We start from the raw sequence: 57671 nt of genomic DNA on the forward strand, positions 1-57671 counted from the left end.
TTATTAATAAAATCTGGAACGCATCAAGGTTCAGCCTGATGAATATCGGTGAAGATTTTAAAATGGGGGATATTAATTTAGAAGGAGATAAATCTCTTGCTGATGAATGGATTCTGACCCGTTTAAATGACACAATTGAAAATGTGACGCGTTTGTCAGAGCAGTATGAATTTGGCGAAGTCGGCCGTATATTGTATAATTTTATCTGGGACGAGTTCTGTGACTGGTATATCGAAATGGCGAAGGTACCGATGCTTGAAGGTACAGACGAAGAAAAGCATATGACACGTTCTGTTCTGTTGTATACACTGGATAAGACAATGAAAATGCTTCATCCGTTTATGCCGTTTGTAACAGAGGAAATTTATCAGTCCATTGAAAGCAACCGGACGATTGTAACCAGTGAGTGGCCGTCTGTCGATGAGACTTTGATTTATCCGCAGGCAACCAATGACATGGCACTGCTGGTTGAAATTATTAAATCAATCCGTCAGACACGAAATGAAGTGAATACACCGCTGTCTAAAGAAATCAATATTAATATTGAAGTGAAGGATGATAAGAAGCGTGAATCTGTCAGCAAAAACAGACATTATTTAGAGCGCTTCTGTAATCCGAAAACACTTGATATAAAAAGCAATATTGAAGCAGGCGACGACGATAAGACGGATGTTGTGAGCGGTGCAACGATTGTTCTGCCATTGTCAGGTCTGATTAATAAAGAAGCAGAGATTGAAAGACTGAATACTTCTCTTGAAAAGCTTGAAGGTGAGTTGAAACGTGTCGAAGGTAAATTATCAAACGAGCGTTTTGTAAGTAATGCACCTGAAGCTGTGGTTCAAAAAGAGAAAGAAAAGAAAGAGAAATATCAGCTGCAGTATGAAGAAGTTAAATCAAGATTGGAACATTTAAAGGGGATGGATTAAGTCATGAACTATGACGAAAGTTTGGCTTGGATTCATGGACGGATTAAGTTCGGAATTAAACCGGGAGTAAAGCGCATGGAATGGATGCTTCAGAGACTGAACCATCCGGAAAGAAACATTAAGGGGATTCATGTCGTGGGTACGAACGGAAAAGGCTCAACAGTAAGTTATTTAAGAAATGGATTAAATGCAAACAATTATACTGTAGGGACATTTACGTCTCCATACATTGAAACATTCAATGAACGTATTTCTCTTGACGGCCGGCCGATTTCTGATGAGGCAATTGCAGAAATCGCTGATATTGTGCGTCCGGTCAGTGAAGACATGGAAACAGAAACAGATCTCGGTACAGCAACGGAATTCGAAATTATTACGATGATGATGTTTGTATATTTCGGCCGGGTGCAGCCGGTGGATTTTGTTGTTGTTGAAGCGGGTCTTGGTGCCACGCATGATTCAACGAACGTATTTAATCCTGTGATGACAGTATTGACAAGTATTGGACTGGATCATACTGACATTCTCGGAGATACACTGCTTGATATTACAAAAGATAAATCAGGCGTGATTAAAAGCGGTGTGCCGCTCGTATTTAACGTGCATGATGAGCGTTCTAAAGATTATGTGTATAAAAGACTTGAAGAAAAAGGGTCGCTGGGCATGGCTTTGAATGCAGAAATCACCATCCGTTCTAAAAACGGTGAGTTTGACTATCAGTATAAGCACTATGATTTTGAAAATATTGTACTTTCAATGATCGGGGATCATCAAAAAGAAAATGCAGCACTCGCAATTACTGCACTGTTGGATATGTGTGAGCGGGAATTGATTGATATTGATGTCAATAAAACGATTGAAGCTGTGGAAGATACTACATGGTCCGGCCGTATTGAAAAAATCAGCGAAAATCCGTTAATTATTCTGGACGGTGCCCATAATCAGGAAGCGGTGGAGGCCCTCGTTAAGACGATGGAAACATATTACGGTGACAGAAAGATTACTGTGTTATTTTCTGCAGTCAAAGGCAAACCGCTCGGCAGTATGACAGACCGTCTTTCTGAAATCGCGGATGAATTTGTTGTGACGGAGTTTAATTTCTTTAAAGCGATGTCTGCGGACGATATTTACAAAGAGGTCAGACATACTGAGAAGCGTAAAGTGGACGATTTCATAGAGTACATTGACACGTTCAGCGGAGATGTTCTGCTTGTAACCGGAAGTCTTTATTTTATCAGTGACGTCAAACAGCACTTTAATCAATTAAATATTACGTGAATAAAATACCTCTGTAACTGAGCAATCAGGTGCAGAGGTATTTTTGTATTGAATATACATTACTAAATTTTAATTTTTTCTGACAAAAACGATTGTTTATGTATATAATGGTATACATATTAAATTTGGAGTGGTTATTATGGCAGATTATAAAAAAGATCCAAGGGATATAAGCAGCAGGTTTCCGCATACTTATGCAATTCTGCTTGCAGTGGTTATTATTGGTGCGGCACTCAGTTACATAATACCTGCCGGGGAATATGACAGGGTGGAACAGGGAGAACGTACAGTGGTTGTCAACGGTTCGTATGAACAGGTGGCACAAGATCCGGTATCAATATTCGAACTTTTCATGTCTATTCCTACAGGATTGATTGAAGTGGCAGACATTATTTTTTACGTATTCTTAATCGGCGGTGCATTTGGCGTGATACGAGCGACAGGTGCAATTGAGGCGATGGTGCAGAAAATAATGACAAGTATGCAGGGAAATGAGAAGTTAATGATTCCGGTAATCATGACTGTATTTTCAATTTTAGGATTTACAACCGGAATGTCTGAAGAAGCTATTATATTTGTGCCGATTGGTATTGTTCTTGCAGTAGCACTCGGATATGATGCAATGGTTGGTACGGCAATGGTAACACTGGGTGCTGCATCCGGTTTTATCGGTGGTATGTTTAATCCATTTACAGTTGGTGTGGCACATACTTTAGCCGAACTCCCGATTTTCTCAGGTGCGTTATTTAGAAGCGTCGTATACGTATTTGTACTTGGTGCAGCCATACTGTATGTGATGCACTATGCGAAAAAGGTAAAGAATAATGAAAAGGCAAGTTTGATATACGAAGAGAATCAGCGCGGACAGATTAACTTTACAGCAGATGTCATGGAATTTGATGCTTTGAAGAAAAGACACGTTGCAATTTTGACAGTATTTGCACTCGGTGTCGGTGTTAATATTTACGGTATATTTGTCCACGAGTGGTTTATTACAGAAATGGCTGCGAACTTCTTTGTTGTTGGTATGGTGGCAGGATTAGTTGCCCGCATGAGAATTAACGACATATTTGACGCGTTTATCGAAGGTATGAAGCTGGTGGTATTTGGTGCGATTATTATCGGTTTTGCCCGTGCAATACTGGTTGTTTTGGAATCCGGTATTATTATTGATACAATCATATATTCAATGAGTGGTGCACTGGATATGATACCAAATGCTTTAACTGCACTTGGCATGTTAGTGATTCAAGTTATTATTAATTTCTTTATCCCGTCAGGATCCGGGCAGGCAGTAACAACAATGCCTGTAATGATACCAATTGCGGATCTTCAGGAAATGCCGAGACAGGTTGCGGTGCTTGCCTTCCAGTACGGAGATGCGATTACGAATACGATTATTCCGACGTCTGCGTCTTTAATGGGCGTTCTTGCAGTTGCCGGAATTCCATATTTAAAATGGGTGAAGTTTGTGTGGAAAATCACTGTTATCTGGCTTTTAATTGCAGCAGTCGGATTAGTGGCTGCAACGCTTATCAATCTTCAGTAAGTTATATAATGACAAACAAATGAGCAGATACCCAAACTTCTGGGGTCTGCTCTTTTGTTTTATCTTATAATGGTTTTTGATTATCTTTCTCCACCAGAGCATCTCTGATTTCCCGGAGAAGTACAAGCTGTTCATCTTCGACATCTTCTTCAATGAACCGGTTTCTCGTTAGTTTATTTGCAAGTTTAACAAATAAAAAGACTGCAGCACCGACAATGATGAAATCAATAATTGACTGAATGAAAACACCGTATGTAATGCCCATATACTCCCAGCTGGAGGTGAAGTCTGTATCTCCGAACAATAAAGCGACCGCAGGCATAATGATATTTTCTACAAGTGCTGTAACGATTTTGCCGAAAGCAGCACCGATCACGACTGCGACTGCCAGATTTAAAACATTCCCCTGCATTAGAAATTCTTTAAACTCTTTCCACAAGATAATCACCTCCTGTCCTGAAATGTAGAGTTATCATATCACATTAAGAAAATATATATTAATGTGAAAGTTCATTTATGTGCAATATCTTCTTTAAATAAATGATAGTTATGATTTTATTTATATTTGATAAGTTTAACTTATTTTATCGCTAATTTATTTGTATCAATTATTGAAAGATTTCTCGTTTACTTGATGGTTTTTTTAGGTATACTTATTATATAAGAATTATTATTATTTAGGGGGCTTTATTATTATGGGTCAAAACATTAGTGAAAAAGCGAAGCAGTCGTTTGATTTAAATAATAAATCATACAATTACTTCAGCTTGAAAACCCTTGTGGATAAAGGCTATTCAAAGACTGAAAATCTGCCTTATTCCATTCGTGTTCTGCTTGAATCCGTTTTAAGACAATATGATGGTTCTGTCATTAATGATGAACACATCAAATCTCTGGCAACATGGGACGAAGGAAATAATGAAGGAAATGAAGTGCCGTTTAAACCGTCACGTGTTATCCTTCAGGACTTTACCGGCGTACCTGCAGTCGTAGACCTCGCATCACTGCGTAAAGCAATGGATGGTGTCGGCGGCGATGTTCAGAAAATCAACCCTGAAGTACCTGTGGACCTTGTTATTGACCACTCAGTACAGGTTGATGAGTATGGTACTGAAAATGCGCTTCAGAGAAACATGGAGCTTGAATTTGAACGTAATGAAGAACGCTATGAGTTCTTAAACTGGGCAACAAAAGCATTTGATAATTACCGTGCTGTTCCGCCTGCAACAGGTATTGTGCACCAGGTAAACCTTGAATACTTAGCCAATGTTGTTCATGTGAGAGAAGAAAACGATGAGCTCGTTACATTCCCGGATTCATTAGTGGGGACTGACTCCCATACCACAATGATTAACGGACTCGGTGTCCTTGGATGGGGTGTCGGCGGTATTGAAGCTGAAGCAGGTATGCTTGGTCAGCCGTCATACTTCCCTGTACCAGAAGTAGTCGGTGTACGTATGGTGAATTCACTGCCGGAAGGCGCAACTGCAACAGATCTTGCGCTTCGTGTCACTGAACTTTTACGTCAAAAAGGCGTTGTTGGAAAGTTCGTTGAATTCTTCGGTAAAGGTGTCACTGAACTGCCGCTTGCAGACCGTGCAACGATTGCCAACATGGCGCCGGAATATGGTGCAACATGTGGTTTCTTCCCGGTCGATGATGAAACAATCGATTATATGAGATTGACAGGACGGCCTGAAGACCATCTTCAAGTGGTTGAGAAATACTTGAAAGAAAATGACATGTTCTTCAATGCAGAAGTAGAACCGACATATACAGATGTAGTTGAACTCGATCTTTCTGAAGTAGAACCATCATTATCAGGTCCGAAACGTCCACAGGATTTAATTAAATTATCCGATATGAAGTCAGAGTACAAAAAATCCGTTACTGCTGAAAGCGGCAACCATGGTCATGGTCTGGATGAAAGTGAATTTGATAAGAAAGCAACAATTAACTTCAACGACGGACATACTTCCGAGCTTAAAACAGGGGATCTTGTGATTGCAGCAATTACATCATGTACAAACACATCCAACCCGTATGTAATGCTTGGTGCCGGTCTTGTGGCTAAAAAAGCAGTTGAAAAAGGTCTTGAAGTTCCGGATTATGTGAAAACATCACTGGCTCCGGGTTCAAAAGTAGTTACAGGGTATCTTGCGAATTCAGGACTTCAGGAATATCTGGATACACTTGGATTTAACATTGTCGGATACGGCTGTACAACTTGTATCGGTAACTCAGGACCGCTCCTTCCTGAAATCACTGAAACGATTTCAGATAATGATTTACTTGTGTCATCTGTATTGTCCGGTAACCGTAACTTTGAAGGCCGTATTCATCCGCTTGTTAAAGCAAACTACCTGGCATCACCACCACTTGTAGTTGCTTATGCACTTGCAGGAACAGTAGATATCGATCTTCGAAATGAAGCACTCGGCAAAGACCAAGACGGCAATGATGTATTTATGAGCGACATCTGGCCAAGCATCCAGGAAGTTAAAGATGCTGTAATGGAGACTGTTACTCCGGAATTATTCCGTAAAGAATACGAAAGTGTATTCGATGCAAACGAGGTCTGGAACCAGATTGAAACAACTGATGCACCATTATATGATTTCGATCCTGAGTCCACTTACATTCAGAACCCGACATTCTTTGAAGGATTATCTAAAGAACCGGGCACTGTTGAACCGCTTTCCGGTCTCCGTGTTCTCGGTAAATTCGGAGACAGTGTAACAACAGACCATATTTCACCGGCAGGTGCGATTGGTAAAGATACTCCGGCAGGTAAATGGTTGATTGAACAGGGTGTATCTCCGCGTGACTTTAACTCATACGGTTCCCGCCGAGGAAACCATGAAGTGATGCTCCGCGGTACTTTCGCGAACATCCGTATCCGTAACCAGATTGCTCCGGGTACAGAAGGCGGCTATACGACTTACTGGCCGACCGGTGAAGTGACAAGCATCTACGAAGCATCTGTTAAGTATCAGGAAGAAGGCACCGGACTGGTTGTTATTGCCGGTGACGATTACGGTATGGGATCCAGCCGTGACTGGGCAGCAAAAGGTACAAACCTTCTTGGTGTGAAAGCAGTCATTGCTGCAAGCTATGAGCGTATCCACCGTTCAAACCTTGTTATGATGGGTGTGCTTCCGTTACAGTTTGTTGACGGTGAAAATGCTGAAGACCATGGTCTTGACGGCAGTGAAACGTTTGACATTGCGATTGATGAAAAAGTACGTCCTGGAGATATTCTGGATGTTACTGCAACAAACACAGACGGCGAAGAAAAATCATTCAAAGTCAAAGCAAGATTTGATTCTGAAGTGGAAGTTGATTATTATCGTCACGGCGGTATTTTACAGCTTGTACTTAGAAATAAATTGAAATAAAAGATGAACCCAGGTGCCCGGGCACCTGGGTTTCTCATATAAAAAGGACGTGCAAATTAATTTGCACGTCCTTTTTGATACAGTTATTAATACTTTAATCGTTTTTAGGGATGAATTTAATCTCTTCACCATCGACATCTATTGTCAGTTTATTATCTTTAAAATACCATAAATCTGATTCATTGATGAAGACAATCAGATTATTGAATTCAAATGTTTCTGCATCATCCGGGATAGTATCCACTGTAATTGCAGGAGAGAATCCCTGTTTCAGCTGAGTTTCCCCACCGTATCTCACGTAGAGATTAACGCCTTGATGACTTTCCGGTTCAAGCTCTTTTTCCAACCATTTCAGTGCTTTGTCTGTAACTTCTATCATAAATAATCATCCTTTCAAAATTACATGAAGGTTATTTTTGATTCGGTACCGTCTATTATACGCTTGATATTAGAAATATGTCTAACAATGATAACTATTGAAATGATGACTGCAACAATAATGAGCAATGGATCCCATAAAATCAGGGAAATGATTAAAAACGAGATTGCAGCAACAATGCTCGACAGTGATACATATTTACTGATTTTCAGTGTCAGCAGGAATAATGAGACTAATATAATAAAGACAATAGGATTATATGCCAAAACTGCACCAGATGATGTAGCAACTGCCTTGCCACCCTTAAATTTTAAGAATACAGGGAAAACATGACCGAGTGTAGAAACAAGTCCGAACAACAGCACAGGAACATTCACTTCAAGTGGTATGTAAGTTGCTGCCAGTACAGGAATTACCCCTTTTAGGATATCAAGAACAAGTACGACACTGCCAGCCTTCATTCCGAGTACCCGGAATGTATTGGTAGAGCCGACATTACCGCTGCCGTGTTCACGAATATCAATTTTATAAAACAGTTTTCCAACGATTAAGCTGAAAGGGACAGCACCAAGTAAATAACTGCCAATGACGAGGAGAATAACCGTAGTCATTTATGCCAGCTCCTTTATTATCAGGTATTAACAGTTTACCATAATTATTTTCATTTTAGAATTAAAATAATAGTTTACTGTAATTTTATTATGTAAACTTAGTGAGGAGTATCTAGAAATAAAATAGACAAAAGTAAGTGGGAATTCTCTAAAACGCCACAGAAATTTATATTTTCTGAATCTGTAGCATTTAAAGCCTCTTTTCGCTACAGATTGTAATTGAGTCGGTATTCTGTGTCATTTTTAAGCTGATTTCGCTACAGAATACAGATTTTCTCCAAACTGTGTCACTTAGTATAAAATTTAGAAGGTGCCGACATTTTTATGCTGCATCAAAAAAATAAACCAATATTTCACTACGATTAATGGTAATAATAATGGAAAGCTTAAAATCTGTTATAATAAATAATTGTTGCTGCTTTATCATTATGGTAAAGTAGATTTATTAAACGAACGTATGTTTGTAGGAGGTCGCAACAGTGCCAGGTAAAGGAAATTATTCTGATGATTCAATACAAATACTTGAAGGTCTTGATGCGGTAAGGAAGCGTCCGGGGATGTATATCGGTTCCACGGATGCAAGAGGACTGCACCATTTGGTATATGAAATTACTGATAATGCAGTGGATGAAGTACTGAACGGCTACGGCAACAGTATCCGCATTACAATTAATAAAGACGAAAGTATTACAATTATAGACAACGGACGCGGTATGCCGACAGGGATGCATGCTTCAAAAAAACCGACGCCGGAAGTCATTTTCACTGTGCTTCATGCTGGTGGTAAATTTGGTTCCGGGGGCTATAAAACTTCCGGCGGGCTGCACGGGGTGGGTGCATCCGTTGTGAATGCACTCAGTGAATGGCTGACACTTAAAATTCACCGTGACGGCGAGATTCATGAGATGTCATTTAAGAATGGCGGTAAGGTGGATATGCCGCTTAAAGTGACAGGCAAAACAAGAAAAACCGGTACGGAAGTTACTTTTAAACCGGATAAAACAATATTCAAATCCGGCACGTCTTTTAATTTTGAAACGATTACTGAAAGAATGAGAGAGTCGGCCTTTTTATTGAGCGGCTTGGATATTAAACTGACAGACTTAAGAAGTGATGAACCGAAAAAAGAGTCATTTCAATATGATGACGGTCTGAAGTCATTTATTGAATTTTTGAATGAAGGTAAAGACTCTATCGGTCAGATTGTGACTTTTAATGGTGAATATCAGGAAATTGAAGCGGAAGTCAGCTTCCAGTACACAGACCAGTACACGGAGACTATTATATCTTTTGTGAACAATGTCAGAACAAAGGACGGCGGGACACATGAGGTTGGGTTTAAAACAGGATTTACCCGTGTCTTTAATGAGTATGCAAGAAAAATTAAAGAGCTGAAAGATAAGGATAAAAATTTAGAAGGCAATGACATCCGTGAAGGACTGACGGCAGTCGTATCGGTGAAAATTCCTGAACATCTGCTGCAGTTTGAAGGTCAGACAAAAAGTAAGCTCGGTACACCGGAAACCCGTAATGCGCTTGAGTCATTGATGAATGATAAACTGCCGTATTATCTCGAGGAAAACGGTACGCTCAGTACGCAGCTTGTGAAAAAAGCAATCAAGGCAAGAAGTGTTCGTGAAGCGGCACGTAAAGCACGTGAAGATGCGAGAAACGGAAAGAAAAATAAGAAACGCGATATGCTCTTATCCGGAAAACTGACACCCGCACAGAGTAAAAATGCAAAGAAGAATGAGCTCTTTTTAGTAGAGGGTGATTCTGCAGGAGGCTCCGCAAAGCTCGGCCGTGATAGAAAATTTCAGGCGATTCTGCCTTTAAGAGGTAAGGTGATTAATACTGAAAAAGCACGGTTTGAAGATATTTTCAAAAATGAAGAAATCAATACAATCATTCATACAATCGGTGCCGGTGTCGGTACGGATTTTAATATTGATGATGTTAACTACGATAAAGTAATAATTATGACCGATGCGGATACGGACGGTGCGCATATTCAGGTACTGCTTTTGACATTTTTCTTTAATTATATGAGACCGTTGTTTGAAGCAGGGAAAATCTATATTGCACTGCCGCCTTTATTTAAACTTGAAAAAAAAGCAGGCAAGAAGAAGGATATCCGTTATGTATGGACCGAAGATGAATTGATAACAGCACAAAATGAAATGGGTAAAAATGTTGAATTACAGCGATATAAAGGTCTTGGTGAAATGATGGCCGGCCAGCTGTGGGATACAACGATGAATCCGGATACCAGGACATTGATTCAAGTGAGAATTGATGATGAGGCACAGTCCTTAAAACGTGTGACAACTTTGATGGGTGATAATGTAGAGCTCAGAAGAAAATGGATCGAGTCCAATGTGAGTTTCACACTGGAGGAAGAGGAAAGTATTTTAGATAATGATGAAATGGAGCATTTAGAAGGGGAGGATGATCAGCTTGACCGATAGTATCCAGCAGTTGAAGCTAGAAGACGTCATCGGCGACCGCTTCGGCCGTTACAGCAAATACGTCATTCAAGATCGTGCAATTCCTGATGTCAGAGACGGTCTGAAACCAGTGCAGCGCCGTATTTTATATGCAATGTACAAAGAGAATAATACATTTGAAAAAAATTACCGTAAAAGTGCAAAAACAGTCGGTAATGTAATCGGTAACTACCACCCGCACGGTGAATCAAGCATATATGACGCCATGGTCAGACTCGGCCAGGAGTGGAAGATGCGTGAGGAACTAATTCTTATTCACGGGAATAAAGGGAGTGTAGACGGTGATCCGCCGGCTGCGATGCGTTATACAGAAGCGAAACTCTCTAAAATTTCAAATGAAATGCTTCGTGACATTAATAAAAATACTGTGAAATTCATGAATAACTTTGATGATACGGAAGTTGAACCGACAGTACTTCCCGCAAAATTCCCAAACCTTCTGGTCAATGGGTCTACAGGAATTTCAGCCGGATATGCAACGGACATTCCGCCGCATAATTTAGAAGAGGTCATTGATGCGACACTAAAGGTGATTGATAAACCGTCTGTAAAAGTGGACGAATTAATGGAGATTATTAAAGGACCGGATTTCCCGACAGGTGCGATTATTCAGGGGCGTGAAGAGATTAAACGGGCATATGCGACAGGCAAAGGACGTATTATTGTCAGAAGTAAAGTCACAACAGAAGAGATGCGCGGCGGGAAGACATTGATTGTAATTGATGAACTGCCGTTTGAAGTGAATAAAGCGAACCTGGTGAAAAAAATTGATGAAATCCGGGCGGACAAAAAAGTAGACGGTATTCTTGAAGTCCGCGACGAGACGGACAGAGAGGGCTTAAGAATTGCGGTTGAACTCCGTAAAGATGCAAATACAGAAGGTATTATTAACTACTTGTATAAACGGACTGATCTGCAGGTCACATATAACTTTAATATGGTCGCAATCAGTGACCGGGCACCGAAGCGGCTCGGCTTAAAAGAAATTCTGGCGAGCTATGTCAAACATCAAAAAGAAGTCATCACAAACCGCTCACAGTATGAACTTGAACATGCAGAGAAACGGATGCATATTATTCAGGGATTAATGAAAGCTTTATCTATACTTGATGAGGTTATCAGAATCATTCGTGAATCGGATAATAAAAAGAATGCGAAATCCAATTTAATAGAAGCATATGGTTTTACTGAGATGCAGGCAGAAGCAATTGTCATGCTCCAGTTGTACCGGTTAACGAATACAGATATTGTTGAGCTTGAAACAGAGCACAGCGACCTTGAATATACTATTAATCAGCTGAGGGAAATACTCGGCAGTGAAAGTAAGCTGCTTTCTGTGATTAAGCGTGAACTGAAAAGTATTAAAAAAGAGTATTCAACAGAGCGCAGAACTTTAATTGAAGATGAAATTGAAACGATTGAACTTGAAAAAGAAGTGCTGATTACTAAAGAGGATACATTTGTTTCATTGACAAAAGACGGTTACGTCAAACGTACAAGTCCGAGAAGTTTTAATGCGAGTACAGTGGAAGAAATCGGTATGAAGGAAGAAGATCGTCTGATTTTCCTGAAAGAAACGCATACACTGGAGCAGCTGCTGGTGTTTACCAATCACGGTAACTATTTAGTGATTCCGGTAAATGAACTGCAGGATATCAGGTGGAAGGATAACGGGCAGCATTTATCCAGCCGTTTCAATCTGAAGCAGGATGAATACCCTGTGAAGGCAGTGACTGTTGAAAATTATGATGCGCCTTTATTTGTTGTGACAACAACGAAAAAAGGACAGATTAAAGTCACGGCGTTAAAGCAGTTTGAAGCGGTGCGGATTAAGCGGCCGATTGTCTGCATGAATTTAAAAGCAGGTGACGAAGTGACTGCTGTGAATTTTTCCGCTCACGGAAAAGACGATATGTTATTTGTGACCGCAAAAGGAATGACTCTAAGATATACGCTCGATAATGTAAATGAGACAGGATTGAAGTCTCAAGGGGTCAAAGCGATGAACGTTAAAAAGGATGACGAAATCGTTATTCATCAGTTTATCCATGACGAAACACACCTTGTGACTGTCTCAAACCGCGGTGCTGTCAAACGTACAGATTTATCTGTGTTTGAAGAAGGCGGCCGCAGTCAGGTCGGATCAATGTTATTAAAAGATATTAAGTCGAAGCCGCACCGTATTGTAGGAGGCGGATTGATTCAGGGTGATGCGCGGATTGTTATGCAGTCGGCACAGTCGCAGTTTGAAACGACCGCACGTTCAGTCAGAGTCACAGGAAAATATGTCAACGGCTCATTTGTTGTGGAGGAAGAACAGTTCGGTATTGTAGAAGAAGCATATATTGAGCAGCAGATTTAAAATTGAATTACTACAGCACCCCACTTGATGATATAATAATGATTATCTAAGGGGGTGCATTTTTATGGAAAGATTTATGGATATATTTGAACAAGTGATTGCTGTGGCAAACGGCCTCTTGTGGGGAGACTTTTTAATAGGAATATTAATTGTTGCGGGCTTATATTTTTCATTGTCCTCACGCTTTGTACAGCTTCGCTGGTTTAAAGAAATGTTTAAGGTAATCAAGGAACCTTCTGAAACACTGCCGGATGGTTCTAAAGGTATTTCGGCTTTTAAAGCATTTACCATCAGTGCCGCTTCACGTGTCGGTACAGGTAATGTTGCCGGTGTTGCGACAGCAATTGTTCTCGGTGGTCCGGGTGCTGTATTCTGGATGTGGGTGATTGCATTTCTTGGTGCGGGGTCTTCATTCTTCGAGTCAACACTTGGTCAGCTTTACAAGGTAAAGGATAAAGAAGGCGGCTTCCGAGGCGGACCTGCATACTACATGGAAAAAGGTCTCGGTCAGCGCTGGCTGGGTATATTCTTTGCGATACTTATTACAGTGACATTTGCCTTTGCATTTAACGGCTTACAGGCGAATACGATTGCTGCTGCTTATAACGGCGCATTTAATATTGACCGCAGTGTGATTGGTATTATACTCGCTATCTTAACTGCACTGGTTATTTTCGGCGGTGCGAAAAGAATTGCGAATGTGACCAGTTTGATTGTACCGGTCATGGCAGTGATTTACTTAGTTGTGGTTATTATTATTTTAGTATTAAATTATGATATGATTATTCCAATGATTACGGAAATCTTTGCGCATGCGTTCGGCGTAAGAGAAGTCTTCAGTGGTGCAATCGGAGCTGCGATCCTAAGCGGTTTCCAGCGCGGATTGTTCTCGAATGAAGCGGGTATGGGTTCTGTACCGAATGCCGCTGCTGCGGCTGCTGTGAGCCATCCTGTGAAACAGGGATTGATTCAAACGCTGGGTGTTTATTTTGATACGATGGTTGTATGTACTGCGACTGCCATTATCATTCTGATGTATACTGACTTAAGTCACGGTCCGGATGCAATGCAGGGAATCGAAGTAACACAGGCGGCGATGACATCACAACTTGGACAGTTTGGTGCTATATTTGTTGCGGTAGTCATTCTGTTATTTGCTTACAGTTCAATTCTCGGGAACTATTTCTACGGCCAGAGTAACCTGAACTATATTAAAGAAAATCCAGTTGTATTATTTGTCTTCAAAATATTGGTTATCGGCATGGTTTATGTCGGTGCGGTAATGGATATTTCATTGGCATGGGATACAGCGGATGTATTTATGGCATTAATGGCAGTGACGAACTTAGTAGCAACTATCGGACTCAGCAGTATCGTTATCAAGTTAATGAAAGACTACAGTGATCAGTTAAAAGCGGGTAAAACACCTGTTTTCTATATTGATAACGTAGACATTGACCGACACGGTATTGAGGAGTGGGACAGAGACCGCTACGATAAACAGAAACAGGAAAAAGAACCTGTTGAAAAATAAGTGATTAGTCTCCGCCGCCCGGCGGGGACTTTTAATTTAATACGTAACAAACTAAAGACCACCGATTCTAAATGAGCCGGTGGTCTTTATCTTTCACAGCGGTTAATCTGTAATATCAATGGTAATGTGAGAATCCAGTTCAGGGATCTTCTCCCACATTTCACGGGATGTCTTTTAACTACAAATCTACTTCCACGAAATATACTGGAGCGCCGTTTGAAAGTGTTGTTAACGCTTCGAAATGCCTGACGGCTCCGTTGTCATAATCGTAGTCGGTATGAAGTAGTTCAGATTGATACGTGTTATCCCGGATATCTGTTTCACTGAACGCGCTGAACACCATTGTCAGCTCTTCATGGTCGTTAGTAAATGTTATCTTGAGTGCGTCTTCATCCAGTGTGTAGCTTCCGCTGATTTCACTGTCGTTCGTCTGTGTGACTGTTCCGCGGTTGAACTTAAAAGTCGTCATAAAATCTGTACTGACGTCACTCCCGTCCATAGGGTTAATGATAACATTGGACACACCAAATGACTTTCCGGATAATGAGTCACTGCTGCAGCCGGTAACTGTAAGGAATAAAGATAAAATCATCATGGTTTTAAGTATCTCTTTCATACTTACCGCCTCCTTATATATAGATTACCGGGATATTACTGCTTTCTATCACTCATCATTCATTTTTTACAATAAAAATCCCCGGCGCTTTTGCCGGGGCATTAATTAAAATAATCCTCTGAAGAAATTCATTAAACTGTTAAAGAAGTTTCTGAGTGCATCCATAAAGGACTGCCATGCACCGGATTCCTGGATTTCCTGTCCAATTTGTTCTGCCTGTGCACGGGCGTCTTCAAATGCATCACTGGAAGTAATCTGATCAACGAGGTCTCTGGAACTGTCCACGAGTCTCTGTGCTTCTTCACCGGTAAAAATACCGGAATCTCTGATATTTAAGATGATGACGATAATACGGTTAACCTGGTCTTCTGTCAAAATGCCCTCAAGACCGTTTTCCTGAATTTTTTCATCAACAATCTGGCGGACATCTTCCTCAGTCACATCACCGTTAAACTGATTAATAATTTCTACTTTGACTTCGGTAATCATTTTATTCAGCTGAACATCAGTAAAGCCGTCCACGTTCTCGTTTTCCTGTGTGATATCGGAAATCACTTCAAGTTCGTCCTGCGCATTTTGTGTCCGCTCTTCAGGGATATCTTCACCCTGAATGTTGTAAGCTTTATAAATACCGGATAATGCACTTTCTCCTGTGACATCTGTTGCTGCTGCGATGGTTACTTCAGCATCTGTAATACCTGAAGTTAACAATGCATTTTGATAAGTCTCATCAGTAATCTGGGTGATTTCACCCATTGTTTCATCAACGGTGATTTTTAAACCGTGACCGGGGTCGTGCTGGATAATACGGATACTGGATTTCAGTACAGAATTATCGTAAGTCTGACCGAGGTAGCGGCTCACATCTTCACTATATACATAATCCACAACATCACTGTCTTCTGTTTGAAGGAGGTCCGCTGTATCATTTCTTAAATTTTCATCGGATTCCAGTGCTGCGCCGTATATAGTTACTGCTTCATTCCATTCAGAAGCAGCTTCTGCTTTGGCACCGAACGGGAGAAGGAGCAGTACAGTCATCATTAAAATGGTTCTTTTTAACATTATATTCCACCTATTCATTTTAGTTTCATATATAATACTATATTCAGGTGAGGGTTACAATTTATTATACTATTTTGCATGTCAGGTTCAGCCATGATTCAATAGATGCTTAATGATATAATATTATGGGAATAGTAATCTATGTATGAAATCGACACAATCACAGGGATATTTGATGAAACGGAACTTAAAATCTGATACGATACTATAGGTGAAAAAAAGTGGACAGGAGTGCCGAGATGCAATTTACTGAATTAACGACAGAGGAGTTCGAAAGATTTACGGTCGAACACTTCAGTCATTTTACGCAAACAATCGAAAATTACCGTTTAAAAACAGAGAGCGGTGTAGAAACTTACTTAGTGGGTGTGAAGAGTGACGGAGATGTGCGGGCTGCGTGTTTAGTAACACTGAGTCCGGTGATGAAGATTTATAAATATGCGTACACGAACCGCGGGCCTGTCATGGATTACAGTGACAAGCGGGTCTTTGATGTGTTCTTTGAAGGACTGAATGCATTTTTGAAACCCAAAAAAGTGATGTATTTAAGAGTGGATCCGTATGAAGCAATGAATGAACGGGATCATGATGGAAATATTACCGAGGATCTCGGTGTGCGTTATATATTTGATTATTTTGATTCACAGGGCTTTAAGCATGACGGCTTTACTAAAGGATTTGACCCTGTTATTCAAATCAGATGGCATTCTGTACTGGATTTAAAAGACAGAAGTCCGAAAGAATTACTGGATAATATGGATTCTCTCAGAAAACGTAATATTAAGAAGGCGGAGAAACTCGGTCTTCATATTAAATTTTTGGATCTCGATGAGATTGATGTCTTCAGAAAGTTTATGAAGGATACGTCAGAGATGAAATCATTTATTGACCGTGATGATGAATTTTATATCAGCAGAAAGAAACACTTCAAAGATAAAGTGCTGATTCCAATGGTCTATGTTGACCTTGAAGACTACACACAGTCAACCAAAAAAGATAAAGAGAAGCTTGAGAAGAATATAGAAAAGGCACAGAAGGCAGTTGAAAAAGATCCATCCAATGAAAAGCAGAAGAAGAAAATTGTGAATCTCACGGATCAGCTTAAGAACATCAATGATAAATTCATTGAGGGTGAGGCACTGCTGAAAGCACACGGTAAGGAACTGCCGGTGGCAAGTGCGTATTACTTTATTACACCGCACGAAGTGGTCTATCTTGCCGGAGGGACAGATAACAGATACAGACATTTTGCGGGCAGCTATCTAATTCAGTGGCAGATGATTAACTATGCCCTTGAACATAATATTGATTTATACAACTTCTACGGTATCAGCGGTGATTTCACTGAAGATGCGGAAGATTACGGTGTGATTCAATTTAAAAAAGGATTCAATGCAAAAGTAAATGAGTATGTCGGTGACTTTATCAAACCGGTGAACAAGCAGGCATATGCGCTGTATAAGGGATTAAATAAAGTACGGACAAAATTAGGAAAGTAGGGTAAGGCATGAAGTTTACAGAACTGACAGATGAAGAGTATCAGTCATATATCAACCTTGGAGAGGAATCTGCATTTTTCCAGATGCTTGAGAATAAAAAGAACCGTCAGCTGGATGATCAGGAAGTCCGTCTGCTTGGTGTGAAGGATGACAGCGGCAGTGTTATCGCAGCATGTTTATTTACATTAAAATCAACAGGGCTTGGAAAGTACTTTTATTATTCAAACCGCGGTCCTGTACTGGATTATCATAATCATGATTTAGTGCGTTTCTATCTGAAAGGCTTAAATCAGTATTTAAAGAAAAACAACTGTTCATATGTGAAACTTGATCCAAACTGGATTTATAAGAAATATGATAAGGATGTTAATGAGAAGACAGACTACCCAGAGCAGGATGTACTGATTCAAATTTTAGAAGATGAAGGATACATTCATCAGGGATTCACAAGAGGTTACTCCAAAACATCACAGGCACGTTGGATGAGTGTACTTGATGTCAGCCCGTTTAAAAATGATAAAGAGCTTGTGAAATCATTTGATTCACAGAGAAAAAGAAATATTAAAAAGGCACAGAAATACGGTGTGAAAGTGCGTTTTCTTGATGTTGATGAACTGGATATTTTCATGAAACTTTATCTGGATACTTCTGAACGCCAGGGTTTCTTTACACATCCGGACCCGCTTAAATACTTTACCCATTTTAAAATGACATATGGTGATAAAGTATTAATTCCACTGGCTTATCTGGAGCTTGATAAGTATATAGACGGGCTCAATACGGAATTAAATGATCTTTCTGGCCGCTATCAGCAGATGGATGCGAAAGAAAATAAAAATGATAAAACCATTAATAAGATGAAAGAACTTGAAAAGCAGATTTCAAAACATGAAGCGGATGTGCTGGAAGCGGAGGATATCCGTAAGAAAGAAGGCAACACACTGAACCTTGCTTCAGGTATTTATTTTGATACGCCGTATGAGCTTGTATATAATTCAGGGGCCTCAACAACTGAATATCCGCAGTTTGTCGGACCATATATGATGCATCTTGAAATGATGAAGTATTGTATGGAACATGATATCGCACGTTATAACTTCTACGGTGTCAGCGGTGACTTCAGTGAAGACGGTGAAGATTACGGTGTCTACAGATTTAAACGTGGATTTAATGCAGAGATAGAAGAACTTGCCGGTGACTTTGTGAAAGTTGTTTCACCGATTCAATATAATGTGTACAAGGCAAAATCCAAACTGAACCAAATGATTAAGAAGTAATTGATGAAAGGTTTGAACTTTCGATGCATACACAAATAATCTCAGAACAGGTATTTAAAATATTTATCGACGGCTATCATGGATACATGCATTACTTTCATGACCCGTTGTATTATGATTATATTTCCAATATAAATGAAACACATCTTCTCGGGCTCTTTGACAATGATATGTTAATCGGTGTATCAATGCTCAGTTCAACCTCTGTACTGAAGAAATACCGTCTCTTTACCTCGCATACAGGTCCGTTAATCGAAGACATTACCAATGACAGACTGAAATTCTTTTTGGAAGAAATCGATGCGTATGCGAAATCAAAAAATGCACTGCAGATGATTCACTCTCCTTATATGGTCTATCAGCTAAGAAACAGTGAGGGTGAAGTGGCAGATGAAGCGGGGAATAATCCTGAACTCGTTAAAATATATGAGGATATGGGATACAGACACCACGGCTTTACTAAGCAGCTCGTAACTGAGGAGCTCCTGCGTCATCAGGCAGTGATTGATATTGATCAGTCACTGGACGCGCTCAAAAAGAATATGGATTCAACCACCCGTTACAATACGCGGCAGGTTGAACTGATGCCGCTTAAAATAAAGTTCCTCGGGGAAGATGAATACGACCGGTTTATCAAAATTTATAAAGATACCGAGGAAAGAATCGGCTTTGACCCGGTTCCGGAGAAAAAGCTGAGAACAATATTAAATACGCTGAAGGATAAGATGTATTTAACATTAACGTATATTGATCTGGATGAATATATGCAGCAGCTGCAGTCAGAGCTTGAAACATTTGAAACGAAAGCCCAGACGCTGCGGGATGATATTGACAGCGGCAAAGGGACAAAAGGCACGAAAAAGCGTCTGAATCAGGAGCAGCAGCAGATTGATTCCAGAAACAGCAGGATTAAAAAGATTAAGAAGTTTCATGACAGTCACGGCAGTGTGCTGGAACTCTCTGCAGCAATGTATTACTACAATAACCATGAGATGGTGTATTTATTCAGCGGCAGTGATCCTGAGTTGTCTTATTTCATGGGAACGAACTTTGCGACATGGGAAATGATAAAGAAAGCGCAGGACCTTGGAGTGAAGCGGTTTAACCTTTCCGGATTGACGGGGGACTTCACTGAAAATGCAAAAGATTTTGGTGTGTACCGGTTTAAAAAAGGTTACAATCCCGTAATTGAAGAGCTGCCGGGCACTTTTGATAAAATTTATAAGCCTGTGATTTATAAAGTTGCACACAAACTTGGAAAAATATAATAGAAATATTAATGGCCCGGTACACCATCTTCGTGATGGGTGCCGGGTCTTTGTTAAATTGTAATTACTAACCCGTGGTTTAAAAAATCAATGTTCACATCATGATATGGCCGGATGTCAAATTTTTACCTTGGACAGAATAAGATAATCAATGTAGTATGAAAAAGAGAACAGCAGGATGAGTATATCTTCATGAAAGATGTATAATATAAATAATCTTGCGTGAAGGGATACAGAACATGAATGATATACATAAGCCAACCATTGTAGCCCTGCTGCTTGCAGGGTCTTTTATTGCGATTTTAAACCAGACATTGATGATTACTGCCATACCGCCGATCATTAATGAAATGAATGTGACACCGAACAGTGCGCAGTGGCTGACAACAGTATTCATGCTGGTTAATGGAATTATGATTCCAATCAGTGCGTTTTTAATTGAACGCTTCACAACGAGACAGTTATTTATAACTGCGATGAGTATTTTTGCAGCAGGAACACTGCTCGGTGGAACAGCACCGAATTTTGAATTTTTGATTGCGTCAAGAGTCATCCAGTCCATTGGTGCAGGAGTGATGCTGCCATTAATGACAACAGTGTTTTTATTGATCTTTCCAATTAATAGAAGAGGCTCTGTCATGGGATTAATTGGTCTTGTCATTTCTTTTGCACCTGCGATCGGTCCTGTAATTTCAGGCTGGGTCACGGAACATTATCACTGGCGGGTATTGTTTTATATTATTCTGCCCATCGCAGTGATTGATATTATCATTGCTTTATTTGCACTGCGGAATGTTACAGAAGTAAAGAAAACAAAATTTGATGTACAATCTGTCATCATGTCTTCGTTCGGCTTCGGTGGTATTCTTTACGGTGTAACTAATGCAGGAAATTTCGGCTGGAGTGCGCCGATTACAATTGTTACACTCGGAATCGGTATTCTGTCCCTGATTTTGTTTATTACACGACAGCTGAAATTAAAACATCCAATGCTTGAATTTAGAGTCTTTAAATATGCGATTTTTCCATTCAGTGTATTTATCGGTTCCATTACTTTTATGGGATTAATCGGAACGGAAACATTAATTCCTTTATATATGCAGAATATGAGAGATTTCAGTGCCTTTGAAGCTGGACTTTCTATGCTCCCCGGGGCATTAATCACAGGTTTAATGGGACCGTTTATCGGCAGACTGTTTGATAAAGTCGGTGGAAAGTGGATTATACTTCCCGGTTTAATCATTATTACCTCGGCTACGATTCCATTTATTTTTATTGATATCAATACCACCTTTACATTTATTATGGTCATATATGCACTCCGGATGCTCGGGCTTTCCATGATTATGATGCCGATACAGACAGCGGCATTAAATCAGCTGCCAAAATCACTGATTCCGCACGGTGCAGCATTGGACGGCACAATGCGTATGGTGGCGGCTTCTGTCGGAACAGCAGTGCTGGTCACAATTATGACTTCTGTCACCGCTGCATCCGAAGGAAATGCATCCATTCCTTACCCGGATATTTTTGGAGTGAATGTTGCATTTGGAGTCATCGGTATCCTCGCCTTATGTACATTAGCAGCGTACTTCTTTATAAAGTTTGATCCGCCGCCTTCTAAACAGGCAGAGCTTGAAAAATAAAATAACGATCATCATTAAAAGCCTTTGTGTTTACCGGACACAGAGGCTTTTTACGTCACGAATTATTATAATTCACATGAAGACTGTATTTTAATTCCATTATTTTTTGTTTATGATGTATAATTTCAAGTATAAAACGTACCCACCATAAAATGATTGAATCACTCAATGATATATTTAGAAGATTTTATTCCTGTAATACGGTATGTGGACTAAAGTACATGTTGTAAGTTAAATATAAATAAAAGGAATGATTCATATGACTGTTTCAGCTGCACTGCAATTGATTGTAAACATCATCATTATTTTAACGATACTCAGCATATTTTTAACGGGTGTTCTGTTATTGTTTAAAGATAAACGGCAAAAGCAGCACAGTGTATTACGCAATTATCCATTACTTGCCCGTATCCGTTACTTCCTGGAAAAGGTTGGACCTGAAATGCGTCAGTATCTATTTTTACAGGATACGAAAGGAAAACCTTTTTCAAGAAATGATTACACTAATATTGTTCTCGCGGGTAAATACAATTCGAGAATGTCCAGTTACGGTACGCAGAAAGATTATGAGGATGGATTTTATATTCAAAATACGATGTTTCCGCTGCAGACAAATGAACTGCATATTAATCAGTCTCCAATGATTTCTACGTTTATATATAAAATTGATAATGAACGTTTGTTTAACCGGGATGAGCATCTGATAAAAACTGAAATTGATCCATATTTTTTATCTGAATCAGATGCGGTTATACTGGGGCGGAATTTAAAACATCCTTTTAAAATCAAACGTCTTGTCGGACAGTCGGGAATGAGTTACGGTGCTCTAGGAAAACGTGCTGTGACAGCTCTGTCTATGGGGCTTGGGCAGGCAGGAACCTGGATGAACACAGGTGAGGGCGGGTTATCTGAACATCATCTTAAAGGAGATGTGGATATTATATTCCAAATCGGTCCCGGCCTTTTTGGTGTCCGTGATAAAGAAGGTCAATTTGATTTGAAAAAGTTCTGCAGTCTCGCAGAAAATGAGAGGATAAAAGCTTTTGAAATCAAACTCGCGCAGGGGGCGAAGACACGGGGCGGACATATGGAAGGCGATAAAGTCACAGAGGAAATCGCTGAAATCAGAGATGTAGAGCCATGGAAGACAATTAACTCCCCCAATCGTTTCGATACCATCGGCAGTCCGGAAGATTTATTGAACTGGGTCAGTCTGTTACAGAGAAACGGCCAGAAACCGGTGGGTTTTAAAATCGTAGTCAGTAAAGTATCTGAAGTTGAAACACTGATTAATACAATGATTGAAACAAAACAGTATCCGGATTTTATTACAATTGATGGCGGAGAAGGCGGCACAGGAGCGACTTTTCAGGAGCTTCAGGACGGTGTCGGGCTGCCTTTATTTACAGCGCTGCCGATTGTTACTGCATTGCTGGAAAAGTACGGCATCCGGCAGGACATTAAAATTTTTGCCTCAGGTAAGCTGATTACACCCGATAAAATTGCGATTGCGCTTGGTTTAGGTGCGGATTTAGTGAACATTGCACGTGGTATGATGATCAGTGTAGGCTGTATAATGAGCCAGCAGTGTCATATGAATACTTGTCCGGTCGGAGTCGCAACAACCGACCCTAAACGGGAAAAAGCCCTTTCTATTGATGAGAAGAAATATCGGGTGACAAATTATGTTACAAGCTTACACCAAGGTTTATTTAATATTGCCGCTGCTGTTGGTGTTGAAAGTCCTGTCCAAATTTCAAAAGATCATATCATTATTAAAAAGAAAGACGGCGCTCTACAATCAGTTAATGACTACAAATTAAAACTGATTAACTATAAATGATTGTAGAATACAACTTAATTTTTTTATTGTACAAAAAACTGAAAACACCGCTTTTTATCCCGATCCGGATAAAAAGCGGTGTTTAAATTTTAATCATTAAATGCAATACTCAAACCGATGGCTGTAAATAAGCAGCCTTGAATGATATTCATGCGTTTTGAAACGGCTGGATTCTGCCTTAGTAATGTGCCTATTTTTCCGGAAAATAAACTAATCAAACTAAAAATGATGAAAGTCTGTACTAAGAATATTATTCCAAGCAGCAGCATTTGAACAGATATATTAATACCCGAATTATTCACAAATTGAGGAAAGAATGCTAAAAAGAACAGGGATACTTTAGGGTTTAATACATTCATAATGACACCCCTGCGGTAAAGTGCTGTAGAGTTCAGCCGTTCACCGCTGTCTAAATTCAGGGTGGATTCTTTATTCCTAAAAGACATATATGCAAGGTACAGCAGATAAACTGCGCCTGCATATTTGATAATGGTAAATGCAGCTGCGGATTGATAGAGCAGGGCAGTTATTCCGATTGCTGCAGCTGATACATGAAGCAAAAGTCCGGTGCATAAACCGAGTGTGGTGAATATCCCTGCATTTTTTCCTTTAGCGATACTTTGTGTTAAAACAAATAAGTTATCCGGCCCCGGCATAATTGTTACAAGCATTGCAGCCCCCGCGAAAGATAAAATAGTTAATAATTCCATTCACAACACCTCAATTATCCGGAAATTAAAATATCTCTCAGCTGTTTAATGTTATTTACAATATGCGTCGGCTTTTCATTGTACAGCTCATCATATGATCCATAGCCGTATGTAACGCCGATAGAATCAATCTGCATTGAATTCGCACCGATTAAATCATGTTTACGGTCGCCGATCATTATGAATTCATCAAGGTCTTGGTTATACATATTCAGTGCGTGTTCAATCACTTCTCCTTTGATACTTCTTGTCCCGTCTAAATGACTGCCGACAATATGATTAAAAAAATGATCTATTTCAAAATATTGTACTATTTCTTCTGCAAAGACGGTCGGTTTTGTTGTGGCGACATCAAGGATGCATCCTTTTTCCTTTAAGCTTTCGAGCAGTCCCGGGATTTCGGGATAAAGGACATTTTCATACGTTCCTTTATCTTTAAAGCGTTCCCTGTAGTATTCAATCGCAAGTGATATGTCTTTGTCATTCATACCGTAATATTCTTTGAAGGACACCTGCAGCGGCGGTCCGATAAAGCATTCCAGGTTGTCCAGGTTTTCTTCATTAATGTTAAATTGTTTAAGCGCGTACTGTACAGATTTTGTGATTCCGATTTTAGGATCTGACAGTGTGCCGTCCAAGTCGAATAATATATGTTGATACTGCTTCATCTGTTAATCCTCTCCTTCTGTTCATACAGTTTATATTACAGCATTTGATGAAAAGTATCATTTTAATTTTGATTGCACCGTGGGGTGTTAAGTTAAAAACACATATGCGAAGAATGTTAAAGAAAACCCCGGCAAAAGGCCGGGGGAACTGAATTTTTCATGCATAAATGGATATTAAATTTATCTGATACCTGACTCTCTGAAATTCCAAATATTATAGCTGTCAACATCCATGCCGGTAAAACTGTCATGCTGTGCATTTAAAAGTTCTGAATGTCTGACAAATATTGCAGGGGCTTCCTCAACTAATATTTCCTGTGCCTGCTTGTAAATTTCTGCACGTGCATTCTCATCTGTTTCACGTCTGCCCTGATCGAGTAATGCATCCAGGTCATCATTTTCAAAAAATGCTCTGTTGCCGTCCGCGCCGACATAGTCGGAATGGAATAGGGGGGCGATACCGTTATCGGGGTCTCCAGTGGCGTTGGACCATCCAAGCATATACATATCATGTTCACCATTGCCGGTTGCTTCCATATACGCACCCCATTCAACCTGTTCGATATTTACATTGATATTCAATTCAGCTAAAGATTCCTGAAGTATTACAGCAATATCCATACGTTCAGCATTATCATCATTCACCATCATTGTAAGATCGAAGCCGTCTGCGTACCCAGCTTCTTCAAGCAGTTCTTGTGCTTTATCCATATCATATTCGAGACCTTCGAGGTTTTCATCATAACCAAGGACTCCCGGTGCCAAAGCAGCCACTGCGTCAGCACCTGATCCATTATAAACGCCTTCAGCTACTGTCTCTTTATCAAAAGCATGTGTAATTGCCTGACGGACACGTTTATCATTGAATGGCTCTTTAGAAGTATTAAAGCCGATAAAATCAATTGCTACGGATTCTGTTCTTGCCAAAGAAACATCCGGTGTATTCTCAATACGTTCCAGATTTGCGGATTGAATGTCGCTGATAAAATGTGCTGCACCGGTTTCAAGTTCTGCGATACGTGATCCTGTTTCATTAATGACTTTAAATTGGGCACTGTCAAGATTAGCAGGCTCTCCCCAGTAGTCATCATATTTGACAACTGTAGTGTCTGCACCTGGGTTTCTCGAGTCAAACTGCATATATCCTGTACCGGAGGGCTGTGTTTCGATTAAAGTACCAACATCGCCGCTGATTGCATTCGCCACTTCTTCAAATGCTTCACCGCCTGCGTCTCTAAGTTCGTAATATTCCTCAACACTCATATTTTCACCGGCAGTATCAAGTGCATTCTGATAATCTTCATCAATCAGTTCTTTACTGATCATTTTACCTGCACCATGTGCCAGGTGGGCTAAAAGAGGAGAAAAAGGGTATTCTGTAACAATCTCTACCGTATAATCATCAACGATATTAATTTCTTCAATCATCTCCAAAAGGAACAATCTTGGAGATGCTTTTGCAGGATCCTGCAGTCGTTCTAAGTTTGCTTTGACCGCTTCAGCATTAAAAGTAGAGCCGTCATGAAATGTTACACCTTCACGAAGGTTAAATCTCCATGTATTGTCATCAATCTGTTCCCAGTCTTCAGCGAGTTTGCCGTAAATATCCAGGTTTTCGTCCTGTGCAACCAACGGTTCATAAATTACAGCACGTACCTGTTCCGACGGAATATCATTACTTCCATGCGGATCCATTGAGATGGCGTCACTTGGCAGTCCCAGTGCTAAATCACCGCCGGCAGGTGCTTCTGCATCTCGAGCTTCAGAACTTCCTTCCGGCTCAACATCACTGTCGCTGGTACATGCCGCCAATAATAATACAACAATTAATAATAAGTATTTCCAGGTTCTTTTCATTTTCAAACTCCTATGTAAATTTTAATCAAATGATTCTATTTGACTCTAGTAAGAATAAACCAATAGGGAACAGCTTTCAACACTATTTTCAGATAAAATGAAAAATTCTAAATAAACAGGATGTTTTTCGGAGATTTTGATAGAAAAATACCTCATTCATCATTTGACGAATGAGGCTGTAATCTTGTAACACTTACTTTTGATGAATAATATCCGCCAATGTCCGGATGTCTTTAGGAAGTATACCGCAGCAGCCGCCGATAATGTTTACACCTTTCTCCTGCCACTCTGCAGCATGGGTAAACAGTATATCTGTTTGATCTTTCCCGGACCAAGTTTTTGTTACTGCATCATATGTTTTACCGCCGTTTGGATAAAGGGCGGTATATTGGGGGACATCAAGCATTCCCTTCGACAGGGAGGCTTCAATTCCTTGAATGGTAGAACAGTTGATTCCGAATACAGACCATTCATCCGGGTGGTCTGCAATATATTCACAGACTTTTTGGAAGTCGGTTCCGTCGGATAGGTCACCCGTGTTTCCGACAGTACATGACAGCCAGAATGTTAAGTCGTACTGCTTAAAATACGGGATGACAGTTTCAGTTAATGCTTTTATTTCGTCAAAATTAGGTACAGCTTCAAACACAAAATCAGTGATGCCGTAGTTAATCAATGTTTGGATTCTTTCTTTATGATATGAAAGATATACATCGTCAGACACATTATAGTCTCCTGTATACTCAGAGCCGTCTGTAAGATAGGCGGCATACGGGCCGAGGCTCGCGACAAGGACGCTGTCTGTTTGACTGCTCCGGGCAGTATTCACTGCTGTTTTAAGAAACTGATCGATTTCATCCGAATGAAAACCGGCATTCCTGAATGAAGGATAGGCTGCCTGATACGTATTCGTAAGAATAATATCCGCACCTGCCTGTGAAAATAACTGATGTACCTGTGCAATCATATCAGGGTTTGTTTTTAAAATTTCTGCTGACCAGAGAGATGAGTTTATACTGCAGCCTAATGATTCGAGTGTAGTTGCGAAGCCGCCGTCAAGGAGCAGGGTGTTGTTTTCAATTAATTTTTGTTTTAAATTCATCAAAATACCTCATTTTTCAAAATTTTAAATTTTCTACGAAGATTTTTATCAGTACACAAGAAGGATAATAATAGTGGTGATGAGGACAACTTGAATGATTACCGTGGCAGTAATCAGAGCTTTGTTATTTTTAATATGATTTTTTATATCCGGCTTTTCAGATGAGTGATTGTTTTTTTCGTTATCGTTCTGCGGCCGGTAATTTTTCATAAAAAGAATTACAGTAACGATAATAAGTATAATCAGAAATATTAATGCCAAAGTTAACCGCTCCATTTATATTAGTATGTTAGTATTTTAACATGATTTGAAGCAAAAGGAATTGCTGAACACTCATGCTTGTTACGAATTGGTATAATGGTAAATATAATACTGAAATGTGATGAAAGGAGATAATGGTTATGAATGAATTAATGGATTATAGGCTGAATCATTCTCTGATTACCGACAAAAAAGAAAGTGTACATTCTGTGTTATCACATGTTATTGGTATTCAGGCACAGTATCCCAATTATGCAAAAATCAATATCATCAACCGTCTTCATGAGAATGCCTATAGTCATTTTCATCATTCTCTTGATCATCCGGAGACTGTGATGGCATGGGGACAGAGACGGACAGTTCATTATTACTCTAAAGAAGACTGGCTGTGTTTAGCAGTGTTTTTTGAGCGGGAAGTAAAATGGCCGGATAAACATCTTCATAATATGGGATACTCAATAGATGATGAAATTAAGAGGATGGAGTCATTATTCAGTAATCGAAATCCGGTGGAGAAAAAAGACCTTCAGGAATATTATCAGGAAGAATGGAAAGATCTTTTTCACTGGTCCGCTTTGTTTCTGAAAGCATCTTCAGAAGGAAATTTATATTTTAAGCTGAAAGAAAATAAGAAATATTATTATTGGAATCATTTTGATGAAATACAGGTTGACAGAAAAGAATTGGAATTAAAAATGCTGCGTCAGTATTTTTCAGCTTACGGGCCGGCAACAAAGGCAGACGCGGCTCATTTTTTCGGGGTCAGACAGTCTTTTTTTACTATTCCTTTCGAAGAATATTTTAATGTATATCAAATTGAAGGAATCAATTATTATTATTCAGATTTACAGTGTTCGAATCAGAACCCGGAAGTAATACTGCTCGGAAAATTTGACCCACTTCTTCTTGCTTATAAAGATAAGCGCTGGATTGTTTCTAAAGATGAAGAGCCGCAAATATGGAGAAAGGCAGCACAGGTTGAGGCTGTTGTGATTATAAATAATAAGTTTGCAGGTACATGGCGGTATAAAGTCCGCGGCGGCAGAGTGGTATTCAATGTTTTCCTAAGTAAACCGGTGAATAAGTATTTAAAAGGAAAGATTAAAGAAGCACTTCAACCGTTTGCATTCGCATTAAATAAAGAATTTCATGCGGTGGAATTTTTGTAAATATATTTTAGAAATCAATCGGGGTGTCGATACACCCTGAAAAATTCAACAAGGAGATGATTGAAAATGTCACAGCCGCCGAAACACATTCTGGCAGTATCTGCATTCGTAAAAAATGAAAAAGGAGAGGTATTGCTTGTAAAAACACATTACCGTTCCGATACATGGGAGCTGCCGGGCGGACAGGTTGAAGAGGGTGAATCACTGGAGAAAGCCGTGGAATGAGAAGTATATGAAGAAACAGGAATAGTGGTGTCAGCTGAGGGTGTCACCGGGACATATTATAATTCGACTTCAGGGCTGCTGTCTGTCGTTTTTCAAGGAAAGCTGCTTAAAGGTGATATTAAAATACAGGAAGAAGAAATACAGGAGGCAGAGTTTATTAAATTAGACATGTCGAACATTGAAACGTATATCACCCGGCCGAATATGAGGTCAAGAACGATTGATGCGATGAACGTTCTGAATCCTGCACCTTATGAGCATTGGGAAGTCAGACCGCATAAAATGATTAACAGATTGTCTGTAGATTAAGGAGTATGTATATTTCTTATAAAACCATTATTTGATAATTTTCCATTTATCTACTATTGTAAGGGACGAATTCAAATAGTTTGCAGGGGAGTTATGACAAATGCGGAAGCGAATATCTGCTTTTATTACACCTGCAGCGGCAGTGGTACTGCTTCTTTCAGCCTGTAATAATGAGGGTGTAACAGAAGAGGGCACGGATTTTGAAGAAGAACAGATTGAAGAAAATGAGGGTGCTGAGGAAACTGACGACAGTGGAGAAGCTGGAGTGTCCGAAGAAGTAGAGGATGAAATCGATCAGGAACCGTTTGAACCAGTTGAACCTTCGGAGAACACTGAGTCCGTTGAAAGCCATTATGATGAACATCAAGTGTCGTACATACCTGGTATTGGCGCAGACGGTGAACCTGTAGAGCGTTCGGTTCCTTTGGGGGAAGTATTATCTGAAGGTGTAGAAGATTTATCGGAAGGCCCTTTAAATAAGTACCGGCTCGTGGCTTTTTATGGAACACCTTTATCAGAGCATATGGGAATTCTTGGAGAGTATGAACCGGAAGAAATGATGGAAATATTAAAGAAACAGACAGAGGCATATTCTGAAATAGACCCGGCACGGCCTGCGGTTCCGACTATTGAACTGATTGCAACAATAGCACAGCGGGATCCGGGTCCTGACGGTAATTATGTTTCAGAACCTGTACCGGAAGTGATTGAAGAATATGTAGAGTTGGCAGAAAAACATAATGCATTATTGATGCTTGATGTCCAGCTCGGCGGTAAAAGTGTCATGGAAGAAGTGGAGCAGCTGGAACCTTATCTTAAGGAACCGCATGTTCATTTAACTATAGATACGGAATACAGTATATCTGAAGGAGAGATTCCAGGTATAGACCTTGGATCTGTTGACGGCACCGAGATACAGGAAGCTGTTGAATATATGGATCGTCTTACAGAGGAAAATAACCTTCCGGATAAAATCGTTCTTGTGCATCAGTTTGCTGACAGCGTGGTGACAAACAAAAACGAAATTCAACCTACTGAAAATGTTCAGGTATCTTTAAATTTTGATGGATTTGGAGATGAATCTGTAAAAATAGACGGCTATAATCATTTGGTAAGAAATGAGCCGGTTCAGTACAGCGGCTTTAAGTTATTTTATCAGGACGATGTGCCGCTTTTAGAGCCGGAAGACGTATTAGAACTTGATCCGGCGCCGTCGGTTGTAAACTATCAGTAGCATGTAACAGTAGTGAACCTATAGATTGCGGTGATTATTAAAAGTATTTCATACAATATGAAGTAATCATCGTAATTTATTTGTAAATATATAAGAATATTCTGATAATTAAAGATATTATTTATTTTAGTGTGTTAAAAGAAAGACTTTAATAAAGAGTTATCACTGCAGAATATTGTATTAAATACAGGCAGACATTACATTAGTATATAAACTGTAGTAATAACTATATACAAATCATAATAAAACAACTGAGATAAAAACCATATGACAGGGACAGTATAATTAGTGTGGAAATACTTAAAGGATATGTTTAATTAATATATGGAAAACATATCAGTAAAAGACTATAAACATATAGAATCTCTTAAGCAGCTGATTATGTACTGAACATGATCAGCAAAGACATCTGATTAATAATGACTGACTAATGATAAATACAGATATTAATAAAAAATATTACGAATCACCAGTGAATTGTTTAAATCCGGATATCAGCTGATGAATCACAGATTAATACATAAAAACTAATGAAATCGTCTGTAAAAATAAACGCCCTTTCAAATATACTATAAAGTTTACATAACATATATTATAGGAAGTTATGGATGCTGGTTTCTCTTGTAACCTCCTGAATCATATATTAAGCATTTATAATGCTTTTTTTGTCACACTTAATATGTTCTATATCTTCTTCTTCCGGCAGTTCCTCGTTCACTGAAGTGATTTCCACCTGTCGCATCACAGCGGCAGTGACTCATTCGATGCATATCATCTATCTACCCGTGATCCTCTTTTGGTCACAAGAATCGTATCCCCCGGTGAAAAAGGATACTTTTTCTGATGATTCAGATGAAATAAACCCTCCCTCTTTAAAAACTGTGCAAAGGTGTACATCTGCCCTTCTATTTTAATTTTCATCGAAATAAATGACACCACTACGATATTACATCGTACCTGCACTCATGTGACATATGATTTATTGTATTTTTTCAGAATATTTGTGTATAATGAAATCATACTTCGGTTTCCGAAATTTTATAGAAGAGGTGTCATAATAATGGAAGAATTAAAGCACAGAAGTGAAGTTGATGTGAATTATACTTGGGACCTGACTCCCCTTTTCGAGTCTGATGCAGCTTGTGTTGAGGCAGTAGAAAAACTGAAAGGTGAAATTACTGCTTTCTCAGAAAAATATGAAGGCACTCTCGCTGATTTAAATAAGGCGGCGGATGCTGTTCATGAGTATGCGAAACTTGTTGAAGGACTGGTACCTGCCGGTACATATGCATCTTTAAGACTATCATCTGACCAAAGTGATAAAGAGGCGCAGAAATTATCTTCAACTTTTGCGAATTTAAGTACTTTATTCGGTCGTGAAACAAGCTTTGTAAGAAGTGAACTTCTTGCTGAGGATGAGTCATATCTCGAGCAGCTGAAAGAAAAAGCATCTGAGTACAGTCATTACATTGACGACTTGCTGCGTCAGAAACCTTATCAGCTCGATGCGAAAGTTGAAAAAGCACTTGCAGCCTATTCAAATGTATTTTCCGCACCTTACGGCTTATATAATAAGACAAAATTACTTGATATTGATTTCGGTACATTTGAAGCAAACGGTCAGGAAATCCCTTTGTCCTACCTTGCTTTTGAAGGTGAGCTTGAGAGTCATGAAGATACTGAGGTCCGCCGTAATGCGTTCCGCAAGTTCTATGATAAGCTTTCGGACTATCAGCATACGACTGCCGGAACATATGATATTCAATTGAAAGAAGAAAAAACGACTGCTGACCTCCGTGGATACGAATCAGTCATTGATTACCTTCTACACGACCAGGAAGTGGATCAGGAATTATATCACCGTCAAATTGATATGATTATGTCCGACCTTGCACCGCATATGCGCCGTTATGCTAAACTGCTGAAAAAAGTAAACAAGCTGGATGAACTGCGTTATGAAGACTTGAAGATTTCTCTTGATTCAGAGGCGGAACCTGAAATCAGTGTGGATGAGTCCAGAAAATATATTATGGACGGACTCAGTGTAATGGGTGATGATTATGTGGAGATGCTGAACCGTGCATACGATGAACGCTGGATTGATTTTGTTAAAAACAAAGGGAAATCCACCGGTGCTTTCTGTTCAAGTCCATATGGGTCACATCCGTTTATTTTAATTTCATGGACTTCATTAATGACAGAAGTGTTTGTTCTTGCACACGAACTCGGTCATGCCGGCCATTTCTATAATGCAAACCGTGCACAGAATGTATTTGATGCAAGAAGTTCGATGTACTTTATCGAAGCGCCGAGCACAATGAATGAAATGCTGATGGCGAATCATCTGCTTAAAAACTCTGAAGACCCTAAATTTAAGCGCTGGGTGATTTCTTCTATTATTTCAAGAACCTACTATCATAACTGTGTGACGCATCTGCTTGAAGCTGCGTATCAGCGTGAAGTGTATAAAAAAGTGGATAATTACGAAAGTGTTACTGCGAATGACTTAAATGACTTAAAGCGTAATGTAATTGAAGAGTTCTGGGGAGATGACGTGACAATCACTGAAGGTGCTGAATTGACATGGATGAGACAGCCGCACTACTACATGGGATTATATCCATATACGTATTCAGCTGGTCTAACTATTGCGACTGCAATGAGTAAACGTGTATTAAATGAAGGTCAGCCTGCTGTTGATGACTGGTTAAAAGTATTAAAATCAGGCGGAACTAAAAATCCTGTAGAACTTTCTCAAATGGCGGGTATCGATATTACAACAAATCAGCCTTTAAAAGAAACAATCAATTACATCGGCGAACTGGTTGATGAACTGGAGCGTTTAACTGAGGAAATTGACGGGTAATAACTGAACATGGGATTCCCCTATGTTCTAAGTGTTAAATGGTAATTGAATGATTTTGTTCACTTGGAGTATTTATAGACAGTCAGTTTATTAATTATATATACAAGGAGAATGAAGAATGGATAATACAAATTTAACAGACCCGAGAAAACAGTATTACTCAGATGACTTTCCTGAGCAGGATCAGGGCACCCCTGCCCTGCAGCATAAAATGAAACCAAAACCGGACTGTGGTGAGTCATCTTATAAAGGACACGGCAGACTTGAAGGCCGTAATGCTTTAATTACCGGTGGTGATTCAGGTATCGGACGTGCTGCAGCCATTGCTTATGCACGGGAAGGTGCAAATGTAGCAATTCAATTTGTGCCTGGTGAAGAAGCAGATGCTCAGGAAGTAAAAGAAATTATTGAAAAGGAAGGCAGAAAATCACTATTGCTGCCTTGTGATTTCAAAGATGACGGTACCCCGACGGATATTGTTAAACAAACGGTCGATGCATTCGGCGCTTTGGATATTCTGGTGCTGAATTCTGCCTTGCAGGTTGCCCAGCCGTCATTAAGTGATTTAACTATGGAACAGGTTAACGACACGTTTAAAGTAAATATCATCAGTATGTTTGAATCTGTAAAAGCAGCTGAGGAATATTTGGAACCCGGCAGTGCTGTAATTACGACAACTTCTGTTCAAGGTTCAAGACCAGGGCCGCCTCTTTCAGATTACGCAGCGACAAATGCTGCAATTAATAACTTTACAGTTTCTATGTCTAAATACTTTGCACCGAAAGGTATCAGGGTAAATGGTGTTGCACCAGGTCCTGTGTGGACACCGCTGCAGTTAGACGGTGGTAAGCTTGACGGTGAAATTCCTGAATTCGGCCAGAAGGCGGCGCTGACCCGTGCTGCACAGCCGGTCGAACTTGCGCCGGTCTATGTACTGCTTGCGTCTGAAGAAGGCAGTTATATTTCAGGAGAAATTTACGGTTTAACAGGCGGTAAGGACTTTTTATAAAATTATCAAAGCAATGATTAAAGAGCTGCAGGCAAAATGCCTGCAGCTCTTACTTTTTTATAAGCAATATTATAAAATTTTTATTTTAAATATGTCGATCCGTCCCGCTGTTCGATTTTCCCTGCTTTCATTAAACGGCCGAGTGCGCGTTTAAATGATCCTTTTGAGATATTAAATGCATCTTTAATATCTTCAGGTGAAGATTTATCGGATAAAGGCATCATTCCATCATTTTGAGTGATATAATCGAGAATCATTTTACTGTCTGAATCCATTTTTTGATAGGCCTGTTTGATAAATGATCCGTTAATTTCACCATTTTCATTGACACCGATGGCTCTGAATTTCACTTCTTCACCAAGACGGGGTTCGTGCTCTCTTTCTGATTCGTGTACAAAAGCTTTATGTCCTTCTGTTGTCAGTATGAAGGTACCGACTTTAAGCAGACGGTAAGGACGCCCTGTAAACCATTTATTTTTGATCTCTTCAAATTTTTCTTTATCGAATGGTGTGAAACGTTCAGCTGCTTCCTGTTCACTGATTAATTTGCCGTACAGCTGGTTGTCGGATTCTGCCCGTAACTGTATATAGACTTCATCGCCCTCTTTCGGCCACACTTCCTTCATTTTCGGCAGATCAATCCACGGGATTAAGATTTCTCTCGGTGCACCGACATCAACATATGCACCATCTCTGTTGACTTCAATTACCTCAGCATAACCGAATTTATTCCGGGAAGCACTCGGGACTATGGGTGCTGCAAATAATTCGCCACTTCTGTTTGGATAGATAAACGCACTGACCTCTTCGCCGATTTCATATTCTTTATCTGTGGCAGAGGAATTCATTCGAATGTACGTATCATTTTCATACGTTAGATGATACGTCGATCCTTCTCTTTTAATTACTTCTAAAAATTGTACAGTTCCTGATAAATTTTCCATTATATTTCTCCTAAATTTCTTCAAGTTTTTCCAGTTCGGAAATGACATGTGTCATGTCTTCATTGATTACAAGTGTTGCGTTATCATCATAAGGTGTCGCGTCTTTATTAATAATCACAAAATGTCTGCCTTTAAAATGTGTAGTTAAATAAGCAGCGGGATTGACGACAAGGGATGACCCGAGGACAACGAGCGTATCTGCTTCCTGAAATTTTGAGATGGCACTGAAGACAGTCTGCTCATTCAGCATTTCACCGTAAAGTACAATGTCCGGCCTGACAACACCGCCGCATCGGCAGAAACCAATGTCATCAGAAATAATTTCATTTTTTGAATATGTCCGGGTGCACTCTGTACAGTAAAATTTTGCGAGCGACCCGTGAAGTTCATCAATATTCCTGCTTCCGGCATCATGGTGTAGGCCGTCAATATTCTGTGTAATCACACCGGATGATTTCCCCTGTCTTTCAAGTTTTTCAATATAGTAATGAACGTTATTCGGCTGTTTATCGGCGAGCAGTAATCTTTTTCTGTAAAAGTTTACGAAATTCTGTGGATTATCTTCTAAATGATTAATGCTGAGCAGGTATTCAGGTTCATATCCGTCTTTTGAGATTTCATCGAACAAGCCGCCCATACTTCTAAAATCAGGTATGCCGCTTGCGACCGATACACCGGCGCCTGTAAAAAACACGATATTATTGGATTCAGAAATAATTTTGTTCAGTTGAGAAACGTTTGCAGACACAGTATTGCCTCCTGTAATTAATACTCTAATATTACCATATTCAGCCGCTGATAACGAAAGTTTCATTTATATAAGATGAATGTTTAGAAGATATTATATATTTTATAATTCCGATTTTTCTGATTTTTGTTGAGCATTAAATTCAAGTGGTGTATATTCATTAAAAGGAGTTGGTCACATGAAAAATAATTATGACAGTTTGTTCAGAAAGTTTTTAGGAGAAGTGCTTGAGGCGGAACATGAATTCGGTGCCCCGCTTTATGTGGTCCGCGGTGAAGGTACAGACGGCTATGATCCCATTATTGATTATTTTTTCAGTCATAAAGAGAGTCTCGCTGTTGATGGAACGGTCGAACAAAAGACAATTGCAGGTGCCATTGAAGAATTCAGCAGTCATGTTGTCCCTTTAGAATTTAAGTAAGCCTGATTGAGACAGGTATTATTGAAGAGAGGTGAAGATAACCATGCATGCGAATGATGTAGTAAGAATCCACAAAGAAAGTTTATATTCAACGTTTAAATTTATCGATGATCAGAAAGTAACAGCAAATAATGTGGAATATGTGGATGATAATACTGTACTCGTGAATGAAGTGGTGCTGATTAATCTTTCAAATGTTAAAACTGTCACTTACGCTAAAGAAGGCTCGAAAATATAATAATAATCCATCCGGTGCCGGGTATTCTCTCCTCCTGACACCGGGTGGATTATTTTAATGTCTCCCCTTCTCTTGTGAACGTATCGGTTTTATTCTTCCTATAAATTGATGAATATGTGTTGAAAACGCATTTTAAATGCGAAAGACCTCACATAAGCCCTTTAAATATGGTATTATCGCTAAAGGAATATAATTAAGGAGAATGTGTCTATGCTACAAGTAAGTGACGTTAGTCTGCGTTTTGGTGACCGCAAACTTTTTGAAGACGTTAATATAAAATTTACACCTGGAAACTGTTATGGTCTGATTGGTGCAAACGGTGCAGGTAAATCAACTTTTTTAAAGATTTTATCCGGCGAAATTGAGTCCCAGACCGGAAATGTTTCAATGGCGAAAGATGAACGGCTGGCTGTTTTGAAACAGGATCATTTCGGCTATGAAGATGAACGTGTACTGGATGTAGTGCTGATGGGTCATGCACGTCTATGGGAAGTGTCAAAAGAGAAAAATGAAATTTATATGAAACCTGACTTTTCCGATGAAGATGGTATCCGCGCAGCTGAACTTGAAGGTGAGTACGGTGAAATGGGCGGATGGACTGCTGAAAGTGATGCAGAAAGTCTGCTTCACGGCCTTGGTATCGGCAGTGATTTAATTGATAAGAAAATGTCTGAACTCGAAAATAATCAAAAAGTTAAAGTACTTCTTGCTCAGAGTTTATTCGGAACACCGGATGTACTCCTTCTTGATGAGCCGACCAATGGTCTTGATATTGAAGCGATTCAATGGCTTGAAAACTTTTTAATTGATTTTGAGAATACTGTAATTGTTGTATCCCACGACAGACACTTTTTGAATAATGTATGTACGCATATTGCTGACCTTGATTTTGGAAAAATTCAGCTGTATGTAGGTAATTATGATTTCTGGTATCAGTCCAGCCAGCTCGCACAGCAGATGGCCCAGGAACAAAATAAGAAAAAAGAAGAAAAAATTAAAGAACTGAAAGACTTTGTTGCGCGTTTCAGCGCGAATGCTTCAAAATCCAAACAGGCAACAAGCCGTAAGAAAATGCTCGACAAAATTGAGCTTGATGACATTAAACCTTCATCAAGACGTTATCCGTTTGTCGGCTTTACACCGGACCGGGAAATCGGTAATGATCTGCTTTATGTTAATGGACTGTCGCATTCAATTGACGGGGAAAAAGTGCTTGATAACATCAGTTTCACTTTAAACCCTTATGATAAAACAGTATTAATCGGATCTTCGGAAATCGCCCGCACCACCCTTCTCCGTATTTTGGCCGGTGAAATTACACCGGATGAAGGTGAAGTGCGTTTTGGTGTAACGACAACACAAAGCTATATGCCGAAAGATAACTCTAAATACTTTGCCGACGGGAATTTAAATCTTGTGGACTGGCTGCGTCAGTACGCACCGCCTGAGGAACAGACAGAAACTTTCTTAAGAGGATTTCTCGGCCGTATGCTCTTCAGCGGTGAAGAAGCAAAGAAAAAATCAAATGTTTTATCCGGTGGTGAAAAAATGCGTGCCATGCTGAGTAAGATGATGTTGTCAAAAGCAAATGTCATCATGCTCGATGAGCCGACAAACCACCTGGACTTAGAAAGTATCACTTCCGTCAACGAAGGTTTGAAAAACTTTAAAGGTTCTATTATTTTCACATCACACGACTTTGAATTTATTAATACAATTGCGAACAGTGTGCTTGATTTATCAGAGCCTGGAGCGGTTGTGAAAGAGTCTTCATACGAAGAATATTTAAAGGATAAAGGTGTAATTAAACTTTAGGGTTTACACATACTCATTAGGTATGTATAATGAAGTTCAAATAATCAAATAATTTTAGATGAGGCGCATTGCACATGAGTAGCATATCTGATTTAAAGCTCGAAACTTTAGATATGTGAAAGGGTCTGATGCCGAAATGGTATATTTTTCGAGAGATGTACTGTTGGGTCAGAAGGTTAAGAGCTACTGGCCTGTCATTATTTTTAGGATAATGGAGTGCATCACTTGTATATAAAAACAAGTCCCGGCATTCCGGGGCTTTTTTTTATACCATTTGATTGTATGACATTAGGAGGAATTGAATATGACAAAATTAGCAGTCGTCGGTGCAACAGGTGTTGTAGGAAACAAGATGCTTGAGATGCTTGAAAATTACGGAATCGGATATGATGAGGTCGTTTTATTTTCATCAAAACGCTCAAGCGGGAAAGAAATTGAATTAAACGGAGAAACATTGGTTGTTCAGGAACTTACTGATGAAAGCACAGACGGTGGATTTGATTATGTAGTGATGAGTGCGGGCGGCTCAATCAGTGAACACTATGCCCCGCTTTTCGAAAAACACGGTGCCATTGTAATTGATAACTCGAGTCAGTGGAGAATGCATGAAGATATAGATTTAATTGTTCCGGAGATTAATGAACCGAAGCTTGACCGGAAAATTATTGCAAATCCAAACTGTTCAACTATCCAGTCAGTGGTTGCATTAAAACCGCTGCAGGATAAATTCGGTTTGAAGCGGGTCCATTATGCAACGTATCAGGCAGTGTCCGGTTCCGGTTCCGGCGGTATACGTGATTTAGAAGATGGCGCGAAAGGTGAAGAACCAACTACCTATCCCCACCCTATTCATAATAATGTACTGCCGCACATCGATGTATTCTTAGAAAACGGCTATACAAAAGAAGAACAGAAAATGATTGATGAAACGAAAAAAATATTACAGGATGATGCACTTGAAGTGACAGCAACATGTGTCCGTGTACCTGTTATGGACAGTCACAGTGTCCAAATGAACGTCACGCTTGATAAAGAAGCAACTGTTGAAGAAGTGAGAGATGCATTTAGAGGATTTTCACACATCGTTTTGATGGATAATCCGGAAAATAATGAATACCCGATGCCGCTCGATGCTGCAGGGCGACCTGAAGTATTTGTCGGCAGAATCAGAAAAGATCCGACACTGCCGAATACATTCCATGTATGGTGTGTCAGTGATAACTTACTGAAAGGTGCAGCGCAGAACACGGTGCAGATTTTACAGACATTGATTGACGAATAATAAGGAGATGACAAAAATGAGTATGATTTTTGAAGGTATTGGAGTAGCGATGACAACGCCGTTTAGAAATGATGAAATTGATTATGACGCATTCAGAGAACATATTGAATACTTGATTGAAAATGATGTACAAAGTCTGGTAGTAAACGGAACAACCGGTGAATCCCCTACTTTAAGTTCGGAAGAGGTTAAATCTCTGCTGTCAGCAGCAGTTGAAACTGCAGCGGGTCGTGTACCGGTCGTTGCAGGTACAGGTACAAACTCAACAAAACGTTCAATTGAGCTTTCACAATATGCGGAACAAATTGGTGCGGACGGGGTGATGTTAATTACACCCTACTACAATAAGAGTAATCAACGCGGCTTAGTCGCTCATTTCACAGCGATCGCTGACAGTATCAATATCCCGGTCATACTTTATAATGTCCCTGCCCGTACTGGAATGACTATTGAGCCTGAGACAATATTTGAATTAAGTCAGCATGAAAATATTGTTGCATTAAAAGATGCGGTTGGTGATTTAAATTATACGATTAAAGTATTGAATCTCATCGATGAGGATTTCGTACTTTACAGTGGTAATGATGATAACTTATGTGATTTTACTGCACTCGGAGGCAGAGGGTTAATTTCAGTCGCAGGGAATGTCATTCCCGGAGAATTACAGGATGTATATATCCGCACTAAAAATAATGATGCAGCTGCCCGTGCAGCATTCGATGCAGTGATGCCTGTAATCGATGCCGTACAGATGGATGTGAATCCAATTCCAATTAAAGTGTTAACAACTGAACTTGGATTTGGAAACTATGAACTCAGACTGCCGTTGATTCCGATTGATGAAGTAAGTCAGAAAAAAATCAAAGATGCATTTCATGAGTTCAAGGAGGGTGTGAGAGTATGAAAGTTCTGCTCATAGGATATGGAACAATGAATAAAATTACTGCCCGTCTTGCTGAAGAAGCCGGTCATGAAATTGTCGGTGTCATCGGCAGAAGCGCTTCCCCATATCCCGAATTTTCTTCAATTGATGAAGCAGGTGCGGATGTCGCTGTTGATTTTTCCAACCCCGCACTTCTGCTTCCATTAATAGAGCAGGAGTTTAAAACACCGCTTGTTGTTGCGACAACAGGAGAAAAAGAAAAAATTGTGGAAATATTAAAGACACGTGCTGAGACGGCACCGGTATTTTTCAGTGCAAATATGAGCTACGGTGTGCATGCTGTCACTAAAATACTGGAGGCGGCACTTGCCCTTCTTGATGATTATGATGTTGAAATTACGGAACGCCATCATAACAAAAAAGTAGATGCTCCGAGCGGTACGCTCGTTAAACTGCTGGATGAAGTACTTGCCCGCCGGACAGACAGTTACCCTGTATATGACCGCTCTAATGTAAACCAGCAGCGGAAAAAAGAAGAAATCGGCGTTTCCAGTATGAGGGGCGGTACGATTGTCGGTACGCATGATGTCATATTTGCAGGTACGGACGAAGTCATTGAACTGCGCCATCAGGCACAGTCCAAGGATATTTTCGCAAATGGTGCGATTAAAGCAGCAGCAGCACTTGTGAATAAAGATAACGGTTACTACACATATAACAACTTATTTTAAAGGAGAAAGTATTCATGGAGAATTTTACAGCTGAAGAGATTATTCAATATATATCAAATGCAGAAAAGGTTACACCGGTAAAAGTTTATGCTAATGGACAATTTGAAGGTGTTTCTTTCCCGGAGAGTTTTAAAGTATTCGGATGCAGTAAATCTAAAACAATTTTTGCGGACTACAGTGAATGGGATGTTTTTTACAAAGAAAATGAATCTTTATTTACTGACATTGTCGTAGAACAGGACCGCCGCAATTCTGCAATTCCGTTAAAAGATCTGACAAACACTAATGCCCGTATTGAACCAGGTGCATTTATCCGTGAACATGCTGTCATTGAAGACGGTGCAGTGATTATGATGGGAGCTACGATTAACATCGGTGCTGTGGTCGGTGAAGGTACGATGGTTGATATGAACGCAACTCTCGGCGGCCGTGCAACGACAGGGAAAAATGTACATGTCGGTGCAGGATCTGTCCTTGCAGGTGTGATTGAACCGCCAAGCGCCTCCCCTGTTGTCATTGAAGATGATGTTTTAATCGGTGCCAATGCTGTCATTTTAGAAGGTGTTCGTGTCGGTGCCGGAGCAATTGTTGCTGCGGGTGCTATTGTGACTGAAGATGTTCCGGCAGGAGCAGTCGTTGCAGGTACACCTGCACGGGTGATTAAGCAGACAAGTGAAGTAGAAAGTACAAAACGTGAAATCGTCTCAGCATTACGCCGTTTAAATGACTGATTTGGAATTTGTGACAACTCACAGAAGATATCTGCATGCACACCCTGAACTGAGTATGAATGAATTTAACACAACGCGTTATATAAAGGAAGTTCTGAATTCTTTAAATATAGAATATACAACACCTCTAAATACTGGTGTTATCGTAGAACTTGACGGTAACAGTGATACCACAATCGGTTTCCGTGCAGATATAGATGCGCTGCCGATTCATGAAGAAAATGATACAGAGTATCGAAGTTTAACAGACGGTGTTATGCATGCATGTGGGCACGACGGTCATACCGCGGCCCTTCTTTTATTTGTTAAGAGATGTCACGATTTAAAAAATAATGGGTTACTCAAGCATAACTGTGTGTTTATTTTCCAGCCGAGCGAAGAGACGATGGCCGGTGCGAAACAACTCATAGATGCCTGGGGCGGCAGTATGAAGATGGATGCGGTGTTTGGTGTTCATCTGATGCCTGATGAGGATACGGGGCTTTATCTGTACCGTGATGACGAAATCACGGCGAGTGCGACAGAATACAGATTTTATATTACAGGACAGTCAAGTCATGTGGCACAAAAGCATAAGGGAGTTTCCGCAGTGGAAGCCTTGATGTATGTGGCACGTGAAGTGAGCCAGATTCAGCAGTATCATCTTGACGGATTGAACAGAAATATTGTTCATGTCGGGCAGATGAATGCCGGTGAAGCAATCAATACTGTTGCTTCAAATGCCTATCTTGAAGGTACAATACGGACATATGAAGCGGACGATTTAAATACTGTAACAAGACAGATGGATAAAATCAGACAAAGCGCACAATTATTATACGGAGTGGATGTTGCCCTTAAATTTAATGAAGGATACCCTGCGACCAAAAACAGTCCGGAATTAAAAACAGTCGTTGATCAGGCGGTTAAAAATATCAACGGAACGTCTGTATTAAATGATAAGCCGTATTTGTTCGGCGAAGACTTTAGTTTCTACAGAGAAATCGCCCCTTCATACTTCATATTTGTCGGTGCAAAAGATGATTCTAAAGGATTCAACAGCAGTCTTCATACTGCTCGATTTGATTTTGATGAACATGTATTAATGAATGTTGCAGATTATTTTGAAGAAATAGTAAAAGTGTTTTAGGAGAGGATACAATGGGTGGTACATTCAGTATCAATCAAAAGGAATTTATCAATCAGGCACAAAACATAACCAAAAATATTCCAACGATTGCGGTTGTTAAAAATAATGCTTATAATCACGGTCTTGAATTCAGTGTGAAGTGTTTTATAGAAGCAGGGATTAAGGCTTTCGGCACTACGAATATAGCTGAAGCAGTCAAAATCAGGGAAATTAATCAAGAGGTACGCATATTTTTAATGAATCCGACAGCTGAATTTGATGCGGTGCGTCAATATCAGCTTGATATCACCCTCCCCTCCTTAGAGTATTATAAAAAATATCAACAGAGTTTAAACGGGATTAATGTACACCTGGAATACGCCGGCCTGTTTAACCGTTCCGGTTTCAACAGTGCTGAAGAAATGCTTGAAGTACTCCATCATGAAAAGAAACTGGATGAAACTGAGCGCTTCAATCTTACCGGTTTATGGACTCATTTTGGATATGCAGATGAGTTTGACGGTGTTTATGAAGAAGAACGTGAAGGATGGCTCTCTATTGTAGAAACATTTCAGAAACGTGATATCAGAATTCCTGTAATTCATGCACAGAATACAGCGAGTTTTGTCAGAGACGGATTGTTCGACGGGCACACCCATTTAAGACTCGGGGTCGGATTATACGGCGGTACGCCGTATGAGGAGGCCCCCGGTACTTATAATCAGTCAATTTCTCTTTCTGCCCCGGTGATACAGATCAGACCCCTTTCTAAAGGTATGCCTTGCGGCTACAGTGCAGCATTTGTGGCAAAGAAGGATACGAAGGCTGCGGTTGTTGACATTGGCTATGGAGATGGTATCATGCGTTCACGTGCATCATATGAATGTGAGATAAACGGGAAGATGTATCCAATTCGGGCGTTAATGATGAGTCATATGCTGGTTGAAGTTGATGATTGCGTGTCAACAGCAGATACAGTATATATTTATAATAAAAATCTCCGTGTGGATGATTTTAGAAACCGCGGAATCGGTGCAGTATCTGAACAGCTCGGAGCTCTTAATTTTCAAACATTAAAACAGGAGGTATATTAATGTCACTAGAATATTTAAATAACCGGCTGCAGTTTGCCGGACAGGATATTACGGCAGTTGCAGAGGAATTCGGAACACCGCTTATTGTATATGATGAAGCTTATATGCGTCATCAGATGAGAAGATTTCATAATGTACTTTCATTAAAAGATATCCCTTACTCTGTTTCCTATGCTTCAAAAGCATTCTCCACCCTCGGGATGATTCAGATTCTCGAAGAAGAAAATATGGAACTGGACGTCGTTTCTATCGGTGAATTATACACTGCGTTAAAGGCCGGATTTGAGCCGGAAGATATTCATTTTCACGGTAATAATAAAACACCGGAAGAAATCAGTTATGCGTTAAATCACGGGGTAAAATTCTTTGTAATTGATTCTGTAGATGAAATCGGGCTGATTGACAGTCTTGCTTCTGAAACGGTCGATGTTTTAATACGGATTAATCCAGGCATTGATGTGGATACGCATGAATTTATATCCACTGGTCAGGAAGACAGTAAATTCGGATTGTCCTTAATTACCGGAGATGCACTTAAGGCAGTGAAAACAATTAATGACAGCAGACATCTAAACTTTAAAGGTCTTCATTATCATCTAGGTTCCCAGCTGTCTGTCTATGCACCGTTTGTTAATGCATTGATCCGGGTATTTGACTGGCTGGATGCGCATGAAATAGAAATAGACATTTTGAATATGGGCGGCGGATACGGTATCGTTTATACTGAAGAGGACATCCCCTTCCCTATTGAAGAAGGTTTCGATGTCATAATTGATAAACTGAAACAGTTATGTGAGCAATACGAACGGCCTGTGCCTCATGTCATGATTGAACCGGGACGTTCAATTACAGCAGAAGCGGCTGTGACGGTTTATAAAGTGGGGACAATTAAAACAATACCCGGCGTGAGTAAGTATGTATCTGTAGACGGCGGTATGAGTGATCATATCAGAACACCGCTGTACGGCGCAGAATATGAAATTCTGCCGGCAGAATTGACGGATGATGAAAATCAGGAAGTTCATGTTGTCGGTAAACTCTGTGAATCCGGAGATATTATCGGTAAAAATAAAGTACTGCCGAAAAATATTAAACGCGGAGATTTACTGGTTGTCAAATCAACAGGAGCCTACCACTATTCAATGGCTTCAAATTATAATCAGATGTTGAAACCGGCAGTGGTATTTATCAATGAAGAAGGCATAAAAGAAGTTGTGAAGCGGCAGTCTCTGGAGCAGTTGATTCAAAATGATATATTATAAAAAGAATACAGAAGAATATGATAATATAAATCCTTTTAGCTTTTAGTTAAAAGGATTTTTTGATTGTTGTTCAATTAAGAGTGTATAATGTAATCAGTTTAATAATAAAAGGGGATGACAAGAGTGAAGGAAGCTTTAATTATTGTAGATATGAGTAATGATTTTGTGGCGGATGAAGGCACGTTGACTGTCGGAAAGCCTGCACAGGAAATAGTTGGTTATATCAGGAATTTAGCCGATACTTTTTTAAATAAAGGGAATATCGTGGTGATTGCGATGGATGCACATATAAAGGACGATAAGCACTTCAATACTTGGCCGCCGCATAATATTATCGGTACAAAAGGACAGGAGTTGTACGGTGAGCTATATGAATGGCATAAAAATAATCTGGATAATAACAAAGTTTTATATCAACCGAAACAGAATTACAATGCATTCTTTAATACAGACCTCGCTGAAAAACTTAGAAATGAAAACGTTGATACAGTCCATATTGCCGGTGTGACTACAGATATTTGTGATTTCCTGACGGTTGCCGGTGCGGATGCGGAGGGATTCAACACAGTGATTCACAGGCGTGGCGCGGCGACTTTTACAAATAACGGGGATTTAATGATTGAACATATGGAACGCTGTTTCCAGACACAGGTGATTGAATAGGTATTCTCTCACAGTATTGTGGATATTAATAAAGAGAGATGCGGTTAGTTTAACTAACCGCATCTCTCCTCAGTGATACAAATCAATTCATTACAATTTAATTGTTTTGTTAAATTAATTTATATTATAGTTTAACAACGTTAGCAGCCTGTGGACCGCGGTCGCCTTCAACTACTTCAAATTCTACTGATTGACCTTCTTCAAGAGATTTGTAACCTTCTTGATTGATCGCTGAGAAATGAACGAATACGTCGTTTTCTCCTTCGATCTCGATGAAACCAAAACCTTTTTCTGCATTAAACCATTTTACTGTACCTTGTTTCATTAAATGTTCCTCCAAAGACTATATTCAACAACACACAATTCGTTATAGTCTCGAAAAAATAGAATAACTAGTCTTTCTCGTACTGTAACAAATGCTTGTTGATAGTTCCTAGTATACTAGAGAGGACGGGACTTTGCAATGCCTATATGGGATTTATCAGTATTTTATGATTTCAATATTTCGTTGTTTTTTAACATTACAGGTGTGTAAAAAATCTGGAGAGATTCTTCACACTCTTCGCAGTATTCCATGTCACATACATTGTAAAATGCAGTCATTCCATACTTTCCTTCAATATTACTGTGAAATTTATTTTTCATGTCTTTCAACAGTTCGTGGTAAAATGTTATCATAGATTCTTTCGTAGAGAATTCATAAGATTTATCTATATCATTCTGCCATCCATCAAAAAGCCACCAGCCTTCATAATCTGCTTTAATAACGGCAACTTGATACATATTAAAAACCTCTATTCTGTAAAGTGATATCACTTACACATTATAAACGCGAATAATTCGCAATATCAAGAAGAAACTCCTATAATTATAAGTAAGAGGTGTTTATTATGAAGGCAAAATTAGTGATTGTAACTGGTAAAGTCCAGGCAGTTGGTTTTCGTTTTTCCACTAAAATGATTGCAGATGATCTTGATATAAAAGGATATGCCAAAAATGTTCAGGATTATGTAGAGATTCTCGGTGTAGGAGAAGATGAAAAACTGAATCAGTTTGTCAATAAAGTCATCCAGGGTGCATCACCGTCCTCAAGAGTAGATGATTACTCAGTAAAAGAAGTTTCGGTTGATGAGTCATACAAGAAGTTTTATACAAATTAGTTTAGCGCAGGTGTTTATTTATGAAATTTAATATATCACATTGGACAGCATCACTTGTGTCTGTTCCGGTTGCTGTTATATCAGGTGCTATCTCAATGATCGCATTCGATATTCATCTTATCTATGATATGCTGATTGGTGCCGGTGCGTTTTTTGCTGCATACCTCCCTACCCAGTCTGTCAGTATGAACCGGCAGCTTCAGGAGTACGGACTCACAAAAAGCGAGTATAAATATATTAATACTCAGCTTCGGGACGCACGCGAGAAGCTCAGCAGACTCAGAAAAAGCTATTCGAGTATACGGAGTTTAAAAGATGCAAAATTGATTTATGATATTAATCGTTTAATACGTACCGTATTAAAAACAGTTGAAGACGATCCGAAGAAATTTTTTGGAATTCAGCAGTTTTTTCATTCCAATTTAGATTCGGCGGTAAATACAATTGAACAGTATTTATTTCTTTATAAAATGCCCGGTAAATCTAAAGATGAGAAGATAAGACTCCATGAAACAAGGCTTTCATTACTGGAACTTAAACGTACGATAGAAGCCAATCTTTCAGCCATGAACAAAACCAATTACCAGTCTCTTGATGTTGAACGTGACATTATCAGCATTAATAACAAGAGGTCTGAACGTAAATACAGGCTTGAAAACAAGCTTCATAAACAACAGGTTAATCTAAAGAAAAAAGAAACAGAGAAAGAAACTGTAAATGCATACCGAGGTGAAGAAAATGACAGAAGAGAATAACTTGAAGAATGAATTATTAAAAGATCCTTTTGGGGATACGGAGAATACTCAGGAGCTACAACCTCTTCCTGAACAGAAAGAGCAGAAAGAAAGTGTTTTAACGACATATAAGGAGCACTTCTCTCCTGAAGATTTGAAGACAATCACAGAAATCAAAGATAAAATTGAACCACTTGATAACGATGCATTAATCGTGTACGGCTCTAATGCCCAGCAGGCACTTTCAAAGTTCTCCCACCAGATGCTTGAAGAGGTACAGTCTAAAGATGTCGGCCCTATTGGAGATACTCTGGAAGATTTGATGAAAAAACTGAAGATGATTGATCCTGATGAGTTAACTAAAGGAAAAAAGAATGTATTTAACAGGATTTTCAAACGCGTGTCAAAGTCAGTTAACGAATTGATTTCAAAACATCAGAGTGTCGCATCCCAGGTGGATAGAATCAGTATACAGCTGGACCATGCCAAAGAAGTTCTGGTTAAGGATGTCCATCTTCTCGATAATCTATATGAGCAGAATAAAGATTATTTTGATGCACTGAATGTTTATATCGCAGCAGCTGAATTGAAAAAAGAAGAGATTACCCAGGAGGTTCTTCCTGAATTAAGAAAGCAGGCAGATCAGTCGAATAATCAAATGCAGGTTCAGGATGTTAATGATATGATGCAGTATTTGAACCGTCTTGAAAAAAGAATCCATGATTTGAAGCTTTCAAGACAAATTACACTGCAGTCGGCACCGCAGATTCGTATGATTCAAAATATTAATCAGACCCTGGCTGAGAAAATTCAAAGCTCAATTTTGACGAGTATTCCGCTGTGGAAGAATCAGATGGCCATTGCACTCACCCTTCTCCGTCAGGAATCTGCATCAAAAGCACAGCAGCAGGTTACAAATACGACCAATGAACTCTTAACTAAAAACTCTGAGATGTTGAAGCAGAATTCAGTGCGTACAGCAGCAGAGAATGAACGCGGCATTGTTGATATTGAAACACTGAAAACGACCCAGGAGAACCTGGTGACAACTATTGAGGAGACACTCCGTATCCAGGAAGAAGGTTCTGAAAAGCGTAAGTCCGCAGAGAAAGAACTTGTGGAAATGGAAGAAGATTTGAAGAAGAGGTTATTACAAATTAAAGAAGAAAGAAACTTATAAAAAAAGTGATGTCGTTAAGACATCACTTTTTTGTTTATTACGTGTATTTTACTTTTTCTTTTCCGGCTGCAATGATATATCCTGCTATATATCCAATGATAAGAAGCGGTATCCATTCAAACTGATTTGAAAACAGCGGAAGGAATTCAATAAATGAGAGATTCATCCATTCATTTCTATGAAGCACTGCAAGAATACTCACGATTATAACTAATATCACCGGCAGCTGCATGCTGAGTCTCGGTGAAGGTATGAAGTACGTGATGATTAACAGGAACACAGATGTCATTGCTATAGGATAAAGTATTGATAACACAGGTACACTTGTTTCAATAACGGTATTTAATCCCTGGTTGGCAAGGCCTAATGAAATGAGTGTGAATATCACAACAAATACTCTGTAAGGAATTTTAGGCAGGATACTGTTGAAATACTGGCTGACTGAAACAACAAGACCGGCAGCAGTCGTCATACATGCCAATAGAACAATGATTCCAAGTAATACAGCTCCGAATGTGCCGTAAGTGTCGTCTGCGATGAATGTAAGTATGAATGTACCAAGATTTTGGTCCCCTACTTCGGCACCGCCGAGATCTACTCTTGTTCCAAGCCACCCAAGTGCAATATAGATTGCGGCAAGCAGTACTGCTGCAAGACTCGCTGACTTAATTGTACCGAAAAGTAATTCTTTACGGCTTGTGATACCCAATCCTCTTATAGAATTTAATACAAGCATTGAGAAGGCAATGGCAGCAATTGCATCCATAGTTAAATATCCTTCAGTGAAACCGATAGTAAACGCTGATGATTCTGTAAATGCCGCATCTGTCGGATTTATAGGATTATTAATGTAGGCTAAGACCGCAGTAATGATTAACAGCAGCATTGTAATTAATAGTGCCGGTGTTAAGAACTTACCGATAGTATCAACCAGAGAGTTCGGTGAATAACTTAATGCGAATATGATTAGGAAATATACTATTGTGAAAATTAATAAAGGTGCCCAGCTGTCAGGTTGATTGAGAAATGGGACAACTCCCATTTCATATGCTGTCGTAGCAGTTCTTGGAATTGCAAAAAACGGACCGATAGTCAGATAAATAGCAACAAGCAGTACAACTGAAAATACGGGATGAACTGCTTTAAGAGACTCTCTGTACCCTTCTTTGGAGATGGAAGCTGCGATGACACCAATAAGTGGAAGCCCGACTCCTGTTAATACAAAGCCGATAATTGCTAATAAAAAGAATTCTCCACTGTTATATCCAAGACCAGGCGGAAATATTAAGTTTCCGGCACCGAAGAACATAGCAAAAAGCATAAATCCAACGGCAAAAACGTGTTTAGTGCGCATATATTTACTCCTTCTAATTTTAAAATGTATATTATATACTACAATATAACATACATAAAGTCCATAAGATTTTTAATAGTCAGATATTTTTAATTAGAATATTACATAATCAGTGATTTTAGAATCCTGTTTAGTAAATTCGGAAGAACCAGCGGAATCTCCTCTGCCTTTTTGACGATTAAAGTGTTTGTACCGTATATATTTTTTATAGCGGATACAGTTGCTTCATCACTTTCTTCTGCAATAAAGATATTAATAATGTTAATACCTTTACGAACCGCATGATTCACGGCTTCATGAGTATCAGTAACTCCGGATTGATTATAATTTTCTGCACTCGGCAGGCCGTCTGAAAACATAATGATGAATTTATCACTGTAATCCAGTGAATCAAGAAGCGGGATCTCGTGGGCTAGTATATAGCCGTCCCTGTTGTCGCCCGAAGCCTCAATATCAAGAAGGGAAATCGGATAATAGTATAATGAACGGCTGAAGTCCATGTGTGTGTATATTTTGTTTGGATATTCCTTGTCCATTACCTCAAAAGAATCTTCATGATAGGAAATAATTCTGTGTTCAATTTTTAATGACTTGAGAATGTTATTAAAAATGATGATTCCTTCAACAGCATCCTCAATATAGTCAGTCATTGAAAACGACTGATCGAGTACCAAAGTAAATACAGCATCAAATTCTTTTGACACTGCATCTTTTTTGTAAAATAACTTATGAGAATCATTAATGATTTGTGATGTTGGATTTTTTAAAAGTCTTCCGGAGACCCGGTTCTTATGCACTTCATTCTGCTTAAAATTCAATACCTGGTTCATTTCTCCGACAATTCTATTGGTTGTGTCATTATACTTATCAAACAGTTCACGGTACTTACTGTAATTTTTCAGACGAATCTTCGGGGCAATCTCTTCCAAAGTAGCAAATTGATTAGTGGAATGTTCATCACTGATCTGATTAGTCCCCGCATTACTGCCAAATTGTTCAGTAAAATCTGAGACATCATCATCATAGCGGTTATCTGTATTATGCCGGCTTTTCTGACTGTTATTGTCCCCTGCTTCACCCAGGAGACTGGCGTCATCTGCATCACGGTCAGTTTTTGTATCAATGTTACGGTATGGTTCACTGTCATCTTCACTACCCGATTCAAGTGAACTGCTGTCTTTTCTGAATGGTGTCTCTGCAATATACTCTGCAATTTCGTTAAAAGGCATTTCATGATGCTGATAGGCAGGGAGTGAATGAAGATGCGTCAATGCATTGAAAATACTTTTAGCAGCAGCGATACTTTCATCTGTACTGTTACAAATAATATTAAATGTCTGACCAGCAAAAGATAGAGTCGAGGTGTTGTTAATAACAGCAGTATTCAATTGTCTGACCAGCAAATCAGCATCATTTTTTGCCGGCTTATTGAAAGACTTCAGCAGAATATTGTCTCCTTTTGAAACGAGCGCTTTAATAAGTGGCCTCACTGAAAATGCATAACGCCGTGTCCGGTAATATTCCAATGACAGAAAAATCTGCTCAAGTAATACAGGGACATCTCTCATCTGTTCATATTTCGCATAATCAAGTATAAATTTCTGTGCAAAACGTGTATAAATATCATGTTTGAAGCCGTCAATTTCACTAATATCATGCCTGTGTTTCCAAAACATACTCAAGTTCATAATATTTTCTGAAGGATGATAATAACTGAACTTACGTACAGAAACAGTCACATTTTTGTCCTTAAACAACAGGCGTGCTAAATCTGTAAGCTCCATCATTATTCTGGAATCAACAATTTCATCATTAAATTTTATAAATGAATAAGTCATTATTTATCACTGTCCAAAATGCAGTTTCACTGCGTTTAAAATAGCTTTCTTTTCCTGATCATTATCAAGCTTGTCAACAATTGTCCGCCTCACCGCTCTGTCCATCGGCATTTCAGTACTTAAATCTGCAAAATCCAGTAAACTTCTGACACTGGACGGTTCCTTTGATATCTGCCCTTGTTTAGTCATTGTCACCAGATCCTCATGAAAGTCAGAAAGCTGTTTGAGGATGTTTATATCATTTTGTATACTCTGTTCTTTCAGAATTTCAGTAAGTGCTTCTTTTGAAACATAGTCTATTTCTATGACATTAAATCTATTCAAAAGAGCTTCATTCATCGGCATTGTACCTACATAGCCCACATTAATTGCAGCTACAGCAAGGAAACCATCATCTGCAGTAATCTCCTCACCTGTAAGAGGATTGGTCATCCGGCGTCTGTAATCAAGAACGGCATTCAGTACAGGCAGCACTTCGGGTTTCGCCATATTTATCTCATCAATATAGAGCATACCGCCCTTTTTCATTGCCTGCACGACCGGGCCGTCAATAAACTTAATTTCCTGTTTACCGTCAATATATTCGATTGTTTTAAAACCGAGCAGGGATTCAATATCTACATCCACGGAACAGTTAATACTGTATATTTTACGGTTCAGAGTATTGGACAAATCTTCTGCAAGGCGGGTTTTACCGGATCCGGTAGGACCTTTCAACAGAAGGTTCTTCTTTAAATTCAATATATTTATGGCATCTTCTCTGATGGTCTGATCATTATGGGAAAATAAAAAGTTCATCATTTATTTCACTTCTTCGAAGTAAGTTTTATAGTAACCGCCGACTTTACCGGAATTATCAATGACAAAAATATATTCTTCGGTCTCATTAACTACAGTATAGATACTGCCTGCTGTCAGCATGTCGGAAACTTTATATTTTGCAGCATTGGTATGAGCAACCTTTACTTTTTTAATATCATTATTCTGCCAGGTTTCATGTAACATCAAATCTCTCCAATTCATTATAGTGTCATTTATTTTAACATATAAAAACAAGGTACCGCGAGGGTACCTCGTTTTTGATTTAATTATTATCCTTCAAGAAGTAAATCTTCAGGATTTTCGATTAAATCTTTAATTGTTTTCAGGAAGCCTACAGACTCTTTTCCATCAATGATTCTATGGTCATAGCTGAGTGCGACATACATCATCGGACGTACTTCTATTGAACCGTCAGGCATTGCAACCGGACGTTTTTGAATAGTGTGCATACCGAGGATTGCCGCCTGAGTGCCATTGATAATCGGTGTAGACATTAAGGATCCGAATACACCGCCGTTTGTAATTGTAAATGAACCGCCTGTCATATCATCAAGGCCTAATTTTTTATCCTGTGCTTTTTTCGCAAGTCCGGCAATATCAGATTCAATATTTGCAAATGTTTTGCGGTCTGCATTACGCACAATCGGTACTAAAAGACCGTCTTCTGTGGATACAGCAATTCCAATATCATAGAACTGTTTGTATATCATATCATCGCCGTCTATTTCTGCGTTAACTGCAGGATATTTTCTTAAGGCAGCAACAGAAGCTTTTGTAAAGAATGACATGAATCCGAGTCTCGTTCCGTCATTACGTTCCTGGAACTGATCTTTTTTACGCTTTCTAAGTTCCATCACATTTGTCATATCAATTTCATTAAAAGTTGTCAGCATTGCAGTGTTTTGAGTCACTTCATGCAGTTTTTTTGCAATGGTTTTACGACGTCTCGGCATTTTTTCACGAAGTACCGGCTTATCAGGTGAATCAGGTGTTTTAGGTGTTTCTTTTTTTGGTTCCTGTTTTTCTGCAGGTTTGTTGTTATGATTTGAAACATCCTGGCTTCTGACAAGACCACGTGGATCACTTGCGTTAATGTCAGAAAGGTCTAAGCCTTTTTCTCTTGCAAGACGTCTTGCAGATGGCGTTGCAACAATACGGTCATCATTGGAAGCATCTTCTTCAGTTTCTTTAGAATCAGAACTTTCGCTTGCTGAGGGTTCTTCTTTTTTCTCTTCTTTTTGATCATTATTTTCTTTGGAAGATTGAGAGGATTCTTTCGATTCACTTGCAGAACCACCCTCTTCAACAACGGCAATTACCTGTCCAACTTCAACAGTATCGCCTTCTTCTGCTTTTAATTCTGTGATTGTACCACTTTCTTCACTGATTACTTCAACATTTACTTTATCAGTCTCAAGTTCTAAAATATTTTCGCCTTTTTCTACATAATCACCGGGTTGTTTTAACCATTCGGCAATTGTTCCTTCAGTAATTGATTCGGCAAGCTCGGGTACTTTAACTTCAGCCATTAATTATTTTCCTCCTAGACATTCATTGCTTTTTCTATGATTTTTCGTTGAATACGTTTATATGATTCGCCGTCACCTTCAGCAGGTGATGCACTTGGTTTACGTCCGTAATATTTGACTTCAGCCCGGTCGGGAACTGCATCCCATAAATACGGCATTGCAAACTGATAGGCACCCATATTTTTAGGTTCTTCCTGAACAAAGCCGACTTCTTCTAAGTTTCGTAAACCTTTGAGTAATTCATTAATTTCTTCCTGAGGAAACGGATAAAGCTGTTCCAGTCTGATAATTAAGCGCTCATCCGAAGGATGGTCTTTTTCATACTGCATTAAATCCACTGCAACTTTACCGCTGGCAATTAATACTTTTTTAACTTTAGTTTTTTTATAATCTGCATAAATAATCTCTCTGAAACGATTATTAACAAATACGTCAAGCGGGTCGCTGACAGTTGCATTTCTGAGAAGACTCTTTGGTGACATTACAACCAGCGGTCTCATCTTATCTGTATCCAGATACTTTGCCTGTCTGCGCAGCAGATAGAAATAATTTGCTGTGCTTGTTAAGTTGGCAACAGTCATATTATTTTCAGCGGCAAGCTGTAAAAAGCGTTCGAGTCTTGCACTTGAATGCTCAGGACCCTGTCCTTCCTGAGAGTGCGGCAGGAATAGAGACAGACCGGAAGTTTCTCCCCATTTGGCATTACTTGAGAACATGAAGTTATCGAAGTAAACCTGGGCCATGTTTGCGAAATCTCCGTACTGAGCTTCCCATATAGTTAAGGATTTTTTATTTTCAACATTGTAACCGTAATCAAATCCAACTACTGCTGCTTCGGATAACGGCGAATTATGGACATCAAATGTTGCTTTAGAATCAGGTACGCCGTGAAGTGGAACATACCGTTCCCCATTTTCGGAATCATTTAACACAGCATGACGATGGGCAAAAGTACCGCGTTCGGAATCTTCTCCGGATAATCTGACCGGTGTGCCGTCCTGATTAATTGTTGCAAAGGCGAGTGTCTCGGCATGTGCCCAGTCAATAAGATTATCATCTTTTTCAAATGGTTTTTTACGTCTCTCAAGTACCTGTGCAAGTTTTTTAAACACTGTAAAACCTTCAGGATAATCAAAAAGTGCGTCGTTGATTTCTTTAAGTCGTTCGACAGTGATTTCACTGTCCGTCTCGTTCTTCTGACCTTCCAGTACAATCTCAGTTGCTTTAATATCATCTTTAACAGCAGTATCATTTTTATCAATTTTGTCATGTGCTGCACGCATTTCTTCAGCAACACTGTCAATAATACGATTCTTTTCATCTTCTGTAATGACATTTTCCGATACAAGCTGATCACCGTACAACTCGTCAATCGTGTTATGGCTCTTAACTTCTTTATAGAGCATCGGATTGGTTGTGGATGGTTCATCCATCTCATTATGCCCGTATCTGCGGTAGCCAATCAGGTCAATGACAATATCCTTGTTGTATTCCTGACGGTACTTCAGAGCAATTTCAATTGATCTTAATACATGCTCTGGTTTATCCGCATTTACATGAAGGACCGGCAGATTAAAGCCGAGTGCAGCATCTGATGCATATTCAGTAGAGCGTGAATCTCGTTCTTCAGTTGTAAAACCGATTCGGTTATTTGAGATAATATGAATTGATCCGCCGACTTTGTAACCGTTCAGTTTACCCAGATTCATTGTTTCAAATACAACACCCTGACCCGGGAATGCTGCGTCTCCGTGAATAATGGCGGCAATGGATTTGTTGAAATCAAGGTCCGGTGCACCACTCTTATCCACACTTTCCTGCTGCGCACGTGTTTTACCGACAACTATCGGTGCAACAACTTCCAGGTGGCTCGGATTGTTGGCGAGGCTGATTCTCTGTTCAATGCCTTTATCACTTCTTGTTTTAGCACCGCCGAGATGATATTTAACATCGCCGGTCCATCCGT

Annotated in this window: 50 protein-coding genes, 1 pseudogene and 1 riboswitch (2 of these 52 only partly in view); of the genes and pseudogenes, 31 read left to right on the forward strand and 20 right to left on the reverse strand. The window is 39.5% G+C overall.

The features are described 5' to 3' along the window. From ACFSX4_RS02155 to ACFSX4_RS02165, 3 genes are all read left to right on the forward strand, one after another. Positions 1-926: the final stretch of a valine--tRNA ligase gene (locus ACFSX4_RS02155; RefSeq protein WP_377771093.1), read on the forward strand. Its footprint begins 1705 nt before the window's first position; the window shows 926 of its 2631 coding nt (coding positions 1706-2631); its start codon lies beyond the left edge, outside the window; the stop codon is at positions 924-926. A gap of 3 nt (positions 927-929) precedes the next feature. Then, positions 930-2204, forward strand: a complete 1275-nt coding sequence (locus tag ACFSX4_RS02160; protein WP_377771095.1) for a bifunctional folylpolyglutamate synthase/dihydrofolate synthase — start codon at positions 930-932, stop codon at positions 2202-2204. 139 nt (positions 2205-2343) lie between these two features. Next, on the forward strand, positions 2344-3753 hold the full coding sequence (locus ACFSX4_RS02165; RefSeq protein WP_377771097.1) for a YfcC family protein: 1410 nt from the start codon (positions 2344-2346) through the stop codon (positions 3751-3753). A gap of 64 nt (positions 3754-3817) precedes the next feature. On the opposite strand, the gene mscL is transcribed toward ACFSX4_RS02165, so the two are convergent. Next, positions 3818-4192, reverse strand: coding sequence for a large conductance mechanosensitive channel protein MscL (gene mscL / locus ACFSX4_RS02170; RefSeq protein ID WP_377771099.1), 375 nt, complete (start codon positions 4190-4192; stop codon positions 3818-3820). A 256-nt stretch (positions 4193-4448) separates the two neighbouring features. Between mscL and acnA the strand changes: the two genes are divergently transcribed. Further along, the gene (acnA, locus tag ACFSX4_RS02175; RefSeq protein ID WP_377771101.1) at positions 4449-7151 is read left to right on the forward strand and encodes an aconitate hydratase AcnA; all 2703 of its coding nucleotides are present in this window, start codon (positions 4449-4451) and stop codon (positions 7149-7151) included. 94 nt (positions 7152-7245) lie between these two features. Here the strand turns inward: acnA and ACFSX4_RS02180 are convergent, their stop codons facing one another. Both ACFSX4_RS02180 and plsY read right to left on the reverse strand, forming a co-directional pair. Next, positions 7246-7530 carry a HesB/YadR/YfhF family protein gene (locus ACFSX4_RS02180; protein WP_377771103.1) on the reverse strand — a complete coding sequence of 95 codons (285 nt, stop codon included), beginning with the start codon at positions 7528-7530 and terminating at the stop codon, positions 7246-7248. Positions 7531-7550: 20 nt separating this feature from the next. Continuing rightward, on the reverse strand, positions 7551-8141 hold the full coding sequence (plsY, locus tag ACFSX4_RS02185) for a glycerol-3-phosphate 1-O-acyltransferase PlsY (protein ID WP_377771105.1): 591 nt from the start codon (positions 8139-8141) through the stop codon (positions 7551-7553). 479 nt (positions 8142-8620) lie between these two features. Here plsY and parE point away from each other — a divergent pair, with 479 nt between their 5' ends. The 3 genes from parE to ACFSX4_RS02200 all read left to right on the forward strand — a co-directional run bounded on the left by parE (position 8621) and on the right by ACFSX4_RS02200 (position 14544). After that, positions 8621-10609 carry a DNA topoisomerase IV subunit B gene (gene parE / locus ACFSX4_RS02190; RefSeq protein WP_377771107.1) on the forward strand — a complete coding sequence of 663 codons (1989 nt, stop codon included), beginning with the start codon at positions 8621-8623 and terminating at the stop codon, positions 10607-10609. After that, entirely contained in the window at positions 10599-13010 is a 2412-nt protein-coding gene (gene parC / locus ACFSX4_RS02195; RefSeq protein WP_377771109.1) for a DNA topoisomerase IV subunit A, read from the forward strand. The genes parE and parC overlap by 11 nt, the downstream gene beginning before the upstream one ends. 64 nt (positions 13011-13074) lie before the next feature. Continuing rightward, positions 13075-14544 carry an alanine/glycine:cation symporter family protein gene (locus ACFSX4_RS02200; RefSeq protein ID WP_377771111.1) on the forward strand — a complete coding sequence of 490 codons (1470 nt, stop codon included), beginning with the start codon at positions 13075-13077 and terminating at the stop codon, positions 14542-14544. A gap of 178 nt (positions 14545-14722) precedes the next feature. Here the strand turns inward: ACFSX4_RS02200 and ACFSX4_RS02205 are convergent, their stop codons facing one another. After that, on the reverse strand, positions 14723-15160 hold the full coding sequence (locus tag ACFSX4_RS02205; RefSeq protein ID WP_377771113.1) for a hypothetical protein: 438 nt from the start codon (positions 15158-15160) through the stop codon (positions 14723-14725). 105 nt (positions 15161-15265) lie between these two features. Further along, positions 15266-16225, reverse strand: a complete 960-nt coding sequence (locus tag ACFSX4_RS02210; protein ID WP_377771115.1) for a DUF1002 domain-containing protein — start codon at positions 16223-16225, stop codon at positions 15266-15268. A gap of 239 nt (positions 16226-16464) precedes the next feature. On the opposite strand from ACFSX4_RS02210, the gene ACFSX4_RS02215 reads away from it, so the two are divergent. The 5 genes from ACFSX4_RS02215 to ACFSX4_RS02235 all read left to right on the forward strand — a co-directional run bounded on the left by ACFSX4_RS02215 (position 16465) and on the right by ACFSX4_RS02235 (position 23758). Next, positions 16465-17724 carry an aminoacyltransferase gene (locus ACFSX4_RS02215; RefSeq protein ID WP_377771116.1) on the forward strand — a complete coding sequence of 420 codons (1260 nt, stop codon included), beginning with the start codon at positions 16465-16467 and terminating at the stop codon, positions 17722-17724. An 8-nt stretch (positions 17725-17732) separates the two neighbouring features. Next, on the forward strand, positions 17733-19001 hold the full coding sequence (locus ACFSX4_RS02220; protein WP_377771118.1) for a peptidoglycan bridge formation glycyltransferase FemA/FemB family protein: 1269 nt from the start codon (positions 17733-17735) through the stop codon (positions 18999-19001). A 23-nt stretch (positions 19002-19024) separates the two neighbouring features. Then, positions 19025-20269, forward strand: coding sequence for a peptidoglycan bridge formation glycyltransferase FemA/FemB family protein (locus ACFSX4_RS02225; RefSeq protein ID WP_377771120.1), 1245 nt, complete (start codon positions 19025-19027; stop codon positions 20267-20269). A 239-nt stretch (positions 20270-20508) separates the two neighbouring features. Continuing rightward, a complete protein-coding gene (locus tag ACFSX4_RS02230) occupies positions 20509-21915 on the forward strand; it encodes an MDR family MFS transporter (RefSeq protein ID WP_377771121.1) in 1407 nt (468 codons plus the stop codon). Between the two features lie 259 nt (positions 21916-22174). After that, positions 22175-23758, forward strand: coding sequence for an FMN-binding glutamate synthase family protein (locus tag ACFSX4_RS02235; protein WP_377771123.1), 1584 nt, complete (start codon positions 22175-22177; stop codon positions 23756-23758). 89 nt (positions 23759-23847) lie between these two features. Here ACFSX4_RS02235 and ACFSX4_RS02240 read toward each other — a convergent pair whose 3' ends face one another. The 5 genes from ACFSX4_RS02240 to ACFSX4_RS02260 form a co-directional block, all read right to left on the reverse strand. Next, a complete protein-coding gene (locus ACFSX4_RS02240; RefSeq protein WP_377771125.1) occupies positions 23848-24468 on the reverse strand; it encodes a LysE family translocator in 621 nt (206 codons plus the stop codon). Between the two features lie 14 nt (positions 24469-24482). After that, positions 24483-25136 carry an HAD hydrolase-like protein gene (locus tag ACFSX4_RS02245; RefSeq protein WP_377771127.1) on the reverse strand — a complete coding sequence of 218 codons (654 nt, stop codon included), beginning with the start codon at positions 25134-25136 and terminating at the stop codon, positions 24483-24485. A 180-nt stretch (positions 25137-25316) separates the two neighbouring features. Then, positions 25317-26993 (reverse strand): glutathione ABC transporter substrate-binding protein, encoded by a 1677-nt coding sequence (locus tag ACFSX4_RS02250; protein ID WP_377771129.1) that lies wholly within the window; start codon positions 26991-26993, stop codon positions 25317-25319. Between the two features lie 193 nt (positions 26994-27186). Further along, the gene (gene mmuM / locus ACFSX4_RS02255; RefSeq protein WP_377771131.1) at positions 27187-28095 is read right to left on the reverse strand and encodes a homocysteine S-methyltransferase; all 909 of its coding nucleotides are present in this window, start codon (positions 28093-28095) and stop codon (positions 27187-27189) included. A gap of 48 nt (positions 28096-28143) precedes the next feature. Next, positions 28144-28356, reverse strand: a complete 213-nt coding sequence (locus ACFSX4_RS02260) for a hypothetical protein (RefSeq protein ID WP_377771133.1) — start codon at positions 28354-28356, stop codon at positions 28144-28146. A 140-nt stretch (positions 28357-28496) separates the two neighbouring features. Here ACFSX4_RS02260 and ACFSX4_RS02265 point away from each other — a divergent pair, with 140 nt between their 5' ends. From ACFSX4_RS02265 to ACFSX4_RS02285, 5 genes and pseudogenes are all read left to right on the forward strand, one after another. Then, on the forward strand, positions 28497-29525 hold the full coding sequence (locus ACFSX4_RS02265; RefSeq protein ID WP_377771135.1) for a DNA glycosylase AlkZ-like family protein: 1029 nt from the start codon (positions 28497-28499) through the stop codon (positions 29523-29525). Between the two features lie 66 nt (positions 29526-29591). After that, positions 29592-30059, forward strand: a pseudogene (locus ACFSX4_RS02270) (NUDIX domain-containing protein). Between the two features lie 100 nt (positions 30060-30159). Then, a complete protein-coding gene (locus ACFSX4_RS02275) occupies positions 30160-31293 on the forward strand; it encodes a hypothetical protein (RefSeq protein WP_377771137.1) in 1134 nt (377 codons plus the stop codon). Positions 31294-32353: 1060 nt separating this feature from the next. Further along, complete coding sequence (gene pepF / locus ACFSX4_RS02280; protein ID WP_377771139.1) at positions 32354-34159, forward strand: oligoendopeptidase F; 1806 nt, start codon at positions 32354-32356, stop codon at positions 34157-34159. A 118-nt stretch (positions 34160-34277) separates the two neighbouring features. Then, entirely contained in the window at positions 34278-35168 is an 891-nt protein-coding gene (locus ACFSX4_RS02285; RefSeq protein WP_377771141.1) for an SDR family oxidoreductase, read from the forward strand. A gap of 80 nt (positions 35169-35248) precedes the next feature. Here the strand turns inward: ACFSX4_RS02285 and ACFSX4_RS02290 are convergent, their stop codons facing one another. After that, positions 35249-36112, reverse strand: a complete 864-nt coding sequence (locus tag ACFSX4_RS02290) for a CvfB family protein (RefSeq protein WP_377771143.1) — start codon at positions 36110-36112, stop codon at positions 35249-35251. Positions 36113-36122: 10 nt separating this feature from the next. Beyond that, complete coding sequence (locus ACFSX4_RS02295) at positions 36123-36860, reverse strand: NAD-dependent protein deacylase (protein WP_377771145.1); 738 nt, start codon at positions 36858-36860, stop codon at positions 36123-36125. 178 nt (positions 36861-37038) lie between these two features. On the opposite strand from ACFSX4_RS02295, the gene ACFSX4_RS02300 reads away from it, so the two are divergent. From ACFSX4_RS02300 to ACFSX4_RS02350, 11 genes are all read left to right on the forward strand, one after another. Then, positions 37039-37281, forward strand: a complete 243-nt coding sequence (locus ACFSX4_RS02300) for a hypothetical protein (RefSeq protein ID WP_377771147.1) — start codon at positions 37039-37041, stop codon at positions 37279-37281. A gap of 43 nt (positions 37282-37324) precedes the next feature. Next, on the forward strand, positions 37325-37519 hold the full coding sequence (locus tag ACFSX4_RS02305; RefSeq protein ID WP_377771149.1) for a hypothetical protein: 195 nt from the start codon (positions 37325-37327) through the stop codon (positions 37517-37519). Positions 37520-37729: 210 nt separating this feature from the next. Beyond that, positions 37730-39334 (forward strand): ABC-F family ATP-binding cassette domain-containing protein, encoded by a 1605-nt coding sequence (locus tag ACFSX4_RS02310; protein ID WP_377771151.1) that lies wholly within the window; start codon positions 37730-37732, stop codon positions 39332-39334. A 50-nt stretch (positions 39335-39384) separates the two neighbouring features. Then, positions 39385-39564: riboswitch (Lysine riboswitch) on the forward strand. 74 nt (positions 39565-39638) lie between these two features. Beyond that, positions 39639-40616: an aspartate-semialdehyde dehydrogenase gene (locus ACFSX4_RS02315; protein WP_377771153.1), complete on the forward strand. Its 978-nt coding sequence runs from the start codon at positions 39639-39641 to the stop codon at positions 40614-40616. Positions 40617-40632: 16 nt separating this feature from the next. Then, complete coding sequence (gene dapA / locus ACFSX4_RS02320) at positions 40633-41520, forward strand: 4-hydroxy-tetrahydrodipicolinate synthase (RefSeq protein ID WP_377771155.1); 888 nt, start codon at positions 40633-40635, stop codon at positions 41518-41520. After that, positions 41517-42230: a 4-hydroxy-tetrahydrodipicolinate reductase gene (gene dapB, locus ACFSX4_RS02325; RefSeq protein WP_377771157.1), complete on the forward strand. Its 714-nt coding sequence runs from the start codon at positions 41517-41519 to the stop codon at positions 42228-42230. The genes dapA and dapB overlap by 4 nt, the downstream gene beginning before the upstream one ends. A gap of 14 nt (positions 42231-42244) precedes the next feature. Further along, on the forward strand, positions 42245-42961 hold the full coding sequence (gene dapD, locus ACFSX4_RS02330) for a 2,3,4,5-tetrahydropyridine-2,6-dicarboxylate N-acetyltransferase (RefSeq protein ID WP_377771159.1): 717 nt from the start codon (positions 42245-42247) through the stop codon (positions 42959-42961). Next, positions 42954-44090, forward strand: a complete 1137-nt coding sequence (locus ACFSX4_RS02335) for a M20 metallopeptidase family protein (RefSeq protein ID WP_377771161.1) — start codon at positions 42954-42956, stop codon at positions 44088-44090. Before dapD ends, ACFSX4_RS02335 begins: the two co-directional genes overlap by 8 nt. A gap of 11 nt (positions 44091-44101) precedes the next feature. Further along, positions 44102-45163, forward strand: coding sequence for an alanine racemase (locus ACFSX4_RS02340; RefSeq protein ID WP_377771163.1), 1062 nt, complete (start codon positions 44102-44104; stop codon positions 45161-45163). Next, entirely contained in the window at positions 45163-46425 is a 1263-nt protein-coding gene (gene lysA / locus ACFSX4_RS02345; RefSeq protein ID WP_377771165.1) for a diaminopimelate decarboxylase, read from the forward strand. The genes ACFSX4_RS02340 and lysA overlap by 1 nt, the downstream gene beginning before the upstream one ends. A gap of 114 nt (positions 46426-46539) precedes the next feature. Beyond that, entirely contained in the window at positions 46540-47088 is a 549-nt protein-coding gene (locus tag ACFSX4_RS02350; protein WP_377771167.1) for a cysteine hydrolase family protein, read from the forward strand. A 124-nt stretch (positions 47089-47212) separates the two neighbouring features. Here ACFSX4_RS02350 and cspA read toward each other — a convergent pair whose 3' ends face one another. Beyond that, positions 47213-47413, reverse strand: a complete 201-nt coding sequence (gene cspA, locus ACFSX4_RS02355; protein ID WP_017548994.1) for a cold shock protein CspA — start codon at positions 47411-47413, stop codon at positions 47213-47215. A gap of 164 nt (positions 47414-47577) precedes the next feature. Then, positions 47578-47871, reverse strand: coding sequence for a DUF1033 family protein (locus ACFSX4_RS02360; RefSeq protein ID WP_377771169.1), 294 nt, complete (start codon positions 47869-47871; stop codon positions 47578-47580). 107 nt (positions 47872-47978) lie between these two features. Here ACFSX4_RS02360 and ACFSX4_RS02365 point away from each other — a divergent pair, with 107 nt between their 5' ends. The 3 genes from ACFSX4_RS02365 to ACFSX4_RS02375 are packed head-to-tail and all read left to right on the forward strand — an operon-like array spanning position 47979 to position 50162. Next, positions 47979-48248 carry an acylphosphatase gene (locus ACFSX4_RS02365; protein ID WP_377771171.1) on the forward strand — a complete coding sequence of 90 codons (270 nt, stop codon included), beginning with the start codon at positions 47979-47981 and terminating at the stop codon, positions 48246-48248. Positions 48249-48268: 20 nt separating this feature from the next. Next, on the forward strand, positions 48269-49003 hold the full coding sequence (locus tag ACFSX4_RS02370; protein WP_377771173.1) for a 5-bromo-4-chloroindolyl phosphate hydrolysis family protein: 735 nt from the start codon (positions 48269-48271) through the stop codon (positions 49001-49003). Continuing rightward, positions 48987-50162: a toxic anion resistance protein gene (locus ACFSX4_RS02375; protein ID WP_377771175.1), complete on the forward strand. Its 1176-nt coding sequence runs from the start codon at positions 48987-48989 to the stop codon at positions 50160-50162. The genes ACFSX4_RS02370 and ACFSX4_RS02375 overlap by 17 nt, the downstream gene beginning before the upstream one ends. Positions 50163-50199: 37 nt before the next feature. On the opposite strand, the gene brnQ is transcribed toward ACFSX4_RS02375, so the two are convergent. The 6 genes from brnQ to ACFSX4_RS02405 form a co-directional block, all read right to left on the reverse strand. Then, entirely contained in the window at positions 50200-51516 is a 1317-nt protein-coding gene (gene brnQ, locus ACFSX4_RS02380; RefSeq protein ID WP_377771177.1) for a branched-chain amino acid transport system II carrier protein, read from the reverse strand. A 101-nt stretch (positions 51517-51617) separates the two neighbouring features. Then, on the reverse strand, positions 51618-53354 hold the full coding sequence (locus ACFSX4_RS02385) for a hypothetical protein (protein ID WP_377771179.1): 1737 nt from the start codon (positions 53352-53354) through the stop codon (positions 51618-51620). A gap of 6 nt (positions 53355-53360) precedes the next feature. Then, positions 53361-54155: an ATP-binding protein gene (locus ACFSX4_RS02390; RefSeq protein ID WP_377771181.1), complete on the reverse strand. Its 795-nt coding sequence runs from the start codon at positions 54153-54155 to the stop codon at positions 53361-53363. Continuing rightward, the gene (locus ACFSX4_RS02395; protein WP_377771183.1) at positions 54156-54359 is read right to left on the reverse strand and encodes a DUF6501 family protein; all 204 of its coding nucleotides are present in this window, start codon (positions 54357-54359) and stop codon (positions 54156-54158) included. An 86-nt stretch (positions 54360-54445) separates the two neighbouring features. After that, the gene (gene odhB / locus ACFSX4_RS02400) at positions 54446-55705 is read right to left on the reverse strand and encodes a 2-oxoglutarate dehydrogenase complex dihydrolipoyllysine-residue succinyltransferase (RefSeq protein WP_377771185.1); all 1260 of its coding nucleotides are present in this window, start codon (positions 55703-55705) and stop codon (positions 54446-54448) included. Between the two features lie 14 nt (positions 55706-55719). Further along, positions 55720-57671, reverse strand: partial view of a 2-oxoglutarate dehydrogenase E1 component gene (locus tag ACFSX4_RS02405; protein WP_377771187.1) — the 3' portion only. The gene runs 820 nt beyond the window's last position; only the last 1952 of its 2772 coding nucleotides appear in the window; its start codon lies off the right edge, out of view — the gene reads right to left on this strand; it ends in the stop codon at positions 55720-55722.

It is taken from the genome of Corticicoccus populi (assembly GCF_042686195.1).
Taxonomy (GTDB): Bacteria; Bacillota; Bacilli; order Staphylococcales; family Salinicoccaceae; genus Corticicoccus; species Corticicoccus populi.

Excerpts from the sequence above, each read along its gene's own strand:
- ACFSX4_RS02360 (WP_377771169.1), bottom strand. The coding sequence starts at position 47,871 with ATGTATCAAGTTGCCGTTATTAAAGCAGATTATGAAGGCTGGTGGCTT.
- ACFSX4_RS02205 (WP_377771113.1), bottom strand. The coding sequence starts at position 15,160 with ATGAAAGAGATACTTAAAACCATGATGATTTTATCTTTATTCCTTACA.
- ACFSX4_RS02210 (WP_377771115.1), bottom strand. The coding sequence starts at position 16,225 with ATGTTAAAAAGAACCATTTTAATGATGACTGTACTGCTCCTTCTCCCG.
- ACFSX4_RS02340 (WP_377771163.1), top strand. The coding sequence starts at position 44,102 with ATGGGTGGTACATTCAGTATCAATCAAAAGGAATTTATCAATCAGGCA.
- ACFSX4_RS02225 (WP_377771120.1), top strand. The coding sequence starts at position 19,025 with ATGCATACACAAATAATCTCAGAACAGGTATTTAAAATATTTATCGAC.
- ACFSX4_RS02250 (WP_377771129.1), bottom strand. The coding sequence starts at position 26,993 with ATGAAAAGAACCTGGAAATACTTATTATTAATTGTTGTATTATTATTG.
- ACFSX4_RS02285 (WP_377771141.1), top strand. The coding sequence starts at position 34,278 with ATGGATAATACAAATTTAACAGACCCGAGAAAACAGTATTACTCAGAT.
- ACFSX4_RS02375 (WP_377771175.1), top strand. The coding sequence starts at position 48,987 with ATGACAGAAGAGAATAACTTGAAGAATGAATTATTAAAAGATCCTTTT.
- ACFSX4_RS02230 (WP_377771121.1), top strand. The coding sequence starts at position 20,509 with ATGAATGATATACATAAGCCAACCATTGTAGCCCTGCTGCTTGCAGGG.
- ACFSX4_RS02235 (WP_377771123.1), top strand. The coding sequence starts at position 22,175 with ATGACTGTTTCAGCTGCACTGCAATTGATTGTAAACATCATCATTATT.
- ACFSX4_RS02305 (WP_377771149.1), top strand. The coding sequence starts at position 37,325 with ATGCATGCGAATGATGTAGTAAGAATCCACAAAGAAAGTTTATATTCA.
- dapA (WP_377771155.1), top strand. The coding sequence starts at position 40,633 with ATGAGTATGATTTTTGAAGGTATTGGAGTAGCGATGACAACGCCGTTT.
- ACFSX4_RS02315 (WP_377771153.1), top strand. The coding sequence starts at position 39,639 with ATGACAAAATTAGCAGTCGTCGGTGCAACAGGTGTTGTAGGAAACAAG.
- ACFSX4_RS02215 (WP_377771116.1), top strand. The coding sequence starts at position 16,465 with ATGCAATTTACTGAATTAACGACAGAGGAGTTCGAAAGATTTACGGTC.
- ACFSX4_RS02265 (WP_377771135.1), top strand. The coding sequence starts at position 28,497 with ATGAATGAATTAATGGATTATAGGCTGAATCATTCTCTGATTACCGAC.
- cspA (WP_017548994.1), bottom strand. The coding sequence starts at position 47,413 with ATGAAACAAGGTACAGTAAAATGGTTTAATGCAGAAAAAGGTTTTGGT.
- ACFSX4_RS02275 (WP_377771137.1), top strand. The coding sequence starts at position 30,160 with ATGCGGAAGCGAATATCTGCTTTTATTACACCTGCAGCGGCAGTGGTA.
- odhB (WP_377771185.1), bottom strand. The coding sequence starts at position 55,705 with ATGGCTGAAGTTAAAGTACCCGAGCTTGCCGAATCAATTACTGAAGGA.
- pepF (WP_377771139.1), top strand. The coding sequence starts at position 32,354 with ATGGAAGAATTAAAGCACAGAAGTGAAGTTGATGTGAATTATACTTGG.
- ACFSX4_RS02370 (WP_377771173.1), top strand. The coding sequence starts at position 48,269 with ATGAAATTTAATATATCACATTGGACAGCATCACTTGTGTCTGTTCCG.
- ACFSX4_RS02310 (WP_377771151.1), top strand. The coding sequence starts at position 37,730 with ATGCTACAAGTAAGTGACGTTAGTCTGCGTTTTGGTGACCGCAAACTT.
- lysA (WP_377771165.1), top strand. The coding sequence starts at position 45,163 with ATGTCACTAGAATATTTAAATAACCGGCTGCAGTTTGCCGGACAGGAT.
- dapD (WP_377771159.1), top strand. The coding sequence starts at position 42,245 with ATGGAGAATTTTACAGCTGAAGAGATTATTCAATATATATCAAATGCA.
- ACFSX4_RS02290 (WP_377771143.1), bottom strand. The coding sequence starts at position 36,112 with ATGGAAAATTTATCAGGAACTGTACAATTTTTAGAAGTAATTAAAAGA.
- brnQ (WP_377771177.1), bottom strand. The coding sequence starts at position 51,516 with ATGCGCACTAAACACGTTTTTGCCGTTGGATTTATGCTTTTTGCTATG.
- dapB (WP_377771157.1), top strand. The coding sequence starts at position 41,517 with ATGAAAGTTCTGCTCATAGGATATGGAACAATGAATAAAATTACTGCC.
- ACFSX4_RS02335 (WP_377771161.1), top strand. The coding sequence starts at position 42,954 with ATGACTGATTTGGAATTTGTGACAACTCACAGAAGATATCTGCATGCA.
- ACFSX4_RS02385 (WP_377771179.1), bottom strand. The coding sequence starts at position 53,354 with ATGACTTATTCATTTATAAAATTTAATGATGAAATTGTTGATTCCAGA.
- ACFSX4_RS02240 (WP_377771125.1), bottom strand. The coding sequence starts at position 24,468 with ATGGAATTATTAACTATTTTATCTTTCGCGGGGGCTGCAATGCTTGTA.
- ACFSX4_RS02165 (WP_377771097.1), top strand. The coding sequence starts at position 2,344 with ATGGCAGATTATAAAAAAGATCCAAGGGATATAAGCAGCAGGTTTCCG.
- ACFSX4_RS02220 (WP_377771118.1), top strand. The coding sequence starts at position 17,733 with ATGAAGTTTACAGAACTGACAGATGAAGAGTATCAGTCATATATCAAC.
- ACFSX4_RS02390 (WP_377771181.1), bottom strand. The coding sequence starts at position 54,155 with ATGATGAACTTTTTATTTTCCCATAATGATCAGACCATCAGAGAAGAT.
- ACFSX4_RS02180 (WP_377771103.1), bottom strand. The coding sequence starts at position 7,530 with ATGATAGAAGTTACAGACAAAGCACTGAAATGGTTGGAAAAAGAGCTT.
- ACFSX4_RS02300 (WP_377771147.1), top strand. The coding sequence starts at position 37,039 with ATGAAAAATAATTATGACAGTTTGTTCAGAAAGTTTTTAGGAGAAGTG.
- ACFSX4_RS02395 (WP_377771183.1), bottom strand. The coding sequence starts at position 54,359 with ATGTTACATGAAACCTGGCAGAATAATGATATTAAAAAAGTAAAGGTT.
- ACFSX4_RS02365 (WP_377771171.1), top strand. The coding sequence starts at position 47,979 with ATGAAGGCAAAATTAGTGATTGTAACTGGTAAAGTCCAGGCAGTTGGT.
- acnA (WP_377771101.1), top strand. The coding sequence starts at position 4,449 with ATGGGTCAAAACATTAGTGAAAAAGCGAAGCAGTCGTTTGATTTAAAT.
- mmuM (WP_377771131.1), bottom strand. The coding sequence starts at position 28,095 with ATGAATTTAAAACAAAAATTAATTGAAAACAACACCCTGCTCCTTGAC.
- ACFSX4_RS02350 (WP_377771167.1), top strand. The coding sequence starts at position 46,540 with ATGACAAGAGTGAAGGAAGCTTTAATTATTGTAGATATGAGTAATGAT.
- ACFSX4_RS02245 (WP_377771127.1), bottom strand. The coding sequence starts at position 25,136 with ATGAAGCAGTATCAACATATATTATTCGACTTGGACGGCACACTGTCA.
- ACFSX4_RS02160 (WP_377771095.1), top strand. The coding sequence starts at position 930 with ATGAACTATGACGAAAGTTTGGCTTGGATTCATGGACGGATTAAGTTC.
- plsY (WP_377771105.1), bottom strand. The coding sequence starts at position 8,141 with ATGACTACGGTTATTCTCCTCGTCATTGGCAGTTATTTACTTGGTGCT.
- ACFSX4_RS02200 (WP_377771111.1), top strand. The coding sequence starts at position 13,075 with ATGGAAAGATTTATGGATATATTTGAACAAGTGATTGCTGTGGCAAAC.